Origin of the sequence: Fictibacillus halophilus, from assembly GCF_016401385.1 — a bacterium.
GTDB lineage: Bacteria > Bacillota > Bacilli > Bacillales > Fictibacillaceae > Fictibacillus > Fictibacillus halophilus.
This window is the reverse complement of sequence record NZ_JAEACF010000001.1, coordinates 346028-403330: the sequence shown is the minus strand read 5'-3', so window position 1 is coordinate 403330 and position 57303 is coordinate 346028. Positions and strand designations below refer to the sequence as shown.

The 57303-nt window shown below is 38.0% G+C and carries 64 protein-coding genes (2 of these 64 only partly in view); 16 read left to right on the top strand and 48 right to left on the bottom strand.

Features of this window, described 5'->3' with window-relative positions:
- Positions 1-405 carry the 3' portion of a carbohydrate ABC transporter permease gene (locus tag I5J82_RS02150; RefSeq protein ID WP_066392036.1) on the top strand. The gene continues 480 nt to the left of window position 1, outside the view, so 405 of the gene's 885 nt are visible here — the last part of the coding sequence; its start codon lies beyond the left edge, outside the window; it ends in the stop codon at positions 403-405.
- Between the two features lie 16 nt (positions 406-421).
- Positions 422-1264 (top strand): carbohydrate ABC transporter permease, encoded by an 843-nt coding sequence (locus tag I5J82_RS02145; RefSeq protein WP_198766460.1) that lies wholly within the window; start codon positions 422-424, stop codon positions 1262-1264.
- 57 nt (positions 1265-1321) lie between these two features.
- Here the strand turns inward: I5J82_RS02145 and I5J82_RS02140 are convergent, their stop codons facing one another.
- The 3 genes from I5J82_RS02140 to I5J82_RS02130 all read right to left on the bottom strand — a co-directional run bounded on the left by I5J82_RS02140 (position 1322) and on the right by I5J82_RS02130 (position 4236).
- Positions 1322-1519, bottom strand: a complete 198-nt coding sequence (locus I5J82_RS02140; RefSeq protein WP_197222201.1) for a hypothetical protein — start codon at positions 1517-1519, stop codon at positions 1322-1324.
- A 248-nt stretch (positions 1520-1767) separates the two neighbouring features.
- The gene (locus tag I5J82_RS02135) at positions 1768-2574 is read right to left on the bottom strand and encodes a hypothetical protein (protein ID WP_198766459.1); all 807 of its coding nucleotides are present in this window, start codon (positions 2572-2574) and stop codon (positions 1768-1770) included.
- A gap of 318 nt (positions 2575-2892) precedes the next feature.
- Positions 2893-4236, bottom strand: a complete 1344-nt coding sequence (locus I5J82_RS02130) for a glucoamylase family protein (protein WP_198766458.1) — start codon at positions 4234-4236, stop codon at positions 2893-2895.
- A 262-nt stretch (positions 4237-4498) separates the two neighbouring features.
- Here I5J82_RS02130 and I5J82_RS02125 point away from each other — a divergent pair, with 262 nt between their 5' ends.
- The 5 genes from I5J82_RS02125 to I5J82_RS02105 all read left to right on the top strand — a co-directional run bounded on the left by I5J82_RS02125 (position 4499) and on the right by I5J82_RS02105 (position 8230).
- Positions 4499-5170, top strand: a complete 672-nt coding sequence (locus I5J82_RS02125; RefSeq protein WP_198766457.1) for an alpha/beta hydrolase — start codon at positions 4499-4501, stop codon at positions 5168-5170.
- Positions 5167-5682 carry a DinB family protein gene (locus I5J82_RS02120; protein ID WP_198766456.1) on the top strand — a complete coding sequence of 172 codons (516 nt, stop codon included), beginning with the start codon at positions 5167-5169 and terminating at the stop codon, positions 5680-5682. Before I5J82_RS02125 ends, I5J82_RS02120 begins: the two co-directional genes overlap by 4 nt.
- 118 nt (positions 5683-5800) lie before the next feature.
- Complete coding sequence (locus tag I5J82_RS02115; RefSeq protein WP_198766455.1) at positions 5801-6754, top strand: ABC transporter permease subunit; 954 nt, start codon at positions 5801-5803, stop codon at positions 6752-6754.
- Position 6755: 1 nt separating this feature from the next.
- Complete coding sequence (locus tag I5J82_RS02110) at positions 6756-7784, top strand: ABC transporter permease (protein ID WP_198766454.1); 1029 nt, start codon at positions 6756-6758, stop codon at positions 7782-7784.
- Between the two features lie 116 nt (positions 7785-7900).
- Positions 7901-8230: a hypothetical protein gene (locus I5J82_RS02105; protein WP_198766453.1), complete on the top strand. Its 330-nt coding sequence runs from the start codon at positions 7901-7903 to the stop codon at positions 8228-8230.
- A gap of 44 nt (positions 8231-8274) precedes the next feature.
- Here I5J82_RS02105 and hmpA read toward each other — a convergent pair whose 3' ends face one another.
- The 3 genes from hmpA to I5J82_RS02090 all read right to left on the bottom strand — a co-directional run bounded on the left by hmpA (position 8275) and on the right by I5J82_RS02090 (position 10563).
- Positions 8275-9486, bottom strand: coding sequence for an NO-inducible flavohemoprotein (gene hmpA, locus I5J82_RS02100; protein WP_198766452.1), 1212 nt, complete (start codon positions 9484-9486; stop codon positions 8275-8277).
- Positions 9487-9595: 109 nt separating this feature from the next.
- Positions 9596-9991, bottom strand: coding sequence for a hypothetical protein (locus tag I5J82_RS02095; protein WP_198766451.1), 396 nt, complete (start codon positions 9989-9991; stop codon positions 9596-9598).
- Positions 9992-10116: 125 nt separating this feature from the next.
- Positions 10117-10563, bottom strand: coding sequence for a hypothetical protein (locus I5J82_RS02090; RefSeq protein WP_198766450.1), 447 nt, complete (start codon positions 10561-10563; stop codon positions 10117-10119).
- Positions 10564-10746: 183 nt separating this feature from the next.
- On the opposite strand from I5J82_RS02090, the gene I5J82_RS02085 reads away from it, so the two are divergent.
- Both I5J82_RS02085 and I5J82_RS02080 read left to right on the top strand, forming a co-directional pair.
- A complete protein-coding gene (locus tag I5J82_RS02085) occupies positions 10747-11598 on the top strand; it encodes an alpha/beta fold hydrolase (protein WP_198766449.1) in 852 nt (283 codons plus the stop codon).
- Positions 11598-11972, top strand: a complete 375-nt coding sequence (locus tag I5J82_RS02080; protein ID WP_198766448.1) for a DUF1428 family protein — start codon at positions 11598-11600, stop codon at positions 11970-11972. Before I5J82_RS02085 ends, I5J82_RS02080 begins: the two co-directional genes overlap by 1 nt.
- Before the next feature lie 64 nt (positions 11973-12036).
- On the opposite strand, the gene I5J82_RS02075 is transcribed toward I5J82_RS02080, so the two are convergent.
- The 4 genes from I5J82_RS02075 to I5J82_RS02060 form a co-directional block, all read right to left on the bottom strand.
- Positions 12037-12483, bottom strand: coding sequence for a DUF4385 domain-containing protein (locus I5J82_RS02075; protein ID WP_198766447.1), 447 nt, complete (start codon positions 12481-12483; stop codon positions 12037-12039).
- 266 nt (positions 12484-12749) lie between these two features.
- Positions 12750-15065, bottom strand: coding sequence for an RNA polymerase recycling motor HelD (gene helD, locus I5J82_RS02070; protein ID WP_198766446.1), 2316 nt, complete (start codon positions 15063-15065; stop codon positions 12750-12752).
- Positions 15066-15266: 201 nt separating this feature from the next.
- Complete coding sequence (locus I5J82_RS02065) at positions 15267-15740, bottom strand: DinB family protein (RefSeq protein ID WP_198766445.1); 474 nt, start codon at positions 15738-15740, stop codon at positions 15267-15269.
- Between the two features lie 95 nt (positions 15741-15835).
- Positions 15836-16393, bottom strand: coding sequence for a cysteine hydrolase family protein (locus tag I5J82_RS02060; protein WP_198766444.1), 558 nt, complete (start codon positions 16391-16393; stop codon positions 15836-15838).
- 193 nt (positions 16394-16586) lie between these two features.
- Between I5J82_RS02060 and I5J82_RS02055 the strand changes: the two genes are divergently transcribed.
- Positions 16587-17765, top strand: a complete 1179-nt coding sequence (locus I5J82_RS02055) for a NupC/NupG family nucleoside CNT transporter (protein WP_198766443.1) — start codon at positions 16587-16589, stop codon at positions 17763-17765.
- A gap of 89 nt (positions 17766-17854) precedes the next feature.
- On the opposite strand, the gene I5J82_RS02050 is transcribed toward I5J82_RS02055, so the two are convergent.
- The 6 genes from I5J82_RS02050 to I5J82_RS02025 all read right to left on the bottom strand — a co-directional run bounded on the left by I5J82_RS02050 (position 17855) and on the right by I5J82_RS02025 (position 22616).
- Complete coding sequence (locus tag I5J82_RS02050) at positions 17855-18391, bottom strand: hypothetical protein (protein WP_198766442.1); 537 nt, start codon at positions 18389-18391, stop codon at positions 17855-17857.
- 200 nt (positions 18392-18591) lie between these two features.
- On the bottom strand, positions 18592-19074 hold the full coding sequence (locus I5J82_RS02045) for a methylated-DNA--[protein]-cysteine S-methyltransferase (RefSeq protein WP_198766441.1): 483 nt from the start codon (positions 19072-19074) through the stop codon (positions 18592-18594).
- Positions 19067-19960 (bottom strand): DNA-3-methyladenine glycosylase family protein, encoded by an 894-nt coding sequence (locus I5J82_RS02040; RefSeq protein ID WP_198766440.1) that lies wholly within the window; start codon positions 19958-19960, stop codon positions 19067-19069. The genes I5J82_RS02045 and I5J82_RS02040 overlap by 8 nt, the downstream gene beginning before the upstream one ends.
- Entirely contained in the window at positions 19957-20502 is a 546-nt protein-coding gene (locus I5J82_RS02035; RefSeq protein ID WP_198768879.1) for a bifunctional transcriptional activator/DNA repair enzyme AdaA, read from the bottom strand. Before I5J82_RS02035 ends, I5J82_RS02040 begins: the two co-directional genes overlap by 4 nt.
- Positions 20503-20694: 192 nt before the next feature.
- Positions 20695-21912: an MFS transporter gene (locus I5J82_RS02030; RefSeq protein WP_198766439.1), complete on the bottom strand. Its 1218-nt coding sequence runs from the start codon at positions 21910-21912 to the stop codon at positions 20695-20697.
- A 149-nt stretch (positions 21913-22061) separates the two neighbouring features.
- The gene (locus tag I5J82_RS02025; protein ID WP_198766438.1) at positions 22062-22616 is read right to left on the bottom strand and encodes a hypothetical protein; all 555 of its coding nucleotides are present in this window, start codon (positions 22614-22616) and stop codon (positions 22062-22064) included.
- Between I5J82_RS02025 and I5J82_RS20585 the strand changes: the two genes are divergently transcribed.
- Together I5J82_RS20585 and I5J82_RS02020 are read left to right on the top strand one after the other, a co-directional pair.
- Complete coding sequence (locus I5J82_RS20585; protein WP_332873620.1) at positions 22529-22864, top strand: alpha/beta fold hydrolase; 336 nt, start codon at positions 22529-22531, stop codon at positions 22862-22864. The two genes, I5J82_RS02025 and I5J82_RS20585, sit on opposite strands and share 88 nt — an antisense overlap.
- A 181-nt stretch (positions 22865-23045) precedes the next feature.
- Positions 23046-25142, top strand: coding sequence for a DNA topoisomerase III (locus tag I5J82_RS02020; protein ID WP_198766437.1), 2097 nt, complete (start codon positions 23046-23048; stop codon positions 25140-25142).
- A gap of 99 nt (positions 25143-25241) precedes the next feature.
- Here I5J82_RS02020 and I5J82_RS02015 read toward each other — a convergent pair whose 3' ends face one another.
- The 4 genes from I5J82_RS02015 to I5J82_RS02005 form a co-directional block, all read right to left on the bottom strand.
- Complete coding sequence (locus I5J82_RS02015; RefSeq protein WP_198766436.1) at positions 25242-25415, bottom strand: hypothetical protein; 174 nt, start codon at positions 25413-25415, stop codon at positions 25242-25244.
- Positions 25416-25436: 21 nt separating this feature from the next.
- Complete coding sequence (locus I5J82_RS20245) at positions 25437-26429, bottom strand: hypothetical protein (protein WP_233096381.1); 993 nt, start codon at positions 26427-26429, stop codon at positions 25437-25439.
- Positions 26430-26501: 72 nt separating this feature from the next.
- Positions 26502-27122, bottom strand: coding sequence for a metallophosphoesterase family protein (locus I5J82_RS20240; RefSeq protein ID WP_233096380.1), 621 nt, complete (start codon positions 27120-27122; stop codon positions 26502-26504).
- Between the two features lie 217 nt (positions 27123-27339).
- Positions 27340-29088 (bottom strand): alkaline phosphatase D family protein, encoded by a 1749-nt coding sequence (locus I5J82_RS02005; RefSeq protein WP_198766435.1) that lies wholly within the window; start codon positions 29086-29088, stop codon positions 27340-27342.
- A gap of 292 nt (positions 29089-29380) precedes the next feature.
- Here I5J82_RS02005 and I5J82_RS02000 point away from each other — a divergent pair, with 292 nt between their 5' ends.
- Positions 29381-29536 carry a hypothetical protein gene (locus tag I5J82_RS02000; protein WP_198766434.1) on the top strand — a complete coding sequence of 52 codons (156 nt, stop codon included), beginning with the start codon at positions 29381-29383 and terminating at the stop codon, positions 29534-29536.
- Positions 29537-29587: 51 nt separating this feature from the next.
- Here I5J82_RS02000 and I5J82_RS01995 read toward each other — a convergent pair whose 3' ends face one another.
- The 4 genes from I5J82_RS01995 to I5J82_RS01980 all read right to left on the bottom strand — a co-directional run bounded on the left by I5J82_RS01995 (position 29588) and on the right by I5J82_RS01980 (position 34057).
- Entirely contained in the window at positions 29588-31408 is a 1821-nt protein-coding gene (locus I5J82_RS01995; protein WP_198766433.1) for a PAS domain S-box protein, read from the bottom strand.
- Positions 31409-31515: 107 nt separating this feature from the next.
- The gene (locus I5J82_RS01990) at positions 31516-31788 is read right to left on the bottom strand and encodes a hypothetical protein (RefSeq protein ID WP_198766432.1); all 273 of its coding nucleotides are present in this window, start codon (positions 31786-31788) and stop codon (positions 31516-31518) included.
- A gap of 446 nt (positions 31789-32234) precedes the next feature.
- On the bottom strand, positions 32235-33587 hold the full coding sequence (locus I5J82_RS01985) for a hemolysin family protein (protein ID WP_198768878.1): 1353 nt from the start codon (positions 33585-33587) through the stop codon (positions 32235-32237).
- A 152-nt stretch (positions 33588-33739) separates the two neighbouring features.
- On the bottom strand, positions 33740-34057 hold the full coding sequence (locus I5J82_RS01980) for a hypothetical protein (RefSeq protein WP_198766431.1): 318 nt from the start codon (positions 34055-34057) through the stop codon (positions 33740-33742).
- A gap of 157 nt (positions 34058-34214) precedes the next feature.
- On the opposite strand from I5J82_RS01980, the gene I5J82_RS01975 reads away from it, so the two are divergent.
- Positions 34215-34865, top strand: a complete 651-nt coding sequence (locus I5J82_RS01975; RefSeq protein WP_198766430.1) for a hypothetical protein — start codon at positions 34215-34217, stop codon at positions 34863-34865.
- 36 nt (positions 34866-34901) lie between these two features.
- Here I5J82_RS01975 and I5J82_RS01970 read toward each other — a convergent pair whose 3' ends face one another.
- The 3 genes from I5J82_RS01970 to I5J82_RS01960 form a co-directional block, all read right to left on the bottom strand.
- Positions 34902-36422, bottom strand: coding sequence for an MDR family MFS transporter (locus tag I5J82_RS01970; protein WP_198766429.1), 1521 nt, complete (start codon positions 36420-36422; stop codon positions 34902-34904).
- 231 nt (positions 36423-36653) lie between these two features.
- Positions 36654-38045 carry a hypothetical protein gene (locus I5J82_RS01965; protein ID WP_198766428.1) on the bottom strand — a complete coding sequence of 464 codons (1392 nt, stop codon included), beginning with the start codon at positions 38043-38045 and terminating at the stop codon, positions 36654-36656.
- Between the two features lie 51 nt (positions 38046-38096).
- Complete coding sequence (locus I5J82_RS01960; protein ID WP_198766427.1) at positions 38097-39134, bottom strand: hypothetical protein; 1038 nt, start codon at positions 39132-39134, stop codon at positions 38097-38099.
- 168 nt (positions 39135-39302) lie between these two features.
- On the opposite strand from I5J82_RS01960, the gene I5J82_RS01955 reads away from it, so the two are divergent.
- Together I5J82_RS01955 and I5J82_RS01950 are read left to right on the top strand one after the other, a co-directional pair.
- Positions 39303-39749 carry an OsmC family protein gene (locus I5J82_RS01955; protein WP_198766426.1) on the top strand — a complete coding sequence of 149 codons (447 nt, stop codon included), beginning with the start codon at positions 39303-39305 and terminating at the stop codon, positions 39747-39749.
- Positions 39750-39883: 134 nt separating this feature from the next.
- The gene (locus I5J82_RS01950; protein ID WP_144702269.1) at positions 39884-40111 is read left to right on the top strand and encodes a DUF1797 family protein; all 228 of its coding nucleotides are present in this window, start codon (positions 39884-39886) and stop codon (positions 40109-40111) included.
- 65 nt (positions 40112-40176) lie between these two features.
- On the opposite strand, the gene I5J82_RS01945 is transcribed toward I5J82_RS01950, so the two are convergent.
- The 21 genes from I5J82_RS01945 to I5J82_RS01845 form a co-directional block, all read right to left on the bottom strand.
- A complete protein-coding gene (locus I5J82_RS01945; RefSeq protein ID WP_198766425.1) occupies positions 40177-40563 on the bottom strand; it encodes a gamma-glutamylcyclotransferase family protein in 387 nt (128 codons plus the stop codon).
- A gap of 26 nt (positions 40564-40589) precedes the next feature.
- Positions 40590-40850, bottom strand: a complete 261-nt coding sequence (locus I5J82_RS01940; protein ID WP_144702274.1) for a hypothetical protein — start codon at positions 40848-40850, stop codon at positions 40590-40592.
- Positions 40851-40976: 126 nt separating this feature from the next.
- Positions 40977-41309, bottom strand: a complete 333-nt coding sequence (locus I5J82_RS01935; RefSeq protein WP_144702277.1) for a hypothetical protein — start codon at positions 41307-41309, stop codon at positions 40977-40979.
- A gap of 121 nt (positions 41310-41430) precedes the next feature.
- Positions 41431-42183 carry a gamma-glutamyl-gamma-aminobutyrate hydrolase family protein gene (locus I5J82_RS01930; RefSeq protein WP_144702280.1) on the bottom strand — a complete coding sequence of 251 codons (753 nt, stop codon included), beginning with the start codon at positions 42181-42183 and terminating at the stop codon, positions 41431-41433.
- Between the two features lie 188 nt (positions 42184-42371).
- Complete coding sequence (locus tag I5J82_RS01925) at positions 42372-42557, bottom strand: hypothetical protein (RefSeq protein WP_144702283.1); 186 nt, start codon at positions 42555-42557, stop codon at positions 42372-42374.
- Between the two features lie 370 nt (positions 42558-42927).
- On the bottom strand, positions 42928-44604 hold the full coding sequence (locus I5J82_RS01920) for a M3 family oligoendopeptidase (protein ID WP_198766424.1): 1677 nt from the start codon (positions 44602-44604) through the stop codon (positions 42928-42930).
- Positions 44605-44762: 158 nt separating this feature from the next.
- Positions 44763-45155, bottom strand: coding sequence for a VOC family protein (locus tag I5J82_RS01915; RefSeq protein WP_144702288.1), 393 nt, complete (start codon positions 45153-45155; stop codon positions 44763-44765).
- 12 nt (positions 45156-45167) lie between these two features.
- Positions 45168-45575, bottom strand: coding sequence for a GNAT family N-acetyltransferase (locus I5J82_RS01910; RefSeq protein WP_198766423.1), 408 nt, complete (start codon positions 45573-45575; stop codon positions 45168-45170).
- A 14-nt stretch (positions 45576-45589) separates the two neighbouring features.
- Positions 45590-46342 carry a sugar phosphate isomerase/epimerase family protein gene (locus tag I5J82_RS01905; RefSeq protein WP_198766422.1) on the bottom strand — a complete coding sequence of 251 codons (753 nt, stop codon included), beginning with the start codon at positions 46340-46342 and terminating at the stop codon, positions 45590-45592.
- Positions 46343-46370: 28 nt separating this feature from the next.
- On the bottom strand, positions 46371-46829 hold the full coding sequence (locus I5J82_RS01900; protein WP_198766421.1) for a GNAT family N-acetyltransferase: 459 nt from the start codon (positions 46827-46829) through the stop codon (positions 46371-46373).
- Positions 46830-46843: 14 nt separating this feature from the next.
- Entirely contained in the window at positions 46844-47614 is a 771-nt protein-coding gene (locus I5J82_RS01895; protein WP_198766420.1) for an alpha/beta hydrolase, read from the bottom strand.
- Between the two features lie 14 nt (positions 47615-47628).
- Complete coding sequence (locus I5J82_RS01890; RefSeq protein WP_198766419.1) at positions 47629-48492, bottom strand: MBL fold metallo-hydrolase; 864 nt, start codon at positions 48490-48492, stop codon at positions 47629-47631.
- Between the two features lie 56 nt (positions 48493-48548).
- The gene (locus I5J82_RS01885; protein WP_198766418.1) at positions 48549-49487 is read right to left on the bottom strand and encodes a VanW family protein; all 939 of its coding nucleotides are present in this window, start codon (positions 49485-49487) and stop codon (positions 48549-48551) included.
- Between the two features lie 107 nt (positions 49488-49594).
- Complete coding sequence (locus I5J82_RS01880) at positions 49595-50395, bottom strand: peptidoglycan-binding domain-containing protein (RefSeq protein WP_198766417.1); 801 nt, start codon at positions 50393-50395, stop codon at positions 49595-49597.
- 141 nt (positions 50396-50536) lie between these two features.
- Positions 50537-51508 (bottom strand): ring-cleaving dioxygenase, encoded by a 972-nt coding sequence (locus I5J82_RS01875; protein ID WP_198766416.1) that lies wholly within the window; start codon positions 51506-51508, stop codon positions 50537-50539.
- Between the two features lie 171 nt (positions 51509-51679).
- Positions 51680-52645, bottom strand: a complete 966-nt coding sequence (gene egtD, locus I5J82_RS01870) for an L-histidine N(alpha)-methyltransferase (protein WP_198766415.1) — start codon at positions 52643-52645, stop codon at positions 51680-51682.
- A complete protein-coding gene (gene egtB, locus I5J82_RS01865; protein ID WP_198766414.1) occupies positions 52642-53925 on the bottom strand; it encodes an ergothioneine biosynthesis protein EgtB in 1284 nt (427 codons plus the stop codon). Before egtB ends, egtD begins: the two co-directional genes overlap by 4 nt.
- A gap of 16 nt (positions 53926-53941) precedes the next feature.
- Positions 53942-54568 carry a flavodoxin family protein gene (locus tag I5J82_RS01860; protein ID WP_198768877.1) on the bottom strand — a complete coding sequence of 209 codons (627 nt, stop codon included), beginning with the start codon at positions 54566-54568 and terminating at the stop codon, positions 53942-53944.
- Positions 54569-54988: 420 nt separating this feature from the next.
- Positions 54989-55270 carry a DUF3817 domain-containing protein gene (locus I5J82_RS01855; RefSeq protein ID WP_198766413.1) on the bottom strand — a complete coding sequence of 94 codons (282 nt, stop codon included), beginning with the start codon at positions 55268-55270 and terminating at the stop codon, positions 54989-54991.
- Positions 55271-55477: 207 nt separating this feature from the next.
- Positions 55478-56119, bottom strand: coding sequence for an SCO family protein (locus tag I5J82_RS01850; protein WP_198766412.1), 642 nt, complete (start codon positions 56117-56119; stop codon positions 55478-55480).
- 22 nt (positions 56120-56141) lie between these two features.
- Positions 56142-57303 carry the 3' portion of a PepSY-associated TM helix domain-containing protein gene (locus I5J82_RS01845; RefSeq protein ID WP_198766411.1) on the bottom strand. 212 nt of this gene lie beyond the right edge of the window, so the window shows 1162 of its 1374 coding nt (coding positions 213-1374); its start codon lies beyond the right edge, outside the window; its stop codon occupies positions 56142-56144.

Sequence of the window (57303 nt, the reverse complement as noted above, 5' to 3'; positions counted from 1 at the left end):
TCTTTGATCGCATTAGCCGTTTGGCGCGCGATCGGTGTGAACATGATTATCTTCTTAGCTGCGTTACAAGGTATTCCGAAAACGTATTATGAAGCAGCTCAATTGGACGGTGCGAACAACTGGAAACAGCTTACGAAGATTACGATTCCTCTTCTTCGTTACGCTATTTTCTTCGTATCAATCACGACGATGATCGGATGGATTCAGTTCTTTGAAGAACCATTCGTTATGACGAACGGCGGACCGCTTGATAGCACTACTTCTGTTGCCCTCTTCATCTATCGCAACGGATTCCAGCTCAGCAACTTCGGTTATGCCGCCGCAGGATCTTTTGTCCTGTTTGTAACGATTATCATCATCACGATGATTCAGTTCCGATTGCAAAAGAAAGATACCGACATTTAGGACGTGAGGTGAGAACATGAAATCAAAAGTATCTGATGCGAAAAAAGCATATAGAACACAGCAATGGATTGCAGGAATCGTCTTAACGCTTGGCGGCCTTTTAGTAGCCATCCCATTTATTTGGATGATCCTTTCAGCTTTCAAACCTGAAAGTGAAGTCCTTCAGCTCACACCGACTCTGTGGCCTGAAACCTTTACAACGGAGAACTTCGTCTACCTGTTTGAGAACATGAACTTTGGTGTTTATTTGCGAAATACGATCATCATCGTCCTCTGTTCTTTCGTCGGACTTTTCTTTAATGCGATGGCTGGATACGCGTTTGCGAAGTACAAGTTTAAGGGAAGAGAAAAGCTCTTCTACCTTGTGCTAGCAACAATGATGATCCCAGGACAAGTAACGATGATCCCTGTTTATTTAATCTTAAACCAGATGGGCTTGACGAACACGATGGCTGGTGTCGTTCTGCCAGGATTAGTTGGTGCATTCAGCATCTTCTTGTTCCGCCAGTTCATGTCTACCATTCCGGACGAATTGCTCGAAGCTGCTCGTCTAGATGGGGCAAGTGAGTTCCGTGTATTTATGCAACTCGTTCTACCTATTTCAAAACCAATCATGGCCGTTCAAGGTATCCTAACGTTTATCGCTGGTTGGAACAGCTTCTTATGGCCGTTGATCATCGCAAACGACGAAAGCTTATACACATTGTCTGTTGGATTAAGTCTTCTAAAGGGGCAGTATGGAGGAAACTTCGCGTTGCAGATGGCCGGATCAACGTTCATGGTTGTTCCAATCGTCATCATCTTCATCATCTTCCAAAAGCATATTATAGAAGGCTATACCATCTCCGGTATGAAATAGAAGTTTGGCGTTGAAGAACCCTCGATTCGAATATGTAATCGGGGGTTCTTTTTGTTTTTATTTGTCTACTTTTTGGAGCTTGGTTTTCTTTCTATAATGAAGATGGATGAGGATTGCAAATATGAACCCTGAAGCATAAACAATATCATTTAGGATGCTGTTGAAATGATACATTTTTGAAAAGATAGAGTACAGAAACAGGATTCCAGTTAATATTAAAAAAGCGTTTAATCTTTTCTCCGATGTTTTCTTCATATGTACCTCCACTACCATCATGTAAGAAGATGAACCTTTGTCGAAAAGCCTATAAATTATTTTGAAGACCTATAAATTATTTTGAGGACCTATAAAATGTTTTGAAGACCTATAAATTATTCTGAAGACCTATAAATTATTCTGAAGACCTATAAAATTATTTGAAGGACTATAAATCAAGAACTACGGCTATAAACCAAAATGGATTGCCTACCATACTTCAAAATACCGCTCTTAATTGAGTACTCTTATACCCAACCCTCAAGCTCTGACAATAAAACTCCTTTTTTCTTTACCAAAAAACCTAGATCACGCTCAAAGCCCCTCTCTGTTGTTATCAACAGATCTGAGAAAGAAAACCTATAGATTCTATTGAAATCTCTTTTAAGAGAAAAATAGATGTTCTCTTCTTCTGGACTAAATAACATAGATAGCTGTGTAGGAAAGTCCCCTTCTCTTTGAGCGGTTTGCTTCAGGATGGATAGTCCTTGTTCAACGGAAAAGTCACCTCTTCTGTTTACCAATCCACCATATGCTAGCTGATAACGATCACTTCCTAGTCCTTGCAATGTCATATCTTCCTGTTCCATGGCATCTCGAACTGAAAAATTTGTAAGAACCATAAAGTTATCCTCCAGCTGATCTGTGTCTATATATTTTCTTCCAGGCTCCACAAGGAACGACTTCTTGTTAGGACCAACTATTAAACTTTGAACACTATAATCAGGAACATTCACGATTTCTTTTTCTTGAAGATAGGTAGGCAGCACTGATGTTTTTACTTTTTCAGACAACACTTCATCAAATAACCTCATCATATGTATACTGTTTTTGTTCCTTTTATATTTGCCCTCTTCATTCGGGTTCACCATATGAAGATTCATAAAGATTCCGTTTTTATTAAAGCCAATGGCTGGTAGGAAACGGCCGCCTTCTTTTTGCAAAATAAGGAGCTGATTATCACCTGATAGAGCCATTTTAATCGGCCGCTCAGACAGATCAAAGTTCATTCCAATATACGTTCGATCTTCATGCAAAACAAAACTTGTACACATTGTTTCTTCACTCCACGTTGAAATTTTGCAGCTAAATAAACGGTACGCACAACTGTCTTAGAAAGAAGTTCCACATGTAAATCCTGTACCCTTTTATCGTCGTTTACGGTACGTGTTTTTATTTTTCTTACACGTTCACCGCTAAATGGTATCTTTTCACCTCTAAACATCACGTTTTCACTGATAAACTCACACTCACCACCTACGAATCACTCCTGACCACCGCTAACCTCTACACTTCCACCTGAAAGCAAAAAAAACAAGCTTGATCAAACAAAAAAACACCCTCATCCATTTGGAATCGGGTGCTGCGTACAATTATTGAATAGAGAACTTTTCTTTTCTCAACAGATCCTCTGGCTTTTTACCGATCGGATCTTGATGGAAGTAATCGCGAATCACACCATCTTTTAGATAGTTAGCGATTGAAACCATGATCATTCCTTGGTCAAGCGCTAGATAAGCCTTAGCGATTTCACCTGTTTCTACGTTTACAGAATCATAGAATCCATACTTGCTATACGTATCGAGCTCTTTTAATGCTTTAATGTTTTTTTGAACAGCTTTTGGATCATAATCTAATGCTAAAAATGATGCATGAGCGGTTACCGTCGCACCATCTTTGTATCCAGAAGTTCCTAGTGGTGTAGCTGCGAACTCACTGTAACCATCTGGTGTTGCTGATGGTGAGAAGCCCCATGCTTTATATCCTTTTTCTTCTGCAAAAGCTTGCTGTAATTCGACATGACGCTTGTTGTTTAGCCCTAACGCATTCTTGCCAAGTTCTACCTCATTTAAGACGATTCCAGGCATAAGGCTTTCAAACATGCTTCCGCCCCAGCTTGGAACGAATTTTACACCTTTGTATTCATAATGTCCTTCGAAAACAGAAATACCGTCATATTCGTGAGTTTCACCTTCTGGAATCTGTGCTTGCCAATCCCATTCTTGTGGCATCGTACGGTACATCTTCCACCAGTGCTCGCTCGGCACATCGTCTTTACCGATCGAGATATAACTTGCTACACGTGGTTCTGTGTTAAACAAACCATAATGATGATCTGTTAATTTTCCTTGTGCAACATCATATCCCCCACGGAATTGTCCCACTTCTGAATCATATAGAGTTGTATAATTCATGTTTTCAACGAGCTTACTCGTTTGTGGATTCAGCTCATCATAAGCTTGTCCAACTACAATCAACCCTGCAGACAGCCAGCCGTTATCCACTTGCGAGATGAATTGTCCCCAATCCTTTTTAACGGAACCATCTTTTGTGTTGTACCAGTTATAGTATAAGCCATTCCACTTTTCGAGATCTTCAAGTGTATTTAATGTGACTTGTATACGTTTTACCGCTTCCTTTTTTGAGATGATACCTAATTCTTGAGCGGAGATCGTACTCATCATATACATGCCAATATTTGTTGGAGATGTGTGTGTTGCGTCTTTTTTGCCTTCTGCTGTATATCGAGTCTCATCATAGGTCAAACCTGTCTTTGGATCAGTATGATCTTGATAAAACTTGTATGTCTTTTTAGCGATAGCTTTCAATTCCATTTGAAATGCATTATCTTTTGTTGCGGACGCTGATGATGTTACAAATACATTCGCAAACAAGCTGAACATCAATACAAAGCTTATGATTTTACTTCTTTTCATTGATGTGTTGCTCCTCTCCTTATTTAAAATCAGTAAATCGAAACGTTTCACTAATAGTTTAGCACGTTTGAACGAAATAAATAAGGAGTATAAAGCCTTTTGCGTCAATGGTTGTATACGCTTTCATAATAAACGGTATAAAGGTAGGAGAAAACTGATAATAACAGGAAATCAGTCCACCATATCAGGGAAATAAAGGATAACGACATATAGAGGAGAAGAATACATTACATACTTTTTAATAGAGTTAGGGGTTGCAAAAATGAAGAATAAATCTAAATCTGTTACCTGCTATAAACAGATTAAAATTCCTTACGTGATACAAAGTAAAACAGATCAGCCTAAAGGTTTGGCAATCATGCTTCCTGGTATAGGTTACACCGTTAAATCACCATTGTTTCATTTTTCTTCAGGTGCTTTTTTAAATAAAGAATATGATGTATTGCATGTGAATTACCCTTATTACTCAGCAGATTACGAAGACTTTAGCTTTGAAGAGCTAACCTCAGCACTTATTAAAGATGTTTCCGCTGTTTTACATGAAGTGCTTGATCAGACGAACTACAACTGTTATTACGTGTTAGGAAAATCCTTTGGCACGATGGCGATGCCTACTGTTTTAGAGCTTTTGCCTTTCCTTAACACAAAAGCTATATGGTTAACACCCCGTTTAATAGATGAACCTGTTTTTCAAACTATTAGAACGTGTAAACAACAGGGACTCTGCATAATCGGTGATAAAGATCCCTTTTATGACTTAGAAAAGATGAATCAAATACTACTTAACTCCTCAATAGAGTGTATAATTCCTGTGGGTGCAAACCATGCACTCGAAGTGGACAACGATATCATAAAGTCCATTGATACGGTTAAAAGTGTTATAAAAAGATTGGATAACTTTATCTCCTTGAAGAACGGAGTATTAAGAACATGAACTTTAAACAAAGTGAAGCTCTCGAAATTCTAGAACGTACACCTACCGTTTTAACTCACTTGTTATCAGGGCTCTCTCATGAATGGTTAAGAGGCAATGAGGGCGGTAATTCGTGGAATTCTCTTGAAGTTGTCGCTCACCTGATCGAATGCGAAAAGAATAATTGGATTCCAAGAATCAGCAGCATTCTTTCAAACAATGAGAATGAACCCCTTCCTCTCTTTGATCGATTCTCCCACTTAGGAAAAGAAACAGAAATGGAAGAGCTACTCCGTGAATTTAAGCAGAGTAGACAACAAAGCTTATACCAATTAGGTGCTTTTAAACTTAGTACCTTTGATTTAAATAAAACTGGACTACATCCCGAGTTTGGCTCCGTCACTCTTCAGCAATTACTATCAACGTGGGCCGTTCATGATCTTACCCATATCAATCAGATTACTAGGGTTCTAGCTAAACGTTATAGTTTTGAAGTTGGTCCATGGAAAAGGTTCTTAAGCATACTAAAATAATGTTCCCTAAATGGGAGCTTTTTTTATTTTAAGCAGAGGAAAATAATGGATTATGTCGAATAATTATAGTTAACTTTATTAGATAAAAAGAAATAGAGAGATTTAGGGGGAAAATTTCATGTATTTACTTGTCCTTCGGCGCATTGTTTATTTTCTGATGCCGATCGTAGGTGTTTTTTTCATTGGTGCACTTCCTTACCTTTTCTTCAGCAATGTTCAGGGTATAGAAGCTGTAGCTCGTTTGTTAGAATCTGGGGCACTCACAAATGCACTTTTTTTAAACCAGGATTTAGGATTATTTTTCGAACCTTATCTTGATAAGATATGGGATTTGTTCCTGAACCTTATAACGTTTTCAAACGTGACTTTTTATGAATATCAACAGGAGAAGTTATTATTCCCAACCATTTTAAAACCTTATTTATACTCTATAAAACTAGTATTAGGTGCATTCTTTCTAGCCATAGCTTCATCGATCATACTAGCTTTGATCATCAAGATTTTACCTGACCGCATTCAAAAAGGAATTCGCTTCTTATTCTTTTCACTCGAGTCCTTACCTGATATTTTTATAGTCGTAATCATTCAATATAGTATGATTTTGTATGTTAGAAATACGGGAAACCTTTTATTCCCAATCGTACATAGTGATCAAAATCCTAGCTATTTTCTACCGATCTTTTGTTTGAGCATTCTGCCAACCCTTTTCTTAATTAGAACGTTGCTGTTTTTACTTGATGATGAAGATTCAAAAACGTATGTAGAATTTGCACGCGCAAAAGGAATACGATATGCGCTAGTCCTTTATATTCACATGTTAAGAAATTCACTTTTGAGTCTGTTTTATTATTCAAAGAACGTCTATTGGTTATTAATCTCTACACTCTTTATGGTAGAGACAATTATGGCAATTCCCGGTATCACTGATTTTATGCTCGATAATGGACCTACGACGCCGGATGTCATTACAGTGAGCGTTTTACTCATGTTCGTTCCATTTTATTTATTATTTACACTTTCCTCCTACATTCTGGAGTATAAGCTAGGACGTAATGATGAGGAGGTAGCGTAAGATGTCTGTATGGAGAAGTCCGTTATTTTTAAGTGGTTTTATAATTATTGTATCTTTGTTTCTCGGAAGCATCATCTATTCACATTTTGTACCCAATGAAAAACAGCCAGTGATGCAAATTCGATTTGATGAACAAAAGCAGCCCATTGATTCAGCCCCTCTCGCTCCTTTTAAAGAAATGCCTTTTGGTACAGATCGATTTGGTGTCAGCATATTACACAAGGTGGTCGATGGAGCAAAGTATACATTAGGATTTGCCTTCTTAATCGCGTTCGCTCGTCTTTTCTTCGGAACGCTATTGGGATTAATCTTGAGTCAGCTGCCAAAACCTGTTCTTCGGATTTCAAGCAAACTCTTTGAATCTTTTTATTATGCACCTGCTACCATTGTTGCTTATTTGCTCATATATCCTGTTCTTCAGATTTTCACTTGGTCTGTTCCGAAAGATCAACAAACTATTTTTGCAATGCTGATTCTCATATTAATCGCTGTCCCTACCGTGATGGTAACGGTAGCCAACGAAACATCCAAATTTCTAGAGAATGAATTTATCTCTTCCGTTAAAGTGCTAGGAGGAGGCAGAATTCACAAGCTTCGTAAACACGTATTACCATATTTAAAACCGCGATTAAGCATCCTATACAGCCAGCAGCTAATCGCAACGCTTTTACTTGCAGCCCATCTTGGCATTTTACAAGTTTTTATTGGTGGAACTGACTTTGTTACACTCGATCCGTTAGAAAATAATACCGTGCCAGTTGCTATGATCAACGAATGGTCCAGCATGATCGGTGCCAACTACTATCAAATTCGTGGTGATCGGTGGATCGTATTTGCTCCACTCGCGGGATTCGCCATAACCATTCTCGCGTTGAACTTTATGGTTGAAGCAATGAAACGTCAATACCTTGCAAAAGGTGCTTACACGAAAAGAAGCCGAAAAGTAAGAAAGGTAAAGGCTCCTGTGCAAGTTAAGAAATTGTCTCAAGAACAGTTTGATAGGATTATGAAGACAGGAACTGACAATTAATGAATAAGAATGACTCGATGAGGCAAAGATTGACCTTATCGAGTCTTTTATCATTTGGTATGTATTTCGTTCGTTTTGAATAAAGGAATATTACGACATAAAAAGGAGTGAACCACTTGAGTGAAGCAGACCTTAATGTGATTTTCTATACATTGTTTCTTCTACTCGGATTACCGATCAGCTACAAGTACGCAAAGTTTACGGTATCACATACGGGTATGGTGCTTCCCCACTTCTTTGTCAGTTTGATGCTAAACTTATGTATCGGTACAGTTGGCATTGTGGGGTGGATTTTCTTTTCTGTAAGAATCTCTAGAGCATTCACAATCGGTGGTATCTTTTTAGGGGCCTGGATTATTTCAATAAGTCTAGTTTCCTTGTTGATTCTCCTCCTAGTTAAACGAAAATCAATGATACAAAGCTTCCACCTTCCTTCGTCTAAATAACAAAACACCTTCCTCGTTCATGTTAAGGAAGGTGTTTTGCTTCTTTACGCCTTGATACTTTTCTTCTCCAGATCAGAGGCTGGACCAAAGAACTCAAAATGAATGTTTTCTTTTGGTACATTCAACTCTTGAAGAGCTGTATTTATCACCTGCATAAATGGAATCGGACCACAAAAATAGTATTCTGCATCATCTTTTAAAGGTAAAATTTCCTTCAACCAAGCTTGATCGACGTAACCAGTCTTTGTATAGTCTAGATCATCGTCTAAAGGACTTTCATACACAAAATGTGTAGTGATATGTTCTGAAGCTTGTGCAATTTCTTTAACTTCTATCCTTAAAGCATGTGCTTGGCCGTTGATTGCAGCATGAACAAATGTGATTTTTCGTTCTGGCTGTTCACTTGCTACAGTTTTCAGCATACTCACCATAGGAGTTAAACCTACACCACCACTAATAAGTACTACGTGCTTTTCACTGGTTGTATCTAAATAAAAATCACCTGCTGGAGCGCTCAGATAAAGGATGTCTCCTTCTTTTACATTCTCATGCAAATAAACGGAAACCATTCCGTCTACTGCATTTCTACCGCTTTCTTTTTTTACAGAGATGCGATAGCTGCTTTTCCCTGGAGCATCAGACAAGCTATACTGTCTAATATGTGTGTTTTCCTGACCTGGTATATCCATTTTGACACTCACATATTGGCCGGGCTTAAATTTCGCAAGCGGCTTTTCATCTTGCGGTTTTAAATAGAAGGACGTTATTACAGAGCTTTCTTCTACTTTACGTGCTACTACAAAAGGTCTAAAACCTTCCCAACCCGCATCCTCATACATGTTACGTTCAATACCAATAAAGACATCAGCGATCACCCCATACGCTTCCGCCCAAGCATTGATGATTTCATCAGTGGCAGCATCGCCTAGCACATCTTTAATAGCAAGAAGCAGGTTTTCACCGACCACAGGGTAGTGCTCTGGCTTCACGCCTAGACTACGATGTTTATGGGCGATTCCTTTTACGACCGGAATGATGGTTTCAAGTTTATCAATATTAGCTGCTGCTGCGTATACTGCGTTTGCTAATGCAGCTTGCTGACGTCCTTTTTTCTGGTTTGCATGGTTAAAGATATTCAAAAGCTCTGGATGCTTCTGAAACAGCATTTCATAAAAACGGGAAGTAATCGCTTCTCCGTGTACTTCTAAAACAGATACGGTTGACTTAATAATTTCAATGGTTCTTTGTTGTAACATGTCAATTCCCCCTTATATTCTTCTTACAACTTTATCGTAAAAGAATGGTAAAAGAGAATGTGTGATTTGAATCACTTTTCCTTGGGACGTTTTGTGAACATAAATAGTGCTATTTTCTTAGCCACCCTTCTGCTTTCTGTTTTATTTCCTTCTGAAGACCAGCAGAATTTTTCGTGTCTTCTAATGCTTTGCCTGCGTATTTTCTCGGAAAGATCTTATACAAGGATCGTTTAAAGTCAGCTCCATCGCGTGGTTCCTTATAATGTGAGATTACATACTTGCCGCCTTCACTTTTGAGTTTGATTACGGCAGGAACTGAATGACCGGATTGCCCCTCAGTCTTCGTTTCTTCGTTAAAGCCCAAAAACAAAGAATATAGATAGACTGATGTTTCTCCTCCAGTTTCTTTCGCTCCATAGATCTTGTGAACTTCAAACTGTTTATCCGTTTTTGGATATACTCCATCATAATGTTGAATGATATAATCCGAAATCAACTTATTCATTTCAGAAGTCACTTTCACTTCATTAGAGGAGCGGAATGAAGTACATCCCGCTAATAAGAAAAGCAGACTCCAAGTGATCACCGTTATTCTCTTTAGACACGGTAACATCCAATTCCCCGCTTTCTTTACGTTAGATCTTGCCCCCATAACGATTGTAAAAGAATCATGTATAGTGCAAGCAGCACAGATATAATCATCACGCCAACAGAAATGAATCGATAGTTATCCACTTTAGAGAGCGTGATTCCAAAAACAGTCATCGCTAGAATCGTTGCTGCGTAATACACATAAAACATAGGATAATAATGCAACGGACCTAAAAACAACCCTAAAACTGCGAACTGAACGCAAAACGCTAATATTGAAAGCAAGACCCACTTTTCTTTTTCTTTTGTTTTAATTGCACCGATTAAAGATATGAAACCAGCTCCAAGTACAACCACAATTAATGCCCATTCATATAGAAAGAACAAATTTTCATGATTTACTGCAAAGTAATAACCCACCATCAATACAGGAAATATAGCAAGTAATAAATACGAACTTCTCTTTACATATAGATTGCTATCCATTAACGCTCCCCCTTTACATATTACTTCCTACTACCATATTACCATTTTATGGTTCGTTATCGTTCGGTTCTTTTCAAACTATTCAAACGATTTTATAATAATATGATACTATTGAAAGATACAAAACTTCACTAAGTGAAATGAAACGGAATTTTTATGAATTATTCAGGAGTTGGCAGAGCGATGAGAAGGTCTTTAATCACCTACAAAGAAAAAATAGTACACCTTACAGAATGGGGTGAAGCTCATAATCCTACCATTGTTTGCTTACACGGATTAGGAAGTACGAGCCTTAGCTTTCTAGAAGTAGCTGAGGAGTTACAGAAGGATTTTAAGATCATTGCGTTCGATGCTCCAGGTCACGGGAGAACTGAGCCCTTTGACACTTCTAGAGATTATGAGATGCCTAGACTTGTTGAATGGCTTAATGGTTTGTTAGTGCAATTAAATGTAAGCGATTTCTATTTCTTATCACACTCTTGGGGCAGCTTTCTAGCTCTTCACTATTTGGTTCGTTATCCTGAACACGTTTTGGATACGATTTTAATTGACGGCGGCTATCAAACAAAGCGTATATGGTCTTCCTCTTTAGAAGAAGAAATGAATCATTATGAAAAAGACTTTGATGAGTACGTGTTCGATTCATGGAATGACTTTTTTCGAGCAGAAAAAGAAAACTATTTGATGTGGTCATCGTTAAAAGATGTCGCTGTTAAAGATCTTGGTGTCGAAAGAGAAGGTAAAGTTTGCTGGCATGCTAAAGGTGAAACAGCCCGTTATATCATCCGCGGCATGCATCTGAACGAAACAGAAGATATTTATCACCTTCTGCCGCCAGGTATTACTTTGCTTGTTGCCACCGTTCCTGAGCGGTTGTCCGAAATCAGATTGCAGACCGCTGATACGTTTAAAAAGAACGCACTCGGTGAACTAAAAGTAGTTCCAAACACGACACACTTGTTGCATTGGGACAGACCAAGCGTTGTGATCAATCTAGTTCTATCTAAATGGCTAAATAAATCGGAGGTTAAATGATGGCATACTTACTCGTATATTTTTATAAATTAAAACCTGAAGTGAAAGAGAAATTTCTTGAAATATCCGCGAAATCCAACAAAAAGTTTCAAGAATACGGAGGGGTGACAGAACAGATTTTCAAATTGTCCACTTCACCCAAAAATTATGGGTTTTCTTCTATTTCAGAAAAACTGCAAGTTGAAGAAGGAGAAGAACTTTGGATCGGCCTTCTCCGCTTTCAATCTGAAGAACATGCACGCATGACGATGGAAGAATTCGACCAGGATTTAGAGATGAAGGAACGATTAGACGAATTTATATCCCATGTAGCCCCACTTGAAAAGTTAGTTTTCGGAGAGTTTGTTTCTGAAAACGAGGTAGTCACCATTTAAAAGAACGAACCAGAGTTATACTGGCGTTAATAAAAAAATGCATCTCCTTTTTCAAAGGAGATGCTTAACCAAATTCTTTTTGATGTGCTTTTTTCATTTTCAAATATTCTTCATCCGTTCGAGCCAACTTCCACTTCTCCTCAAAGATTGCCGCTGACTTTGCTTTTACAGGATCAATCTTCCTCTTATTTACCTCACCATCTTCATTGTATTTCCTTCCTCCTTTATAGTTCGTGTACCTTCTTGCGCGTGTATATCCCATCTGAAGAAACTTTCTCGCCATATCTGCTCCAACAAAGTCTTTGTTTTTCTTATATTCTAGAAACTGTTCATAGATTTTCTTAGAAGACTTTTCTGCTTCTTCTGGAGTCTTAAAGCGCCAGTGCGGTAAGATTTCACTCTTATAAGGTTCCACTAATAATACTCCCTGCTCGCCACGTCCTACACGATACTTTTCAGGAAATTTTCGAAAATCGATATTATCAAAATCAAGATCATAATCAAAAGCCATTCCTTTTTCCTCCTTTTTATTAACGTTACCCTAAAAGGAAGAAATCAAAAATAAAGAGTGTTTTGTATTCCTTGTTGCTCTTGAAAGTAGTAGGTTTCCGCTGCAGGTTGCTTGCTTTCCACGGGGCGAACGGTGAGCCTCCTGCCACTTTTAAAAAGCTGTATTGGATTTCTTAATCACTTTCAAAAGTAGTAAATAAAAATTAAATAGAATTTATGAAATGAAAAAATCCGCTGCTTCTTTAAAGAAACAACGGATCAATACGTTTAACGAACAACCTCATACAAACTCTCAGATGCTTCTTCTATAAATGGGCATGGTTTTCCTGAGTAGAAAACGGTTAACTCATGCATCGCACGTGTACATACCGTATAAAACAGTTTACGTTCTCGTTCGAGTTGATAGCCGGAAGCATCAAAAATCGTTACTGCATCAAATTCAATCCCTTTGGCTAAGTAAGATGGGATGACGATGACTCCTTTTTGGAAGGAAGCATCTTCATCAATCATTAGCCTTACATCTAAACTTTTCTTCAACTTGTCATAGACAGTCTTGCTCTCTTTGGCCGAACGGCAGATCACCGCTATTGTTTCATGGCCTTTTCTCAACCAATCTCCTATAAGATTCTTAACCTGATCAAGGTGATCTTCATCCCGTTCAACTGCTGCTATTACAGGTTTCTCGCCTGAACGATTAAACGGAATAATTGTGCTTCCGTCCTTTAAAAGACTTTTCGTAAACTCTACAATTTCTTTTGTAGAGCGATAACTTCTTTGCAAAGTAATCGTTTCAGAATTTTTCTTGTTTAACAAGTTTTTCAGCATCCTGAACGTTTCATCTGACGCATGAGCATATATGGATTGGTTTAAGTCACCTAGTATCGTTAGATTAGCTCTTGGAAAGATTCGCTGAATGAAAGCAAACTGAAATGGCGAGAAATCTTGTGCTTCATCAATAAAAACATGACGAACTGCTGCATTTGACTGAAAACCCACTAATAATTCTTTTACATATAATAGCGGAGTGGCGTCTTCATTCGCTAAGTGGTTTTGTTTCAGATTAAACAACGTTTGATTGCAGATTTCGTTCCAAGCCTTCACGTCCTCGATCAACCGTTTATTTTTCTGAAACAACTTAGCATATAAGCTTTTTATATCTAAAAAAGAAAACTGTTCGATGCTCTCTCTTAGAGATTTAAAAGCAATTCGCGTTACATAAGCAGAAAGCACTTTTTGTTCACTCGAAAGATCATTAAATGAGTCAGCTCCATATTTATTTCGTTCCTCTAACTTCTCATACAACCTTGTGTATACATTTTTATCAAGAAGCTGTATCTCTTTTTCAACCCATGGTTTCTTCCGTTCTCTTCGTTCTATTTTCTTCAGCTCTTCTAAGATCCAAGCCACCGTCTTTTTCATTCGATAGGGAACAGTTTCTTTCTGATCTAAAGAATAGAAGTATTCACTGATCTGTTTAGCACGAATCACGACTCGGTCTCGAAATTTCACATTCAAAAACTGCATGCCGGATGTGCTTAACTTCTCAGCATAGCGATGAATCGCTTCTAAGAATTCAACTGAGGCTTTAAACTGGATTGCTTCTACACGCTTTGAATCTGCTTGTTCAAATAAAAGCTCCTCCATCTGCTCAAAAGGCGTCTCAATAGAATATTCTCCACTTAAGTGATGGTCCACATAAGCTTGAAACGTTGTTTGTTCCATGTTTTCCTCACCAAGTTCAGGTAAAACGTTGGCTACATAACTGTTGAACATGTTGTTTGGTGAAAATAACACAACATGGTGTGACTGAATGGTTTCTCGATCTCGGTACAACAAAAAGGCCACCCGTTGAAGAGCCGCTGACGTCTTTCCACATCCAGCTGCACCTTGAACGACAAGTAAATCACTTGCTGTATTTCGTATGATTGCATTTTGTTCTTTTTGAATCGTCGCCACAATGCTTTTCATTTGTGTGTTCGCTTGGTTGCCTAATACGTGCTGTAACAATTCGTCACCGATCGCTTCTCCCGTATCAAACATTCCAGTAATATGAGCATTCTTAATCATGAATTGTCTTTTTAGCTCTAGTTCTCCTTCAATGCTGCCACTCGGTGCACGAAAATCAGCTTTGCCTAGAGAGTGATCATAGTACAGACTCGAAATCGGCGCACGCCAGTCATGTACGAGAAACGTGCTAGTTGGTTCATCATAATACGAGGCTATTCCAATATATACTTGTTCTGCTTTCTCCTCACCGTCTTCTTTAAAATCAATCCGGCCAAAGTAAGGGGAGCTTTTTAATTTTTCATAGGTTTTAAGTCGAGCTTCTGCAGAAGTATGACTGCGTTCAATCTCAGATAATAGCTCTGATTGCTGTTTGATACTAGCAGCCGTTTCAATTGCGTCGTCGGCATCCTCTAGGTTCACTGTCACATCAGACCAAAAATTCTTTCGGATTTGAACAACATCTGCCTTCTTTCCACCGAGATGATCCAGAAGTTTTTCTGTTGCATCAGAAAGTTTATGAATGACTTGATCTACACGCTTTTGTTCATACTGTTTTTCTTGATCCCATGTTGTCATCCGATTTCCCCCTACAAAAAAATTTATTAGTAAATCGTTGACACACATTCCTGTTTTATCGTATAATAAAATTAGAAACAACTATATTTAAAAATATTGATTTAGTGCGTCTTTTCTATAATAGCACATTTCTATACATAAAGTATATACAAAAACAGTGAAAACCTTTTTAGGGATTCACTGTTTTTTGTATTTAAACAACTATACTTGTTTAGCTGTTTGATTTTCAATAACTCTTTTAATCGCATGCATTTGACCTAAGTGATTTGTTTCATGAAAAACAGTGAAATTCACAAGCTCACCGAAAGTAGTTAAATTGAATACTGGTTTCTCCAACTTTTCATTTAACCTTTCTGCTGGTATCGCCTTTATGCGAACTAACTGTTCTTCTAACTGCTGCTTAAGTTCTTTTAGAGTAGGAACTTCACCTTTCCAATCAGCAGGGCTTGTCCCTCTATTAAATAGCTCAACATATTGCTTTGGCAGGTTTGAAGAATGTTCCGGAAACCCAAACATAAAATATTCTGCAGTCGTGAGGACGTGTCCAATATGCCAGCGGATATTATTATTGAACCCATCTGGTTGAATATCTGCTGCTGAAGTATCTATTCCATCCACTTGCTTCAGGAAGATGCTTCTTGCTAGTTCAAAATTTTGAAATGTTAATTGATTCATAATAAACCTCCTCAGAATTTGCTCTTTTCACCATTCATCATACGTATACACTCACTAGAAGACAAACGTTATGCTATTTCCCTTAATAATTTGTTTTATCGATAGTTATTATGAATGGGATCGAATAGATCTTCCTCTGTTTTACGTACAACTGAAAAATGATCCACATTATAATGACCGTGTAAAATTTTATTATGGTGGCTTACGATTTGTTCCGCTTTTAACACTTCTGTGTCTGAAGTAGAGTGCCCATCTTCTACTAGCGTAACATCGAAGCCAGAGACAGTCGCAAACCGCACAGCTGTATCGATGCAGTGTTCCGTTTTACAACCCATAATAACCAGATGGGCAATTTTTTCTTCTTTTAAATAATTCATTAAGGGTGTGTTGTAAAAAGCATTCGTTGCTTGCTTATCAAAAACTACTGCATCCTCTGGTACATGAATTGCAGAATGAACCTCGAAACCTGCTCCATTTCCCTCAGAAATATCTACATCTCTAACAAAAACAATTGAAGCTATTGCTTGCTTCGCTTTTTCAATAACAACATTAATATTTTGAAGCAATCCTTCACTGTTATAAACGGCTTGTTCTTTTTCGTTTCCATCAATTAGTTCTTGCTGTGCATCAATTACCAATAATGCATGTTTCAAATGACCCGCTCCTTTTTTTCCATCTCACATTACTACTTCTTCCTGAAGCACAAAATACCTTTCAGCTTGAAATATTTATCATCTTTATTGGTTAATACTAACAAAGAAGGAATTTTTTACGGTTGCGAAAAGCAGGGAATTATCTAATAATAGTAAGGTTCAACAACTGAGTTTATTTAGGAGGAAAAGAAAAATGAAGTACATCATCTTTCTGGCTGGAGTGGCAGCGGTTTTCTTGTTAGCCTTTCTTGTCAGCAATGATCGCAAAAAGATTAAATACAAACCTATCCTTGTTATGCTTGGATTACAGCTTATTCTTACATACTTTCTATTAAACACAGGCGTCGGCCTTATTATTATAAAAGGTATCTCTAAACTGTTTGAAAAGTTGTTAAGCTACGCAGCAGCTGGGGTTGAATTCGTATTTGGCGGCCTAGCTAATGAAGCTGCAATGCCTTTTTTCTTAACTGTTTTATTGCCGATCGTTTTCATTTCCGTATTAATTGGGATTGCACAGCACTTTAGAATTCTTCCATTCATCATCAAATGGATTGGTTTTGCGCTAAGTAAGGTGAACGGCTTAGGAAGACTAGAGTCTTACAACGCCGTTGCTTCTGCTGTTTTTGGACAATCAGAAGTATTTATCTCTGTAAAAAAATTATTAGGTCATCTACCAAAGCATCGCTTATATACGCTTTGTACCTCTGCCATGTCAACAGTATCCGCTTCAATACTTGGAGCATACATGGCTATGATTGATCCAAAATACGTTGTAACGGCACTCGTGCTAAACTTATTTGGCGGATTCATCATAGCAAACATCATCAACCCTTATGAAGTTACTGAAGATGATGATATCATCGAGATTGAAGAAGAAAAACAAACGTTTTTCGAGATGCTTGGGGAATACATCATGGATGGCTTTAAGGTTGCTGTAATCGTCGGTGCCATGCTTCTTGGATTTGTAGCTTTAATCGCGTTAATCAACGATGTGTTTGACATGATTTTCGGGATTACGTTCCAAACGATGCTTGGATATGTGTTTGCTCCAGTAGCGTTCTTAGTTGGTATCCCTTGGGCAGAAGCAGTTTCAGCAGGTACGATCATGGCAACTAAACTTGTTTCGAATGAATTCGTAGCTATGATCGACTTAGGAAAATATGCGAAAGACATGTCTGATCGAACAATTGGAATTGTCTCTGTCTTCCTTGTTTCCTTCGCCAACTTCTCTTCTATCGGTATTATAACTGGTGCTGTAAAAGGTTTACACGAAGAACAAGGAAATACGGTTGCTCGCTTTGGGTTGAAGCTTTTATATGGTGCAACATTAGTAAGTATCTTATCTGCAGCAATTGCGGGACTGTTTTTATAAGGAAATTCAAAAAAGAAGCCTCGGCTTCTTTTTTTATGTATCTAAATATAGAAAAAGCTGTCTCTTTAGGGAGACAGCAATATCAACTATTATTGAAGTTCTGATGCAAATTGACCTGGAATCAATTTTAGTTCTTCGTGAACGGAATTTAACTTTTCTTCAAAACCTGTAAATAACTCATCAGCTTCAGTTGCTTTTGCTTCATCTTCTAAGCCAGCTACACGAGCTTCATAAGATTTTTTAAGTTCTTCAAGAGAACCTTTTACAGCTTCTTGGTTTTCTTTTGATAAATCTGATGGTACTTCAATAGATGGAATCTCTGCAACTGCTTTTTCACCGCTAGCTTTAGCATCTGCTTTTAATTTATCAAGTTCTGCTTGTGGAAGCGCCTCTTCGCCTTCTTTTTCAAGACCAGCAGCATATGCGTTGAATGGTGCATGATATCCACGAAGCTGGTTCATTAGCTCACCTTCAAAGTTAAGAAGTGTGATTTTTTCAGCATTTCCATCTTCTTTCTTTTCTGCAGCCGCTGGCTTAGCCTCTTCTTTCGGTTTTTCTTCTTCCTTGCTGCAACCTACGCTAAGCGCAAGAACTGCAGCCGCTGTTACTGCTAAAAACTTTTTCATTGAGAAAGCCCCCTATATATTTCTATTTTTTGGAACTTTCTCATTTTAATACTTTTTCTTACTATTGTAAATCAAAATGTATCCGTTTTCTTATAAAGAGTTAAAAATAATGCTGAAGCCTTAATATGATTGAATAATCTAACTATTCCATTAATTTACTTTCTTTTTCTTTTAATATAAAAGTTATCTTTCTATACTAATCATTTCGTTTCCTTAAACTTTTTCTCATGATTCAATAGCCATTCTTTTCGCCATAAACCACCCGCATATCCTGTTAGTCCGCCGCTTGAACCTATAATTCGATGACATGGCACAACAATACTTAGCTTGTTCTTTCCATTGGCATTTCCTACTGCTCGGACCGCTTTTTCTTTTTGCAGCGTGATGGCAATATCTCTATAAGAGGCGGTTTCTGCATATGGAATACAAACCAGCGAATTCCATACTGATTGCTGAAAAGGCGTGCCACAATATTCAAAATGAAACGTAAAGGTTTGTCGTTTACCTTGGAAGTATTCTAAAAGTTGATTACGACAGTCTAATAGAACAGAAGGGACATCATCTTGATTCTCAAATGCATCCTCTCTATCTACGAACAGAATGGATTGAACAACATCTTCGTTTCCTAAAATCTCGATTACACCAATAGGAGAATCTAGCTCTACTTTATAATACTTACTCATATAATGACCTCCACAAATAAAAAGTGGCATATGCTTCCCATCCACTCCAGTTTTTTGCTAGTATCTTTAATTCTTTTTCCGTTGGCTTTTGCTTCCATTTCAACTGTTTCATTACAGCATTCTGTAGCCCTACGTCAGCAACTGGAAAAGCATCGGTCTTTAGTAGACATTTCATCAACACATAATCTGCTGTCCAAGGTCCAATTCCTCTGATTGAGATAAGTTGTCGAGCAGAATCTTCAGATGATCTCAATATATCTTTTGACAGACGACCTTCAACTATTTCTCTGGCCACACCAATCACATATTCAGCTTTACGCGTTGTAAATTGGAGTTCTCTTAAATCGTCAATCTGAAGATCTGCGATAATTTCAGGAGAGGGATATACCCAGTATTCATTGTCATGAAGCACCAGCTTCTTCCCAAACCTCTCAACCAACCTCTGCTTCAAAGTATAGGCAAATGTCAAATTGATCTGCTGGCCTATGATCGCCCAAGTCAATGCTTCAAAAAGGTCAGGAATACCGATCATTCGCAAACCAAAATATTTTTCTACAAGCGGCTGTAATAAGCGATCTTCTGAAACGGCAGCATAAAATAAGGAAAGATCTTGATTTAGATCAAACCAATTTTCAATAAATTTAACGATTGTTTCCTTATTGGAAGGCTCTCTATCTGGAAATTCAATGACGAGCTTGTGATCTTTGTAACTAATCTTGATCAATATTAATTCAGAATTCACCTCGACTACTTTATAAATGTTTTTCTCATGTATGTGATGAAGAACTTCTAATCGTGATCTCTCAAGAAAAACAAGACATTCGCTATAGGAAAATTCCAGCGGCAACTCTATTCTTAATGTCCCATCAAATTCAGTCCATCTCATGATTCGTTTCCTTTGGCTTCTTTCGACTTTCGATAGTCACTTGGTGAGCAATCTTTGTACGTACGAAACGTTTTATAAAAGTTAGAAGGACTCCGAAATCCTGATTCATAGCATATCTCAAGACTTGTTTTTGAAGTATTTCTTAACAAATAAGCGGCTTTATCGATACGAATATTCTCCACATATTCTCGAGGCGTAACATTCATCTCTTCTTTAAACAATCGTTCAAGATAAAATGGACTGACTCCTGAATGCTCGGCTACATCTTGTAGAAGAATTCTTTTTTGATGGTTGTTCACTAAATAACTTGTTGCTTTTCTTATCAGATTAATTTGTGGACAATGTTCGATCTCCGGCTGACATCTTTTACACGCTCGATAGCCAGCCTTCTCACATTGCGCGATCGAATCATAAAACGCTACGTTTTGCTTTTTTGGTTTTCGCGATCGACAGGATGGACGGCAATAAATCTTTGTTGTTTTTACAGCTGTATAAAATAGGCCATCATACGACCTGTTACACTCCATGATCTTATCCCACATCTCGTCAAACGACATTTGTATCGTACCCACAGACCACACCTCCATCAGTCATCTTTCCATTATTTTAACAACTTCAATCTAACAAATCGTCCTCATTCTTGCTGTTATGGTCTTATCACTTCAACGTTAACATTTCAAAACCAGAGTATTAAAAAAGAGTGACGATTTAGCCACTCTCATTCGTACCTGTGTTTATTTAACCGCTGCCATTCTATCATTCTTATTTGGTCCACTCTTAGTCTTATATTGATAATAGATGACAAATGCAATCAAGAACGATGTAATACCAAACCCTATGACCATCTTATGAAATCCAATCGTATCTAGGAACAATCCTGTAAGAAGCATCAAAACCTGGAAGATAATATTATCAACCATCCCTTTAATTGAGAAAAACCTGCCGTGATAGTCTGACGGGACATCCGTTTGGAAAATGGTAGTTACGACAGGAAACAGCGTTCCGGCAGCAAGACCAAATAATCCGAAAGAAAGAACCGACATGATTGGATGTTCTGCTAAAAACAAAGATGTATGTGCGGCCGCGATAATAAATGTAATGGCAAACATATAAGATAACTTTGGATTATCTCTAAAAAATTTCTTCGATAAGTACGTTCCAATGAATACACAAACACCTTCAGTCGTATAAAGAATACCTTTTATACCCGCATTGTCCTGCAACTCACTAATTTCAATCACCATCAAATTAAATCCAGATAAAAACAGATAAGCCGGAATCAATAAAAAGATACCATACACAACTTTTCGTTCGTTCTTAATGATGGGATACAGTTCTTTAAGCGTTCTAAAGAAGTTGTCCTTTTTGCCTGATGAATCTACTTTCTTTGGCTGTTCCTCCACATCTAAAAAGAAAGTAGAAATTAGAAGGATGACATATGAAATGAGAGTAACCGTGTACAAAGAAAATAGCGACATGCCGACCAGCATCACTCCGCCAAGTGCAGTCCCTACGATTCGAGATGCAGTAAAGATATTCATGTTCACACCATTGGCATCTAAAAGTTCTTCTTTTTTAACGATCAACGGCAGCATCGTTTGCATGGCAGGCTGAGAGAACGTACCAGAAATACCGATAACAAGTGTATAAACCACCATCCACCAAACATTGTTATAAGCAATCGCCAAATACATAAAAAAGATAGCCGCACATCGAGCAAAGCCGGCATAGATTAATATCTTCTTCTTATTGCTGCGATCAATGATTCGCCCAGCCATCGGTGCAAGAAAGATTCCTACTAGAAAGCCCGCCAAAATAATTAGTGCCTGCAAGAAAGATGACTCAACATTCATCTGCAAAAATTCAAGATTCCCAATAATCCCTACCCATAGGCCTGTGCTGGATACAGCAAGCCCAAACATCAAAATCAAAAAATTCCGGTTTCTCCACATGTTCCCTTTCCCCTCTCAGTTATACCGAAATCATCAATAAAACAAGTACGTGACTAACACGTGAACGACTCCACTTGATGCTGTGTACGATCTTTATTCCAATTATTATATATTCGTTTTAAGTATGTATAGATGATTAAGCCTTATTTTTATGATTGAACAAGATTGTTCATTTTCTTTATAGCGAGTGTAACCACTTCAGGCGCATCCGTATGAATAGAGTGACCTGCACCCTTCGCTTCTATGAATTCACTTTGAGTAGAAAGGCTAAGTTGATCTATAATCAGCTCTCGCCAAACAGACTCGAATTTTTCCATCTCCCACAGAGGAATATTCTGGGCTTTAGCTATTTCCATTTGATAAGAAGGATCACGTGCGATTACGATAAGCGGTAGATCGAGAAAACTTCCTAATTTTTTTATACTTTTGGCATCTTCGTCCCAACTCTTTAATTCAGATGCCAACGCTCTATAAAACTCCGGTTTTACACCAAATTCGAGCAGTCTTTGTTGTGCATCGTATGGTAACTTTTTTTGTCTATCCGTTAACTCTGGCGCTAACTCATTCTTAAGTTTTTCAACACTTTGATCTGCTTTTTCTAGCCATTCTTTGATGAATGACTCATTCGTCTGCCCCTCTAAGAAAGACAATTCAAGCTCATCCAGTTTATAAGAATCGACAGAAGATGCATCAACCAAAATCACACCGTATACCTTCTCTGGAAATCTCTTCACAAAATGCTGAACACACAGTAAATAAAGTAATTATGATTCATCGTCCTGGTATCGGTAATAGTGAGATTGGGTCTGAAGAACGACATACATATCAACTTACAAATGAACTAAACGAACTGTTACGCAAACTAAACATTGAGGAAAAAGTTATCTTAGTTGGTCACTCATACGGTGCAAATTTCATGCCAGCTATCAAAAGAAACCCCCATACCAGGTAAGATCACAACGGGTATACCGTTATCACCTTTTTGGAACACTTCCATTTTATGATTATTAACGGTTATTAAATCAAACCACAGCTTCACCTCATTTTCTTAATTATACCATTTTCATTCCAAGCGGTATCTGATTTCCGCCTCTGTTATAATGACAAGAGTAGAAGATTGAAAGGGGTACACTATGAAACAATTAATCCTTGCTGAAAAGCCTAGTGTGGCACGCGATCTTGCCCGTGTTCTTGGCTGCAAGCAACAGAATAAAAGCTATATTGAAGGACCTAAGCACATTGTAACGTGGGCACTTGGACACTTAGTTGAACTAAAAATGCCTGAGGACTATGACAAGCAATACAAACAATGGCGCTTAGAAGATCTCCCTATTATTCCAAAACATATGGGGTTAAAAGTGATTCGCCAAGTCAGTCATCAATTCCGTGCAATTGAACAGCTTGCTAAACGCAAAGATATAAGTGAACTTGTTATTGCCACTGACGCTGGTCGTGAAGGTGAACTCGTTGCGCGCTGGATCATGGAAAAAGTGAGATGGCAAAAGCCTGTAAAGCGTTTATGGATTTCATCTCAAACAGATAAAGCGATTCGTGATGGGTTTAACCAGCTTAAACCCGCTAAACAATATGACAACCTTTATCAATCTGCCGTTTGCCGTTCTGAGGCTGACTGGTTGATCGGACTGAACGTTACAAGAGCGTTAACGACGAAGTACAATGATCCGCTTTCTGCTGGCCGTGTACAGACTCCTACACTTGCTATGATCTTAGAGCGTGAGCAAGAGATCAACTCGTTTCAGCCAAAAGACTTTTGGACGATTGATGCAACGATCGGTATGTTAAAAGCGTCTTGGGAACATAACGGTGAGAAGCGTCTTTTTGATGAGAAAAAAGCGACAGATATCGTAAGTAAAGTAAAGGGACAGCAAGCAACTGTTTCTTCCCTTCAAAAGAAAGAAAAAACAGAGGCGCATCCGATGCCTTACGATCTTACTGAACTTCAGCGTGATGCGAACCGCCGTTTCGGGTTCTCTGCTAAAAAAACATCATCTGTTCTTCAAAAGCTTTATGAGCAATATAAGCTTGTTACGTATCCAAGAACAGATTCCCGCTACTTAACAAAAGATATGGAAAATACGATGTATGACCGCCTTCAAGGAATGTCATCTGGATACCGTGAAGAAGTGCAGCCCTTGTTAAAACAAAAAGGAAATGTGGTCGCAAAGAAAGTATTTAACGATTCAAAAGTAACGGACCACCATGCAATCATTCCGACTGATGAACCGTTGCACTTAGGTGATCTTGATAACGATGAGCGTAAACTTTATGATTTAATCGCACGCCGATTCCTTGCTCTATTTTACCCTGCGTATCGATCGGAAACGTTGACCGCTACATTAAACGTTGCGGGTGAAACATTTATGGCCCGTGAAACGCTAGTGCTTGATCCAGGATTTAAAGTGCTGTCTGGTAAAGAAGAAGAAAGCCCGCGTGCACTAGCTCATTTAAAAGAAGGGCAATCCCTTTCTGTTAAAGAAGTAAATGCGGAGAAAAAGCTCACTGAGCCGCCTTCCCGTTTTACTGAAGCTGACCTTTTATCTCGTATGGAAAAATACAGTCTAGGTACACCTGCAACACGGGCTGATATCATTGAAAGACTTCTAGGATCTGAAGTGCTTGATCGTAAAAACAATAAGCTGCATCCTACTCCAAAAGGAAAACAGTTGATCGATCTTGTGAATGATGAGCTGAAGTCACCTGAACTCACGGCTAAATGGGAGCAAGACCTTGAAGCCATCGCACGTGGAAAAGGAAATCCAAAAGAATTTCTAGAGAACATCCGTAAACAAACAAAACAGCTTGTAATGGAAATCAAGACGAGTTCGCAGGAATATAGAGCACACAATCTAACGGGTTCCAAGTGTCCAGAGTGCGGAAAACTTTTAAAAGAAGTAAAAGGCCGTGACGGCAAAGTGCTTGTCTGCTCGGATCGCGAGTGTTCGTACCGTCGACGTAAAGACCCTAAGCTATCAAACCGACGCTGTCCTCAGTGTCATAAGAAGATGGAGCTTCACAACGGAAAAGCTGGCACTTATTTTCAGTGTAAACCGTGTAATGTAGTGGAAAAAGCAGACGATAAGAAAAAGAAGGTAACAAAGCGAGAAGAACGCCAGCTGCTCAAAAAATACAGCGCAAACAACAAAGAGGACGAAGGCTTTGGAAACAGTTTGGCTGATGCATTAAAAGCAGCGATGAAAGATAAAAAATAGATGAAAAGCTAACTTCCGAGACTTAAAACTAGCATGTCATTGCTGTTTTGACTCATGAAGTTAGCTTTCTTTAGTTAGAGGAAATTGGATTTGTACGCTTTAAACGTTAATCTGTGTGATTGCATAACGAATCTGTCTGATTAGAGTGTTAATCTGTCCGATTGAACGAGTAATCTGTCCAATTCGAGCATTTATCTGTCCAATTGAACGAGTAATCTGTCTAATTCGAGCATTTATCTGTCCGATTGAACGATTAATCTGTCCAATTCCCAAGTACGCTCTTCTTACTCAATCTTACTCTATCCTGAATGTTGCAGAAGCTACTGCATCATAACCGCTTCCATAGAAATAAACCATTTTATATGTGGATCCTTGTTTGTAACGTGCTGCATTTACATTGTTTTTCGGATTGTACGTAAATTTGCATGTTCCTCCACTAACCTCGGTGTACTGCCACCAAATCGATTCCACCTCACCAGGATTTTCGTTTACTTCATACAAACCAACCCAGTCACTCTTAGGAGCTCTAACACCTTCCACAACCACATCTAATGTTTCCTCTATACCGCTCACTTTCTCTTTTGATAATGTGATTCTTATTGGCTCACCTTTCTTTGTTCTGCCTATGGCCTTGATTGAATTCGTACTGATATTTCCATATGCATCGAGTGCAAACACTTCTATATCATACGTTGTAGATGGAGCTAACCCTTCAAGGTTCAGCATAAGAGGATTAGGAACAGGATCTTTATAGAACTCCGAAAAGCCTAAATATTCTTTCGCCACCTCTTTAGTCTCTATATTTGTAACGATAACTTTATAATCATGAACGAGTAGATTGTCTTTTGCTTGTGTAAACATAATTGAAAGACTAGTAGCTGATGTCATGTCGTTCGCAATAGAAAGCATCGCATCGTTTGTAAAAAATGGTGGTTTCTTATCTTTTCTAGCATCCGTATATTTAAAACTATTCTTATTGGCAGGAACACTAATTTCAAACGGTTCACCTGTCCAATCATTATTATGGATATCACGGCGGTTAATTAACACCTTATTCTCATACACTTCGACGATTAAAGCTTGGTTTAGAATATCTGCTACTTCAGGAACTTCTCCTTGTATACGTCCAGCGTCCAGCCATAGATACGCGCCAGTTGAAGTACCGATCGTTGTAAAATCTTTTTGGTGAATAATTCTAGGATCATCTAATGGATAGTGTGTGTGGCCTGAGAATGTAATGACTTGCGGATATTTTTTCAACGTATCGTAGAATAAATCTCTATTCACTGTAAAGCCCCACTCACTTCCGTAAATGGTATCTTTGATCGGCTGGTGATGGAAAACAAAGATGGGTTTCTTCTAATCATCGGTATGTGCTTGCTTTAACTTTTCAGACATCCATTTGATTTGTTTAACAGAGAACGTACCCTCTGTCACCCCATCCTCAGTCCCAAGCACAATAAAATGATACCCTTTGATAATCTTGTGATAGTAGATTGCGGGCATTTTAGTTACTTCTAAAAAGCGCCTTTGAGCATCAGCCTCTGGTAAACCGTTCCAATAATCATGGTTTCCGATTGCGATCAGCGAAACAGCTTTTGATTGTTTATTTGCTTCATAAGCCGTTTTGAACTTCTCATATTCCGGTACTAGACCATTGTCTGTTAAGTCGCCTACAACAGCAAATGCATCTTGCTTAGGAACAAGTTGGTTTAATTGTTTGAGAGTCTCTTTAAGTTTATTGAAGGTTTGATCTGACGTTTCATTCATATGTACATCACTGACAACAGGAAAAACAAGTATTGGCTTCTTACGACTCATTTTTTTACCACGATCAGCTAGCACATCTAGTGAGCTCATTGGATTTATAAAAGTTAACCCTAGGGAAAGTCCCGCTACCTTTGTTGTGCGTTCAATAAATGTTCTACGCGTAATCTTAGATTTTTGGTCTGGGTGCTGTTCATCAAAGGAATTCGTCATTTTATTCTCTCTCCTATCAAGATGTTAATCCTACATGAAAAGTATATTTATAAAATATAAACCCTTGATTACAGATAAGTTAATCATTGTTAAGATCACGCTGTGAATGCAAGCAGGTTAGATAAAAATTCATTCATTTTACATTCAATCATTACACAAATACCAACCAAACAAAAAGAAGGATGGATTATAACTTTCCATCCATCCTCTCCTAATTTTATTGAGTAGCTTCTACACCGAATTTCTTCATCTGCTTCTCATGCGCTTTACCATGAGCACGGTTTCGATCTTCTTCTACTTCGCGAGATACCTTAACTCCTTCTGCAACCTTCGCTGCCCCCACCTGTTGCAGACCATTCTGATCTTTTTGGTAGACAAATGAAGCACGCGTTGAGATAGCAGCACCTGGTGACGTTACAAACGGGACGACTCGATAATCAGCTCGCCACTCTTCAGGAGTAACCGTACATCGAACATAGCCTCGATAATCGTTGAAGAATTTAATATGAGGATTCAATCCTAATATCTTATCTGTATCAGAACGTTTATCGGCACCATTCCCACCGGATGTAATGGATGTTCCAACAAATTCAGCTCCAATTACATTTGATGCTGAATCATCATAATTACTCTTTAAATCACACGCCCAGCTTGCATGAACATCACCAGTCAGTACGATCACATTATTTAAACTTTTTGATTGTATAAAATTTGTGATACGATCGCGGGATGCAGTATATCCGTCCCATGAATCCATGCTCAAGCGAGGCGCGTCAGCCGTTCCATAGTTACGCTGAGCGAAGAATACTTGTTGAGCAAGAACGTTCCAATGGGTTTTTGAGTTTTCTAGATTACGGAGCAGCCATCTTTCCTGCTCTTGCCCTGTCAATGTACGGTTCGGATCTTGAGATTCTGAAGTTGGAGGCTTACTGCCATCTCCGTTTGCTTGATCATCACGATATTGTCGTGTATCCATTACGTTGAACATCGCCAAGTTTCCATAAGTGAAATCTCGATAGAGCAGCATGTCAGCTCCATGTGGTAAGGAAGATCGGCGAAGTGGCATGTGCTCATAATACGCTTGATAACCCGCAGCACGACGTTTGACAAATGCTTCAACAGACTGTCCTTTTTCAGGAATCATGTTTGCATAGTTGTTCTCCACTTCATGATCATCCCACGTTACCACCCAAGGAAATGCTGCATGAGCTGCTTTTAAATTGCCATCAGTACGATACTGAGCATGTCTGTTTCGATAGTCTTCGAGTGTCATAATCTCTGGACCGCTATGCGTTCTAACATTGCCGGATGGTGATACATATTCATTAGGTCCGTATTCATATATGTAGTCGCCAAGATGAACAACAAAATCTAACTCTTCCTCTGACATATGCTGATATGCCGTAAAGAAACCATGTTCATATTGCTGACAAGATGCAAATGCAAAAGTCATACTTTTCACATTCGCACCTTTTCTAGGGAGTGTCTTCGTTCTTCCTACAGGACTGAACTCATATCCGCTTTTAAACCGATAAAAGTATACATGGTTGGGTTTAAGTCCATCTACTTCAACATGAACAGAGTGCGCTAAATTAGGACGTGCTAGTTCTGTTCCCTTCTGAACAACCTTTTTGAATCGTTCATCTTCTGCGATCTCCCATTTTACAGGTACAGCTTGATTTGGCATCCCTCCGCCATTCAATGGATCTGGTGCTAATCTTGTCCATAGAACAACACTGTCTGCTAACGGGTCACCTGATGCTACACCTAACGTAAACGGATAATTTCTAAATGTTGGTGCCGCGTTTACTTCGTAGCTGCCTAGCGACTGAGCAATGGTGAGTCCCAGTGAAATTCCTGCAATTTTTCCGGCACCCGAGAGAAAAGTTCTGCGATTCAGTTTGTTTTTTTTTAAGCTGTCTTCCGTAAGCTTCTTAATCCATTCATCCATCGGTCTTTCATCCATGCTTGATGCAACCCCTTTTAAATGAATTTATTACAACGTTCATTATAGAGAGGAATTGTTAAGAAACTATTTATTTATGTAAACGTATAAATGGGTACATATAGGAACAACTTACTAATCTTAATTAATGAAATGAAAAGACAAACTGTTGCAGTAGTTATTAATCATATTTTGTAAAATACCTTATGCTTCTTATGTCCTGATCTTCTTTATCAAATCTTTACTTCATAAACATAATTTATCGTATAAGTGAAAAGTATTTATCATGATTAAAAGGAATGGGTGATCGCTAATGGCACTTAGGCGCAGAAAGAAAAAGAAGTACAACAATGAAACATACACTTGGCTAGACCTTATTATTGATTTTATATTAGTTATTCCAGAACTTATCATATGGCTGATTCGACTTCTTGGAAGAAGTGTTTTCAGGCTGTTTGACGGGATTTAAAAAGACTGAACTCTGATTTGGAGTTCAGTCTTTTTCATTCACAAAATTAATTTATTCCGTTTTTCGTAATGTAATGGATACGGTTGTGCCTTTACCAGGGTAGCTTTCTACTTTCAAATGTCCTTTGTGCTCTGTAATAATTTTATTGCTAACCGTCAGACCGAGCCCAATTCCCTTTTCTTTATTGGTGAAGAAAGGAACGCCAATGCTCTTTAATCTCTCTTCTTCTATTCCAATTCCATTGTCAACGAAGATAAGTTTTACTTTTTGGTCAGCTGTTTCTTCAATAGCTATCGTAAGGATTCCTCCATCATTCATAGCTTCAATCGCATTTTTTATTACATTAATAAATACTTGTTTAATCTGGTTCTTTTCACAAGAGACAAAAAGGTCTTTCTCTTTAAACAATAGACGAATCTCTACATTATACAAATTAGCTTCAGACGTTAATAACATAACAGTGTCTTGCAAAAGTTGAATAATGTTGACGTTCTTCATATATTGAGTAGCGTCTGGTTTCGCTAATGCCATAAACTCATTCACTATGGATTCAATCCTATGAAGTTCATCACAGATTACGTCATTGTATAAATGAATCTTGTTTTGATCGATTTCACTGTTTTTCATTAAAGAAAATAAACCTTTTATGGAAGTGAGTGGATTTCTAATTTCATGGGCAACACCTGCTGCTAGCTCTCCTAACACTGCAAGTTTTTCACTATTTCGTATATATTCATCTGCTTTTTTCTTTTCTGTGATGTCTCTAGAGATAAATACGATTCCCTCGATGTCCCCTTCATCAGACACCATGGGCATTCCCTTACCTTCTAATAAGACAGAATGACCTGAAGCATGCATCTTTCGATAAATAAGAGGAAGTGGGTTTTCTAGTGATGCAACTAATTTTATATATTTCTCTACGGTATCATGATCTTCCAAATGGACACAGTTCAAAGCGTTAGTACCGATTAGTGAGTTTGGTTCGATTCCTAAAATGTTCTTATAAGAAAGTGAAGCGTATAAATAGTTTCCATCAGGATCAACTGAACAGATTAAATCATTGCTGTGATCAAGAATAATACGATGCTTAAACTCATTCTTTCGTAAAGCAGCTTCTGCTTCTTTTCTTTTAGTAATGTCTCGAGACGCAACTATTGCAGAAAGGTTGTCTTTATGACTGATAGGCGTCCCTTTCGACTCCAACCAAATATAAACGCCATCTTTCTTCAAGTATCTGTATTCAATCGTAAGAGGTACATGTTCTAAAATCATTCGGGAAAATTCTTGTATCACTCTATCTCTATCTTCAGGATGCACAAGGTTAAATGGAGTGGTACCTATAGCTTCACTTTGAGTATAACCAGTTACCCAAAAATAGGATGGTGTTAAATAGGTAAAGATTCCTTCATGACTAACAATCCCTATAATATCTATCATATTTTCAGTTATAAGCTTTAAATGATCAAGAGTCTCTTTCTTTTCAAGGTGCTGCTGAGTTAAATTACGAATAATAATTTGTGTGGCGTGTGTTGAGAACAAAAGAGGGAATCCGATTACTTCTAATTGAATACGATTACCCTTTTGGGTAATCCATGTTTGTTCACTAGGTTTAGGGGCAATACCACTGTCGCATGTTTGAATTCTTTCCTCCACTAAGGAATGCAATTCATTAGGGAGGTTGTTCCATATCGGCTGACCGATTATATCTTCTTCAGCCTCTAAAATCTTTCTCGCTGCAGGGTTTACATAAACCCAGATTCGATCTTTCTGGATAAGAAAAGGTGTTTCAGAATGTTCAAATTGATTGGCATATGTTTTCATTTGATTAATGAAAAGGCTGTCTCCTAATAATTGACCATCTGAAGTTTCCATACCCAACCTCCATTAAAAACGTTAATCAAAACGTTTCGTTCATGATTACCTAAATTATAAACATATGTCCTTTTGCAAATAAAGATATTTTTTCAAAAATATTCATACTATTCATAGATAGATTTTTTAATTGTCTTATTTAAAACCGATAGTTGTTTTTGGTCATAGATGAATTTGGTTTGATAAAAAGCATGAAAAGCATGTTTTAAAGCAGTTTTTCGATCTGGAGCTGTCTGAGAGGACATGATAATATGTTCATGTTTGTAATAAAGCATACTAACCACTACAGTTGTTTTGTCAGTGAAGAGAAAGATATCTACATCTACTATCTCACTACCTGTTATCAAACGAATAAAGCGGTACTGCGGTGTGCTTACCATCTCCCTCAACCTCCTTATATTCTTCCATCCCCTTTACTTTGGTGTTAAAAGTTTAGTTATTTAAATAGTAAATAATCACTATAAATTTGTCAATATATTCTGTCAATTTAAGTCGATTTCCTGGGAAATTAGATGTATAAAAGAAAAAGGCGGGTTATGCCGTCTTAATTTCTGTTTGGTGGTTTTTCATAATAAGGAGAAGTTTGTCCACCTGCTCCTTTAGAGTCTTTACCATTAATCACGTTAGTCGTTTTTTTAAAAATGGGATACGGAAATTAATTTAAAATCTGTTCTAGAAAATTGTTCTTCCAATATTGTATCAAACACGTTTGTATTGTTGTTTCATCATATTCTAATTGAATAGTAATAGATTTCAAATGAATCTCACCCTTTATAAAAAGTAAACAAGAAAAGAGACCATCTTTTTAGGGATGGTCTCTTGAAACTTAAGCTTCTTTTTCAACTAAGTTGTGTTCTAATTCTTGAGAGGAAGAAGTGTTTACTTCATCCTGATTGAGCCTTTTAGTAATTTCGATTTTTTTAACTTGATGACCATCAATTTCGATCACCTTGAAATCATATTCATCATACGATATGACCTGATTTTCTTGTATTTCTGAGTTCTGTGAAAGTACCCAGCCTCCAATAGTATCAAGTTCACTATCATCAATTTCAAGTCCATAAATGTCGTTTACTTCTGCGATCAATACTTTACCGTCAAAGTGCTTAACATTTGGACTTACTGCATGAATCATTGGTGATTCATCTTCATCAAATTCATCACGTATTTCACCAACAAGCTCTTCTAAAATATCTTCAATGGTTACAATACCAGCTGTTCCACCATACTCATCAACTAAAACTGCCATATGAAAGCCTTTTTTCTGAAGCTTTAATAGTGTTTCTTTGATCGGTGTATTTTCAAATACGCTCAATGTTGGTCTAATGTAATGTTCAAGAGGATATTCTTTTCCTTTGATTAAATCAAAAAATACTTCTTTCGCATTCACCATACCGAGAACATTATCTTTATCTTCCCCTACAACAGGGTAACGTGTATATTTTTCTTCTGCAATTATATTAATATTTTCTGCAACAGTATTGTCTTCATAAAGACATACCATTTCAGTACGAGGGACCATGATCTCTTTTGCAGTTCTGTCGTCAAATTCGAATACCTTTTCTACATAACTGAACTCAGATTTGTTGATTTCACCACTTTTATAGCTCTCACTTAGGATCAAGCGAAGTTCTTCTTCAGTATGTGCCATATCATGTTCTGAAGCTGGTTTCAAACCAAACATTCTTACTAATAGCTGCGCACTTCCGTTCAAGAACCAAATGAATGGATACATGACTCTGTAGAATCCAATCAACGCAGGTGATAACAATAAGCTGATTGTTTCAGCCTTTTGAATAGCTACTGTTTTTGGTGCAAGCTCACCAAGAACAACGTGTAAAAAAGTAATGGATGCAAATGCAATTGCAAATGATAATGTATGAACAATCGCCGGGCTTAAATCCATTTTTTCAAATACTGGACCGAGAATTGCTTCTACCGTAGGCTCACCTAACCAACCTAATCCTAAAGCAGTGATAGTAATACCTAACTGACAGGCTGAGAGTGATCCATCAAGGTTAGAAATAACCTTTTGTGCTGCAATCGCTCGTTTGTTACCTTCTTCAGCTAATTGGTCAATTCTTGATTTACGAATCTTAACAATCGCAAATTCTGCTGCTACGAAAAAAGCGGTTAGTAGAATAAGTACGGCTACTGCAAGTAATTTCAATAAGGTCAAACTGTCCAAAAAGACTCCTTATACCCCAAGTTACTGGAATATAAGTTGTCACCTCCTAAGTGTTATAAATTTTTATAATTAAGAAAAAGTATATCATATAATCGAAGAACTTACTTAATAAAACAACTTACTTGTATTTTACATTTAGTTTTCTATTCTGAAATTTCAACAGTATCTAAGTCTTCCTCTTTTTTCAATACAAGTTTGTTCTCTTTTTCATCATAATAATAAATCCTCATTCCATGCTCCGAATCAGTCTCTTCAAAGTCGGAATATAGCCCAAAATACCCGTTACCTAACGGAACTAAATTATTTTCTAAGTTAGTTGTGATAGTAGAATAGTCTTCATTCTCTTCGCTATCTTCGCTCCCACCTTTATTTATTGATCCGATTACAAACAATAACAAAATTCCTAAAACAATTAATGTCCTACGAATGCTGCGCAATTCAGAAGCTGTATCTGAATACATAATATCACTCCGTTTTTCATAATCTCTTCTTGTTAATTATCACATAATACTTAAGAAAAATGATACTAAATATGGGAGACTTACCCATTTTTAAGTGGTATTCTAAATATGGAAAAACACTGGCTTAAAAATGCAACAAAGAAAGGATGAACATCAAATGGATTTTGTACTGAATCATAAATGGGTATTTCTCATACTAGCTGAGACCGTTTTTTGGGTTTCTACCTTATCTTTTTTAGTGGTACGATATTGGTTCAATCTAAAGAAATTAAGCATTGCATTCTTCATCCTTTTTCTCTTAAATGACCTTTGGATTGCTGCGATGGGATATTTTGATTATTTAAGAACAGGAAAATTCTCTGCCTATCAGATTATAATTCTGGTTGTCATTGCTTATGCTTTTTTGTATGGAAAAAGCGATTTTCAGAAGTTGGATCGTTATATTCAGCGAAAGGTTGCAAAATGGCGTGGATTGCCTGAACCTAATCTGCCTAATTCAAAACCACTGTATGGGATGCAACACGCGAAGCAAGAAAGACAAAATCTGTATAAGCACATTTTTTTATTCATCACAGCCCAAGGTGTTTTTTGGCTATTATTTGGCCTTTCAGATGCCGTATCAACTATACAAATTGACTCTCTTTTCAAAGATTGGTATGACACAACAAAAACAGATTTGTTCTACAAAAACGATGTGGCTAATAATGTCACACGTATTTGGGCCCTCATACTTGCCATTGATATAGTCGTATCTTTGTCATATACCGTTGCTCCGAAAAAAGAAAAGAAAGTAACTCGTGCAGCGTAAAAAAGAGTTTGGGATAATCACTTCCCAAACTCTTTTTTATTTTGATTTTATATTTTGTTTTGAGGTCTCTACCCGTTCATTACCCATAAACAATATAACAACAGCTGAAATCGCGATTGGAATCAAAGCATATGTGAAAACGGTCGTAATCGAGGCAGACATAGAGGCTGTTATTCCATCTAAAACTTCAGGAGGTATTTTAGATCGCTCCCCTGCCTGAAATACTTTTTGTGGATCAATATCTTTAAATGCTCCAGCACCTTGACCTGCAAAGCCTTTTAAATTCTCACTTACTTTCTCATAAAAAATTCGATTTTGAAGTGCTCCAAAAATGGTTACACCTAGAGTCATACCTAATGATCGTAAAAAGGCATTCGTAGAGTTGGCTGAACCTCTATAACGAAACTCCATCTTGTTGATAGTCGCTGCAGGTAATAAGGAGAACGAGAAGCCCATACCAAATCCCACAGTCACCATAAAAATTGTAAGCATCATTCTAGAAGTATCTGGTGTCATACCACTTAACATATACATGCCTGTGAAATAAGAAATCACGGATACAATCATGAGATTACGGAAGCTTGTTTTGGTTTGAAAGATACCACCAATCATACTTCCAGCAACAGATCCTAACATCATGGGTGTAAGAATTAATCCTGCACTAGTTGCAGAGCCTCCATAAACCGCTTGAACGAAGATGGGAATAAATACGGCTAAAATAATGAATGTTCCGCCGTAGAGAAAACCTAGAATTTGAGAAGTAGCAAAAAGCCTCTTCTTAAACATCCAAAATGAAATAATCGGTTCAGATGCTTTTTGTTCGACTGCAAAGAACACAATGAAAAAGACGGTGAATATTGTAAACAAAGCTACGATTTGAGTTGAATCCCACGCATATGTCTTTCCACCAAGTTCAAGGGCAAACATCAAACTAACTACGGCGATCACAAGTGTGATGGCACCCCACCAGTCAATCTTTTGTTCACGGTGTTCGAGTGTTTCTTTATAATAACGGAAGATCAAGTAGAAGGAAGCTGCACCAATTGGGACGTTAATATAAAACACCCAATGCCAGCTGATCGCATCTGTAATGAATGCTCCAAGTAAAGGTCCGAGAACACTTGAAGTACCGAATACAGCTCCGAGCAACCCTGTCATCTTCCCTCTCTTTTCTGGAGGGAAAATATCAAAAACAATCGTAAAGGCAATAGGCATCAATGCTCCACCGCCTATACCTTGAAGCGCTCTAAACGCTATCAGCTGTTCCATATTTTGAGCAAGACCGCAAAGAGCAGAGCCGATAAGGAAAACGATAAGGCCAAAAATGAAGAATCGTTTTCTACCATACATGTCAGACAGCTTACCGTAAATAGGCATCCCTGCCATTACTGCGACCATATAAGAACCCGTAACCCAAACGAATTTATCAAAACCACCAAGGTCCGCTACAATTGTCCCCATCGCCGTAGCAACAATGGTATTGTCCATCGCGGCCATTAGAATACCCAGCAATAATCCAGCCACTACTAACTTTAAATTTGTTTCTTTATGCACCATAGCGCCATCTCCTAACCTAACACCCTCATGTATACTTAATAAACTTAAGTATACATGAGGGACTGTCCCCCAACAATTTATTTCCTTCGCTAATTCTCTCCATTTACTTAGGGTGTTTTCTACATATTAACCTATAAAAATAGTTCATTTACATTTTAAAAAAGTTATCCACATTTTTTCATTCAATAGAAAAAGAGACAGCACGTCTGCCATCTCTTTTTATCTTTTCTATTAAAGCTCTATGATAGAATCTTCACTATCTTGTCCTTCATACATTGCACCAAGCATTAAGCCCGTCCAAAGATTTAAATTAAACCCACGATCTTCATCATCGCCTTCAAGATCTAGTTCAAGACCAGTATCTAATGATGAATGTAGTAAAGAGCGATCTTGATTTTCATCAAATGAGCTCATTAGATCAGCCATGATAGAAGTATTTAACTTAAGAGAAGTATTTTCAAGCTCATCTTCAGAATGTAGAGAAAGTGCTGCATCCGTGTTAAGCATTGTGCTTAAAGAAGAACGATCTTCTTCGTCTTCAGACATAACGTTCGCCATCACGTCTGTTCCTAGATTTACATTCGCACTTGATTTCTCGTCTTCTTGAGTTGCTTCTACTCCTGCCCATAGACCTGCATCAGCCATTAAAGAAGAATTATCTTCTTCGTCTTCAGAAGTTACGTTCGCCACTACATCTGTGCCTAGATCTACTTTCGCACTTGACTCTTCGTCTTCTTCAGTTGCTTCTACTCCTGCCCATAGACCAGCATCAGCCATCAAAGAAGAGTTATCTTCTTCATCTTCGGAAGTTACGTTCGCTTTCACATCTGTGCCTAGATCTACTTTCGCACTTGACCTCTCGTCTTCCTCAGTTGCTTCTACTCCTGCCCATAGACCAGCATCAGCCATCAAAGAAGAGTTATCTTCTTCATCTTCAGAAGTTACGTTCGCCTTCACATCTGTGCCTAGATCTACTTTCGCACTTGACTTTTCATCTTCATCAGTAGCTTCTACCCCTGCAGCTAAACCTGCATTCGTAGCAACCTCTGTATTTGATTCTTTTTCATCTTGTGCTTCAACAGCTGCTTGAACATCTGCTCCAGCATTTAGAGAACTAGAATCTTTGTTGTCTTCTTCATTAGAACGAACTTCAGCTCCAACCTTTGTATCTGCGTTTACAGACGCTTTGCCTTCATCATCAGAAGAAGAACTCTTAACTGTAGCATCCGTTCCGACAGCCACATTTGCTTTTGAATCGTCGCTTTGATCTTCAGTTTTCGATTCCGCTTCAACTCCTGCATTTACAGCCGTACCCCCTTGAGATTTTTCATCTTCATCACTGGAAGTTTCTGCATTTACATTTGCACCAACGTTTGTTTTTACGCTATTGTGGTTAGACTCATCATCTGAATTCTCTAGTTCGATACCTGTTACAGTACCTAGATCAAGGTTTAGATTAGACTCTTCATCTTTATCTGAAAGCTGAATATTGCTAATCAATCCTGTTCCAATTTTAAGACTTGATGAACCTTCATCTGCAAATGTTTCACTTCCTCCAAAGAATAAACCTGCCGCAGCAGCACCAGTAATCGCAAATGTTCTAATAAAGTTTGATTTTTTCATTTTATTTTCTCTCCTTCTTCTTCTTAATTTTTTTGTTTTACCAAAAATGAATTAGAAGAAGAAAGATTGAGGTGGTTGCCCAGGTGGAGCATTTAGCCATTGATCATAATAGTGACGAACTCCTCCATCAAGTCGAATTCCTGTTTCAAGCTGAGTATTATTTTGCCCTCCATCTAAAATAGCCAAGAAAGTCATTGTGCTTGAACTTGAAGAGGTCATCGGTCCATTGTTAGCACTTGAAGGAGTTTGTCCACCTTGAGATGATGGTGTTAGCATTTGAGTTACCGGATAATCCGAACTCATTTTTTTCCTGATAGGCTTCTCAGATTCTTTGAGATCTCTTCTCTTTTTAAGTACCTCTCCACTCGTACCCGTACTAACGGGATTCTCTGTTTCTTTTTCAAGAATTTCTTTTTTCATAACAACTTCTGGTTTTTGAATTCTTGCATCCTTTGTTTCATTAATTTTTTCACCAATAACCGGTTTGTTCTCCACAACAGGTTCAGTGACTGGTGTTGAGCTAGGAACTGGTTCTGGTTTTGCTTTGACCACTTCCTCAACTTCCGGCTTAGTAGTAACAATCTCTGAAACGACTGGAAGCTTCACCTCTACTTGAGGTTTTTCCGGTGTAACAGGGACCGTAACGTTCACCTCCTGATCTAACACATCGACTTTTATCGATGGTTTTTCAGAAAGGTTAACATCCACGATAGGTTTAGAACTTTTTAGCTTTTCTGTCGGTACTGTTTCTTTTACCGTATCGACTGTATTCGTTACCATTTTGATCGCTTCATCTACTGGCTTTACGGTCTCCGTAACTTTGTTAACCGTTTGATCCACCCTGTCGACAGCACGAGTTGTGTCTTTAACAATATTTGTAACTGTGTTAAGAGTAGGTCTCACAACCTCATCGGAAACTGAATGATCTTTCGCAGAAATGTTCACTTTGTCTGGAACACTTTCAACAATCTCAGTTGTTTCCTTTGTTAGGTCTGTTACTGGAGAAAGAATCCCTCCGCTATCAGCCGATACGATCGCGGGAATACTCATGCCGGCTGCGAATACAACCAATTGTACAAATCGTTTCACCTGGTTATCACCTCCTTCTGTAAGTGTTTTCAAATAGCTAACGAAAACAAATTTGATTTGGATCACTAAAAAAAACAAAAAAACATTTTGTACACTTTAAACAGGATATGTGACGTAAAGGCTCACTTGCTTTACACTTAAAGGAGTAAGAAGTTGAGGTGATTTAAAATGGCACAACATGTTTTTCATCTAAATGCCCATTGGCCAGGTGGAAGAAATGCTACTGGAACGATAGAAACACAGAATTTAAAAACACAGGTATCCATTCCCCCTGAGATGGATGGACCTGGAATTGGTACGAATCCCGATGAGATGTTGTTAGGAGCAGCAGCAACTTGTTATATCATCACACTCGCTGCCATGATGGAACGAAGTAAGATAGAGAAGATAGATTTAACGATGGAATCTGAAGGATATGTTGATGTTACAAATGGAGTGATTACATATCAGAAAATCATTCATCGACCGGTCGTCACGATCAAACATGACCCGTCAAAAGATATTTCGACACTGCTTCAAAAACTCGCCATTAAAGCTGAGCATTCGTGTATGATTTCACGAGCATTGAAAGGTAATGTCGAAATAGATGCGATTTTGACGATAAAAAAAGGATAAAATTATACGAACAGGTCTTTCGTTATCTGTACTTAAAAAATTACTTATGTTAGCATAAATGTTAAGGAAGGAAAATAATTTTATTATTTGGGTTCCTAACAAGTTCCCCCATAATAGAAAGGGGACGATGTATCATGAACCAACAAGAAGTGAAAAACATACTCTTGAATTTGCAGAACAAACAGTATATCGAATCAGATATTACACACACCTTTAGTGAGAACAACTCGGCTGTTTTTTCTGTTAAGTATTTAAAGAACGATCAATCGTTCGAAGTGATCCAGATTGAAACAAACTCCCTTCAACGGTTTGATAACGTCGACTCAGCTGTTCATTGTATTAACAACTTAATCGCTAAATAGAGAAGATATTTCCTTACTATAATGAAAGAGGTCTACCAGTTGATGGTGACCTCTTTTTTGTTTAATTATTTATTGAGATATTTCAGCCAATCATTCTCAACGATCGATACGTAGTGACTTTTTTTGATTCTCATCACATACACGAAAGCTTCTTCTATAACATTTGTAGTGTTAACCTTAATACGGACACGATCATATAAATTATCTGCTCTGTTTTCCACAAAATCTTCAAGTTCGTCTAATTGTTCAAGTTCGCATGTTGATACTTCATATAACTCACCTGTTACCCATTTATCTTTCTCTGGAACTAATGCTGGGTAACCTAAACCTGTATCATACAGCTGTCCCTCTGTGTAACATCCATGTTCTATGCATTTTGCATTCTGCAAAAAATGAGCATTACTTCCACCTTTTCGAAGCGTGCCATAAACAAACACAAGATGTTTTTTCATAAACTCACCTTCTTCGACATACAGTGTTATCCTTTTGAGAAAAAGACAGCCCATACTAATAAACTTAAAAATAGAATTCCCGCTATAAAAGAAAGAATCATTGCTATTAATATCGTCCAACCTAATGCTTTTCGTTTTGTTGAAATAAGAAAAATACTTAACGTGAAGAGACCAAAAACAAAGCCTAGTATGGACCAGAGCCACCGATCTTTATTATATAGCGGAGCTTGAACATACAAATAATAAGCGATAGCAATCTGTGTTATCGGAAAGAGTATAATTTCCAATCTTTCATCCCCTCATAATATTGTCTAAAAATTACATTCTTCCATCAAACGTAACCCGTTTTCTCTTACAAAAAGCTTTCAACCACTGTTTTGGCTGAAAGCTTTTCAGTACGACATTAAAGCTTATTAATAACCTTTTCTTACATCGATAACATGCTCGTTCTTCCTTTTTTTGCTCCCTCTTGCAGCATCAAAGAATAATACTAGTGCTGTCACGATATGCATGATCATTCCAATAACAGGCAAATAGCCGACTATAGAAGTAATCAGACCTAATACACTTCCTGTAAATCTTTCTTTTTGAACGATACAAATAATGAGTGTGATTAAATGAAAAACAAACATGAATTGAAGTGGTCCCCAAGCTGAAGCAAGAATGATGGCTCCTCCTAAAAAAGGAATGCCAAGGAAAGCCTCAATACCGCCTGTTATTATTTTTAAAAGTCTCGATAAATTCATGAGACAGCCTCCTCAATAATTTCTATTATATACTACGGGGTTACCTTAAAAAAAGTTTCCTTTTCTAAACATTCCCTCTCCAAACAAACAAAGAAACCTCCTGTTGTGGAGGTTTCAATCTCTATTCCTTATTTTTCTTCGCTTCTTTAATAAATGTTGTAATAATCGCCATCATATTCTCATTTTCATGTCTCAATTCTTCTGGATGCCACTGTGTTCCAAGCAAGAATGTTTTATTCTGATCTTCTAATTCTAATGCCTCGATTACACCGTCAGATGCTCGTGCTGCTACTCGGAGTCCTTTACCTACTTTTCCTATTGCTTGGTGATGAAAGCTGTTTACGGCAACTTCCTTTTCCCCAACAATCTTATAAAGTTTACTATCTTCTTCAATGCGAACGGTGTGAGAAGGTTCTGTTCGTGTTGCAGAAGATTGGAAGTGATTAATACTATCTGAAAACTCACTCTCCACATCCTGTATGATTGTACCTCCATAACTAACATTTAATAAATGATAGCCTCGACACATAGCTAGAATGGCTTTTTCGTTCTCACGTGCTTTTTTCACTAATTCAATCTCAAAGTCATCACGGTGTTTGTTCACCTTTTTCACCTTTGGGTGAGGTTCTTCATTATAAGTGATGGAGCTAATGTCTTCTCCACCTGTAAAGATTAATCCATCACACAATTCTGCATAATATTCAGCTTCTTCAGGCTTACCCATTGGAATGACAATAGGTATTCCTCCTGCATCTCTAACGGTTTCTGCAAATTTATTATAAACAACGATCGTATCAACGTTTTCATTATGAGTTTCAATCGTATTGATTGACATGATCGTACTTGTTAATCCAATTAATGGCTTTTGAGTCATATATAACTTCCTCTCCAATATGCTGTTCACTCATCTTTTACCTTAATAACCTATTCATAAACACCCATAATTTATCATTCCTATTACTATTAACCATTTATTCATACCTATTACATTTTTCATTCAAAAATAGAAACGAAAAACAGCTCACTAAACATGTGAGCTGTTCCTACTATTTATATCGCATGCTATTGTATCGGTGGTCTCGGCTTTCTTACAGAATAAACAAGTTCAATATCACCATTCTCTTTTACACGTTTCACAGTGTAAGTTTTCTCAACACCTTGCTCGGTATTGTGAAAGGTGATTCTATCTCCTTCTTCGAAATCTGATGTGCCTGTGTCCCATAATTTCTCGTCATCGGGTTTTCTCATACCTCTCACCCCTCGTATTCCGATTAATTGCCATTAACAATATGCCATTTAACTTTATTTTCCCCTACTTAGGAAAATGAATCCTAAATCGTATGTTAAAACATGCATATTTTACTCTCGTTATTGAGAATCCAGCATACAATCTCCTTTGTTCACTGGGAATAGAGTCCGGCTCAATATCGGAATTGGTATGTCAGCAGTTCAATTAGCTACTCTCTCACCAACCGGTTATGACAAGAATTTATGGACACCTCTTTATTGGTTAATTTTATAATCCACAATATTTATATAAAGTGCGCCTTATCCTAATATTTCTACTAATAGAGCTTAATCCCTTTAAATTATTTAAATTCTTTAATTATTTGTTTTATTATTTACTGACGGATAGTAGATCTAATTCTTTTGCAACAAACTCCATAAGTTCAGCAATTTTATTAGATGAAAAATCCAATTCGATACCTGCTGTTTTATAAACTTCTGGAAGTGACTTAGAGCTTCCAAGTTTCAGTGCTTCTTTATATTTGTTGATTGTTCCCTCTGGATCTTCTTTATAATTTTTGTACAATTGAATAGCACCAAGTTGCGAAATCGCATACTCAACAAAATAAAAAGGAACTTCATATATATGAAGGGTATAGAACCACCCTTTTACTTTCCATTCTTCATACCCTTTCCAATCTACGATTGAAGCATCATAGCGATCTTTCAATTCTCCAAACTTCTTCGTCCGTTCTTCCCACGTATGATTAGGATGTTGGTACAACCAGTGCTGAAATTGATCAATGACCATAATATATGGAAGACTCATCAAAGCCCCTTTTAGCTGATCTTTCTTCGCTCGATTTAGTTCTTCTTCTGTCTTGTAGAACTCATTCCAACGGTCCATCGTGAAAAGCTCCATACTCATACTAGCTAGCTCGGCGGACTCCATTGGAATTTGTTTATAAGCATATAATTCTTGATCACTCTTCAATAAATCGTGAATCGCATGCCCCATCTCATGCATAAAAACAACTAGGTCACTATCCGTGTTAGACATATTCATAAAGATAAACGGAAGCCCAGTTTCAGGTAGTGATTCACAGAATCCCCCCTGTGCTTTTCCTTTTCTGCTCGTTAAATCAAAAAGTTTCTTCTCATTCATTTCATGGACAAGTGAACCAAATGTAACATCCAGTTCGCTTAAAACTTTCGCTGATTTATTGATCAGCTCCACATCAGAACTTACCGGTCGTAAAGGTTTTCGACCGATTGCTTCCGCTTGAACATCCCATGGCTTATAAACATCAACTCCGATTTCAGCTTTATGCTCTTTTTGAAGTTGTATGGTGATCGGAAGAACATGTTCTCTTATGGATTCAGCGAGTTCCTTACAATCCTCTGGCGTATAGTCAAATCTATAATATTTTTTGAACATATAATCGTTAAAACCATCTAAACCCGCGTTCGCTGCTTTTTTCACTCGTAATTGAATCAACTCGTCAAGAATACTTTGTAGTTTCTCTTCTTCTTTCAAGATGGGCTCGTACAATGCTTTCATCGCTTTTTCTCTTATGTCACGCTTAGAATCTCTGATATGAACAAAAAGTTCACTAATCGTTACTTCTTTTCCCTCCCAATTTGAAGAGAGACTGCCAGTGACCTCAAAGTATTGATTCGTGAGAGCATCTTCTTGTTTTTCTATTTCTAAGTTGGCTTCTTGAAAAAGAGCAAATTGCGTTCTCAGCTTCTTTTTATATTCTCCAAAAACATCGTCTTGCAGTTCTGCCATATAAGGTGATTCTAGTACTTTCTCATCCAGTATCGATTGGTACTTTTTCAACATCGGCTTTATGTGCTGCTGATTAAATTCAAACTGTTGCTTAATTTCGTCGTTATTACTTTGGCATTGGAATGCAATATAATGTCTAAGCATCTCTTCTTCTACTTTTTCGTAAACACTTTTTTGCTGATTTAAAAAATTCATGAGATCATCTATGGAAGTTATGGTTACGCTTACAAGATTCTCAAACTCTTCTTTTAGTTCATTTATTTTCTGCTCGCTCATTTCGATTCCTCCCGAAAACGTTCTATTATCCACTTTACCACAAATAGGAAAATACTTGATAGATAGAATATTCTGCTATTCGTTTTTGCACAAAAAAACTGACCCATACTCGTACATATGAAGTACGAGTATGGGTCAGCTTGTTTTAAATCTCGTTGCTAGCAATTACAAATCATTATCACGTTTCCATCTGGATCTTCCACGTTAAACCAAGCTACTTCACCGTGCCACTCAATCTCTCGAATGACTTTCATGTTTTTTCCTTGTAGCTCTTTGTAAGCTGCATCAATATCTGGTGCAAATAGATTAAACATAGGACCAGAACCAGGTGATCGGTGGAAAGAAGGGTCAAACGTATGATCATCTAGTGATAATCCTGTTTGTCCTGTTACTGGAATGTTATGTACAGGTGATTGCACTTCACTTAAATCTATCGTTATCCCCAATAGATCACCATACCATTCTACAGATTTTTTTAGATCAGTTACATGCACGAATACATTGTTGATGTGGCTTTGAACAGCAGAGATACTCGTTACTTTCTCACTCATTTAAGACGCCTCCTAAGATTTACATTCTTCATACGTTCTTCGATATCCGTAAAAAGGTCTAAAATTTTGCCCTTCATAAAAAGTGTGCGATATACGTGATGCAACCATCTCCATACGTGCTGTTGGATACTTCGCTTGAATGATGTTCAACAGCTTTCCACCTAATCCTAGTCCTCGATAAGGCTTTGAGATCAGCATCTCGCATATATAGAGCGTTACGTGTTCATCTGTTAGCCCTCGTACATAACCTATTACCTCTTCGTTCTTTAACATGACATAGGCTATAGTAGATCTACTCCATGCTTGTTTTGTTTCTTTGTACCTTTCAACTAATTGTGTCCAACCTTCTTGTTTGTTTAGTTCTTGAATCGGCTCAAAATGCTTCTTTTCTATATAAGAAGCAAATGCTACATCCTCCACAGCTGTTTTCTCCTCTATAAAAGTGCTTTAACGTTCTGCACACCTTTTTCTACTTCTGCAAGAAGATCTCCTTCAAAATGTTCTTGCTCGACCACGCAATAATCTACTTTCTGTTCATCTGCTAATTTTAAGAAACTACCGATATCAAGAATTCCCGTTCCAGCGATCGTACTCTGTTTTTGACCATTTTTCTCTACCATATCTTTGAGGTGAAGGGATACACAACGGAAGCGATACTTATTAAGAAGCTCTTCAGGCTCAAACCCAGCATATTTTGCCCAATACGTATCGAGTTCCATCTTCACTAGATCAGCGTCTGTTTCTTGAAAGAGCAAATCGAACGGCATCTTACCATCAAGCTCGTAAAATTCGAAATCATGATTATGATAAGCAACGCGGATTCCATACTCTTTGCTTCTTAATCCGGCTTCGTTCAACACGTCTGCTACACGCTTGTAATCGTCGATCGATCTTCTTTCATGTTCCGTTAAGTATGGCATGATCATTAAATCATTCTCTAAGATAAGTTGATCTTCCATTTGCTTTTTAAATGCATCTCCAGAAAATTGCTGAAGTGGAATATGAGCTCCAGCAACCGTTAAAGCATTTTCATTCAATACCTTTTTTACTTCTTTAGCAGATATTCCAAACAATCCAGCAAATTGTACACTGTCATATCCAATGCTTTTTACTTTTTCCAATGTACCTAGTAAATTCTTTTCAGCCTCTTTTTGTATGGAGTATAGTTGCAATCCAATTTTTCTCATGTTTATCTCTCTCCCTTGTTTTAAACGTTTACAAAACTTTGTTCATCGATATGGATGCTTGTTTATAGCCTAGCTTTGTATATAGAGCAATTGCGTTTTCGTTCGAACCAAATACATGAAGACCAACATAGTCAGCTCCTTCATCTTTTGATTCATTCTCAAAAAAGCGAAGAGCGGCTTGAGCAATCCCTCGCTTACGGAATGCATCCAGCACGTAAATATGATAAAGAAAAGCTTTCTTCTCTTCTTTTGAAACATGAAACCAAAGGTAACCTGCTAGTTCATTTTCGCTTTTAATTTGAAACAAATGCTGTCCTTCTGTTTTTTCCTCATCTGGGAGCAGTTGTTCCATTTGTTTCTCTGCTTTTTCAGTAGCAAGCTCAGTATCTAGGTTATAATGTTCAGCTGTATCACAAATATAATCAGGCAACATAAACTTTAAATAATCTTTATACTGCTTGTTGTCCATTCTTTCAAATGTAATCAATCTTTATCTCCCCTTTACTTCATCAGATAATCAATGATTTCAGGCATCCTTTCACGCCAAGCTGTCTCATGATGTTTTCCGCCTTTGATTATTTCAAATTTAACGTCGAGGCTCTTACTCTTAAAGACTTCATAAACCTCTTCAGAGGAACGGATGTAATGAGCAGCATCCACTTTTGATGTGTCCTCATCAGTACCGATATCCATATAAAATCTTTTAAGTCCGCTCAGATCACTTTCTTTAATCAAACTCTCAATCTCTGTTTGATTGAACCAAAAAGCTGAAGATAGACTTGCTACTCTGCTGAATATATGAGGGTAGCGACAAGCTGCATACGTGGAGATCAGACCACCCATCGAGCTGCCTGCCATTAAAGTTTCATCAGGCTTCGTTCTGTATGTTTCATCAATCAACGGCTTTAACGTGTGTAGAATGAACTCAATGTATGCTGCTCCTTTTCCTCCATAAACCCCTTCAAATTTCAGAAGGTCAGGTCCCACTGTCGGATTTTCCCAAGGTGCGTATTCATTAAAACGCTCGAAGCCTTCATGATTACAGTCAATACCTACAATAATAAGAGGCGTTTTACTCGTCTTTAGATAATCACCTAATCCCCATGAAACACCGTAGCTAGCGTCTTCATCATTAAACAGATTTTGACCATCATGCATATACAGTACAGGGTAATGCTCATGGCTGTCCTTATAATCAAAAGGCAAACACACTCGAATCTGCCTTTCTATTCCCCCCAATTGTTTAATAGCTACTTTAAATTCTTGTAACATCATATTCTCCCATTCTATTTATGTATGTTGAGGCTGAAACCGTTAACAAAAAACTGTAAGGTCTCACGTTCATCCTCAGTTAGCTCCCGTTTGACTTGGACTTTATATTCTTCTTCAATAGCTTGTTGATTACCTTCAAATTCTTTTGTAAGGTTCGCGAATCTTCTTAACATGGATGTTTCAGTTTGAAACTCTTGTTTTGTCGCAGCCTTCCAATGAGAAAAAATATAAAAATCTGCGTCAAAGGATTGAAGTTGATCTAACAGATTCAGGGATCGATCCACCGTATAGTTATTTTTAGGTGCGTACATATTTGCGTAGAGACAATCCGATAAAAATAAAACCTTTTCTTCCTTTATGTAAACAATGATCGAATCTGTTGTATGGTCTCCTCCAACATGTTCAAGAATACACGTTACTCCACCTAGATCGATCTCCAACTTTTCATGAAACGTAATCGTTGGTAGCTTTATGTTAATGTTGCGGTGATCTGGAAATTCTTTTTTTATCGCTTCTGCACAAAATTCGATTTCAATACCTTGTTTGACTCTCTCATCTAGAGCTTCATCACTCCAAGAGAAAGGAAGGAGTTCCTGCATTTTTATTTTTGTTTCTGCTGAAGAAATTGAAGGAATGTTTAATGCTGGCAATCCAAAAATATGATCCCAATGCCAGTGTGTGATAACCACTAGATCTGGTTCTCGAATACCCTTTTTACTTAACTCATCTAAAAAATACGCTGCGTGATTCTCTGAGTTGCCTCCATCAATCATCAAAGTCATTTCGTTTCCTACAACAGCTCCTAAAATAGGACGATCTGTCTCTGAAACAGGTGTTTGATACCAAAAACGCTCTGTTAGTTTTTCTAATGTCTGCAAACAATCCAAGCCCCCATTCAAAAACATAGATTACAACATTATTGTACTTTAAATAATTAGTTAGGGTTAGAAAGATGCACATTCTGTTCCGTTTGTATTTCTTCAGGTATATGAGTTGGTGCGTTCGGTACTTTTCGAGTTCTTTGATCAAGTATTTCAGAGGAATAAAGTTTGATGACTAAACTCCCTCCATAACGTTTTGCACGAATTAGTATAGGCTGATTGTATTTGTTTTGAAATTGAAAATCTGGTCCATACCAACTGACGGTAGCATCTCTGCCTGATGGTACGTAAGGTACACGTTTGCTGTGCGAATAGCGTTGAACGATTTTTAGTCCTGCCCGATCTACAGCATTAAACAACGTTGAGGATACTTGGCATATTCCTCCACCAATTCCTTCAGACAATTCACCTCTCACGATGATCGGTGCACGCATGTAACCTTTTGCGGTCGTTCTTCTGCCTACGACTTGGTTGAATGAAAATGTCTCATTAGGAAAAACAACATGACTATCAAGAGCTTTTGCGGCAAGTTCAATATTTGTTGTTCGACTCTTATTATTTGAATTAAAGTATGTAACATATTGCCCAATTTGCTGGTTCTTAATATGAGCTAATACTTCTGTATCTACTTTTGGGTAGATATTCATTTCAGGCACATCTATTTTTTGAGATCCATTTTCAAAAAAATACGTGTAAAACTTTTCTTTAAATATTTTTCGATTTAATTTATAACCAACTTGTCCGGGTATAATACCTCCATAATCATTTAATTTAGCGTTAACAGGTGCTTTATATGATCTTTTTTCGAGCAAATCAACGAACTGATTATATTTTGTGTCATCGATCATTGGAAATCCAGGAATTGAACCTTCGAACTGTTTCCGGCTTACTTCTGCAAGCTTTTGCCCTTCCTGATTCACGATTAACTTTTCAGCGTTTTGTTCAACAGTTGTTGATAATAGAAGAAGTCCAGCTAACCATACTTGCAACATCGATCGATCACTCCGATTAATTATTTCTCTTATTCATAAAAACAAAGAGATCACGAATATGACCTCTTTGTTATTTTCATTTAAAATCTTTTTTTCATACTTGTTTTTCAGTCTTTTCCATTATCTTTCATTCCTGGTGATGGACCGCTTTTCCCAGGTTGAACACTTGGACTTGGTTTTGAATCTTTTTGTTGCATATCTTGTTTAGGTGCTTCAGGTGCTTGAGGAGTCTCACCTTTTTCTTCCATCTGCTTTGGAACTTGCTGCTCTTGGCCCTTTTCTTGCTCACCTTGTTGCTGTTCCTGTTGCTGACCTTCACCTTGTTCAATTTGGCCTGCTCCGCCACCTTGGCCTGCTCCGCCGCCTTGACCTGCTCCGCCGCCTTGGCCTGCTCCGCCGCCTTGACCTGCTCCGCCGCCTTGACCTGCTCCGCCGCCTTGACCTGCTCCGCCGCCTTGACCTGCTCCGCCGCCTTGGCCTGCTCCGCCACCTTGACCTGCTCCGCCGCCTTGACCTGCTCCGCCGCCTTGACCTGCTCCGCCGCCTTGGCCTGCTCCGCCACCTTGACCTGCTCCGCCGCCTTGACGAACTTTAGGTAATTTTAAAGAAGAGTAAGCGTAAAGAATTGATTGATACGTACGAGCGTCAACTGATCCTGTCACAGGTAGTCCATGACTCTTTTGAAAATACTTTACACCCTTCACTGTAGATGCGTTATAGTAACCATTTATTTTTCCAGAATAACTGCCTAAGGACTTAAGCATGGATTGAATCGCGTATACATCTGGACCTTTTGCATTCTTCCCAACTGCAGAAGCTGCGTTTGAAGTACCTAATAGTAGAGCTAATGCCAGAACAAAGGCACTCACATATTTTGAAATATTCTTTGCATTTTTTTGCCAATACATCTTGTGACATCTCCTTATATCTTAATTGTTGTAACGCTTTTTAATTTTTCCCAAAATACTTTTTTTATGATGCGTTCTCGCCCAAAAAATTTCTATAACAAAAATAAACCTGAATCCGTTAAGATTCAGGCCATGGAAGGTCTATTGTTTTGTGTTAAGTGGTTTTAATTTTCCCTCAATTTCTTCACGATGTGGTTCTAAAAAAGGAGGTAGTGCAAGTGATTCTCCTAGATGTTCTAACTCTTCATCTGTATCAAATCCGGGACCATCTGTTGCAAGTTCAAAAAGGATGCGATTTGGTTCACGGAAATATAGAGATTTAAAATAGAAACGATCTACAAATCCAGAATTCGGAAACCGAGATGTTTTTACTTTTTCAATCCATTCATGAAGCTCTTCTTCATTATCTACTCGAAAGGCTACATGGTGCACTCCACCTCGACCAAGTCGTTCTTGAGGGAGGTCATTTCGTTCTTCTACGTGAATTTCAGCACCGCTACCCCCTTCACCTGTTTCTAAAACAATGATTTCAGGTTGACCTTCCACTTCAGGTTCGTAGCTTACAGTTTGTTTAAAACCTAATAGTTCTGTTAGCACTCCAACAGTTGGTTCAGCTGCAGGAACAGTTAACCTTACAGGACCTAGCCCAACTACTGCATATTCTTCTGGTGTTGTACTTTTACTCCACGGCTGTCCTCCTGCAACACCCCTGTTGTTTTCATCAGAAACTAAGATCATCCTCTGACCTTCAGGATCTCTAAATGCCAAAGTGTTACGACCTGCGCGCACCTTAATATGTTCTGATTCAATTCCATGTTCTTTTAAACGCTCTTTCCAAAAGTGTAGAGCATCATCATTTTTTACACGAAGTGAAATAGCAGAGATGCTGTTGTTCCCATCATGGTTTCTTCCAGCCATCGGAATTTCAAAAAACGTAAGCTCTGTTCCTGGATTTCCTTTCTCATCGCCATAAAACAAATGATAGACGCTTGTGTCATCCTGATTTACAGTTTTCTTGATCAGTCTTAATCCCATTACCTCTGTATAGAATTTAAAGTTCTCAGGTGCTTTTGCAGTTAGCGCGGAAACATGGTGAATTCCTTTTAGTTTCATGATCCAACCCTCTTCCATAACATTTTTTTCTTATTATCTCCCTTTGGTAAAAAAATGCCCAATAAAAAGCTTCGAACTAAACACGAATGCACGCTAACTAACTGAGTATTTAAATCTATACTTTGTGGACGAAAAAGAACTCCTCAATAAAGGAGTCCTGCAGTTTTTAGTCTATTCTACAACCAAGTAATGCATACTGAACCAGTTCTTATCATCACACCATACTTTTTTGGGTGTGAACCCACAATCCCTTGCCATATTTTGAAACTCATCAATTGTGAACTTATAAGAATTCTCAGTGTGAATAGTCTCTCCCTCGGTGAATAAGACGTTCTCATTACCTATGGTTATCGTCTGATCTACCATGCTAACTAGGTGCATTTCAATTCTGCCCTTTTCAGCATGATAAAAAGCATGATGTTGAAATTTTTCAAGGTCAAAGTTTGCCAAGAGTTCTCTGTTTAATCGGTTTAATAAGTTTTTATTGAATTGACTTGTGATCCCTTTACTATCGTTATAAGCTGCATTCAATACAGCATGATCTTTTTTCATATCTACTCCAATCAACAAACCGCCATCAGGTTTAAGAAAATCCGCTGTCATCTTTAAAAAATTCATTCTTTCTTTGGGCTCAAAGTTCCCAATAGTAGATCCCGGAAAAAATACAGCTTTGCGTTTAGATGTGAGCTCTGGCACCTCAAACTTATCCGTGTAATCCGCAGAAACTGCATGAACATCCAGATGAGGATATTCTATAGACAGCGCTCGTGCTGATTGATAAAGAAAATCTTTTGAGATATCAATCGGCACATATTCTTTGAGCTTAGGCATCGCCTCTAAAAGTGTCCTCACTTTTTCACTGCTGCCACTTCCAAACTCTACGAGTGCCGTATCCCTTCCGATTGCGTCAGCCATTTCCCCTTTATATTTGTTTAGGATAAAGAGTTCTGTTCGGGTCGGATAGTATTCTGTAAGCATCGTAATGGCTTCAAACAGCTCAGAACCTTTTTTATCATAAAAATACTTTGGAGAAATGAACTTCTTCTCTTGTTGCAATCCTAGGAGTACCTCACTATACATATCTGTTTCAGGTTCGTTTCCGATGTGATAATGAACGTTCGATCTAACTGTTTTCATGTGAGGTCCCCCGCTAAGCGAATGCCGCTGAACTGCCATCTTTTATCAGCTTGAAAAAAGTTGCGATAAGTAGGTCGAATATGCAATTTTGAGGTTACACATGATCCTCCACGTAAAACCATTTGATTGCACATGAACTTCGCATTATATTCTCCGAGCGCACCTTCGAGCGGTTTACTCTCTGGATACGAAGTGTAGGGGCTACTGGTCCATTCCCATACATCTCCAAAGGCTTTCTTTATCGGTGATTTTGTATAAGACTCACCCGCAATCGGATGATATGATTCTTCTTCAACAAAATTTCCTTCTATTGGGATGGAACTCATCGCATGTTCCCACTCTGCTTCTGTTGGCAGCCTTTTTCCGCTCCACCTAGCATAAGCATCCGCCTCATAAAAACTTACATGACAGACAGGTTCATCAAGATTTAATTTCTTTTCACCTGTTAACGTGAACGTGTACCATCCATCCTCAGCCTTACGCCAATAAAGGGGATGTTTCCAATTTTCTTTTTTGACTGTTGCCCAGCCATCCGACAACCAATGCTCAGGCTGCTCATATCCTCCCGCTTCAATAAAAGAAAGATATTCTCCGTTCGTAACGGGATGGGAAGATATCTGATAAGCATTCAACCAAACCTTATGACGAGGCCGTTCATTATCAAATGAGAACCCTGCTCCTTCAAAACCAATTTCAACGAGTCCTCCTTCAAACTTAATTTCATTGACTTGCGATTGATGATCAGTTGTTGTGTGATTACTTGTTGTAGAAGGTTCTGTGTACGAAGGCAGCATAGGGTTGCAGCTGAAGTTATATTTTACATCCGTTAAAAGAAGTTCTTGGTGTTGCTGTTCGTGTTGAAGACCGATCTCAATTAAATCTTCAACCCCTTCTGGAAGCTGATCTCCATAGTCTTTAAGCAGACTCACTATCCCTTCGTTTACATAGTTTCGATACGCATACACTTCTTCCATAGACGGCCTTGAAAGTACGCCTCTAGAATGTCTGGGATGATAAGAACCAATGGTTTCATAGTAGGAATTAAAAAGATAATCAAAATTTGGATTAAACGGAACGTATGAAGGATTCTTTTCTTTTAGGATAAATCGTTCAAAAAACCATGTCGTGTGTGCCAGATGCCACTTTGGCGGACTTACATCTGGCATAGCCTGAATAATCGTATCTTCATGTTGAAGCTTTGATGCTAGTTTTTCAGATAATGATCTGATTGCACTAAACTGCTCACTTAACCGTGCTACCGCTAACTGATCGATTGCCATAAGTATCCTCCCTTTATTAGCTATTGCTTTCTACCACATTGCCTTCTGTTGGAATAGGATGTTCTTTTAAAAGCTTTGCAAAGTGAATCAGATTGTACGTCATTATTTTATTGTGCTGCATCGTGAAATCATTTTTGTTTCCTTCCGCTTCAATATAGGAAGGTCCTGGACCTGCTTCACCAACCCAATATGTATCCACATTCGGTGGTAGTGTAAATCCAATGTGAGACAAGCCGTACAGAATGGAAGCACTCGCGTGTTTCGCTCCATCTTCATTACCTGTCACAACTACCCCTGCCACCTTGTTATAAAATATATATTGGCCTTTTTCGTTCGTCATACCACTCGCGCCATATAGCCTCTCGATCGCTTGTGTAGCAAGGCTGCTCTTTTCACCTAGCCAGAGCGGTGTTCCGATGATGAGGATATCAGCCGCTTTTACTTTTTCAAAAATCTGTGGCCACTCGTCACCCTCCCCTTCATCTTCCGAAACACCGTATGCGATTCTGTAATCAGCAAGCCTTACCATCTCAGTATCTATGTTGTTCTTATTGAAAATATGCACCGCTTCGTTCATCAAACTTTCTGTATTGGAGACTTCTTCACCACTTTTAAGTGACGCATTAAGCAGAAGTGCTTTAATCAAAAGCTTGTCCCTCCTTGTTTAAAACCATATTAAAGTATAAATAGCCGAAAATTAGAAAATTAAAACAACTTAAACAAATTCTTAACATGAAGGGAGATGTATTTTGAGAATTGTAGGGATTTCGTTTTAGTGACGTTTGGGTTGCGTCTGAGGAGGACAATTTCATTTGATTTGTTCATGCGGCAAGCAAACTCCCGATTGTGATTTGACTAGGGGGTGTAATTAAGTCGAGATCGAGAGTGATTAAGTCTAATTTGCTAGTAATTAAGTCTAAAATAAATTAATTAAGTCTAAATCGATAGCAATTAAGTTTAAATTGAAAAATAAAGGCTTTTCGACAAATCATGATACACCCTCTCTACCTTTTAAGTAACAAAAAAAGAGAGCCTACGAAAAGCAGTCTCTCTTTTAGCAGTATTAATCTTTTAAAAACTTGCGGTCGAAAATGAACGGTCCGAATGGCAAGACAGAGGATAACAGCGCCAAGAATGCGCGCATGATCGGCCACTTCTTCACGTTGTACACATACAGAATGACTAAAATGTAAAGAACGAACAACAGACCATGAAGAGCACCAACGATTGATACGGCCATCGGCTGATCTAAGAAATACTTCAGTGGCATGGCGATGAAAAGAAGGATTAGGAACGAAGCACCTTCAAGATATCCCACTGTTTTTAACGTTTTTATCGGATTCATAAATGAATTTACCTCCATTATCACATAATGACGATTCTATCTATAGTTTTATCATAAGTATGTAGAAGTTAGACTTCCAAACCATAACTATTGTGTGAACAAATGCAAAAAATAGTTGGGGTCAGACCCCCAACTATTTCTCTTTGAATTCCCTTTCATTTTTCCACTCGGGTGTTTGCTCTATTTTCACTATAAAATAATGCTTCTTTACTTTTTTAGTCTATTTTTCATATCTGCAATGATTTCTTCGTACGGCGTATTCTCTACTCCATCATATCTAGAGACTACTTTTCCTTCTTTATTAACTAAAAAAAATGCAGTCGCATGGATGAATTGATCTGAGTTAGGATCAGCCACTACAGGTGTTTTGAATGAATCTTTTGCTAATTGTTCAATTTGTTTTTGTTCATAACCACCCAGGAAGTGCCAGTTGGAGAAGTCCGCGTCATAGTTTTCACCAAACTTCTTCAATGCCTCAGCATTATCTCTTTTTGGATCGATAGAGAAAGAAACAAATTCCACATCTACACTCTCTTCTTTTGCCATATCTTGAAGTTTAGCCATATGAGCAGTCATCGGCGGACAAACTGTCGTACAGTTCGTGAAGATAAAATTCGCCATCCACACTTTACCCTTTAAGTCTTCCAACCCAAATTCAGCTTCGTTTTGGTCTTTGAAAGAAAACGACTGAACGTCCCAGTCTAATGACTGAGACGTCTCCTTGCTTTCGGTATTATGTTGTTCGTGGTTCTTATGATTCTCGTGTTCGTCCTTGGATCCACCTGAACCGCATGCTGATAAGATTGCTATCGTCAGCACAAGTCCGAAAATTAACATCATTCTTTTCATGATAAGTTCACCTCTAATAATATTATGACAGCCATGCCTGAAGCGGTTTTACTCGTGGTATAACAAAACGATCTAGTAAGAATACGAAGACAAAAGATATACCTGCAAGAGGCATAACAATACCTGTAATGATCATGAGGACGATAATCCACGGCTTTAGCTTCTTGTCCGATTTCTTTGGCACTCCTAATTTTCCAGAAGGTTTACGCTTTTTCCACATGATGAGTGAGAAGATGACGATCGCCACTAAACCAAGAGCAGCTATCGCTCCTAAAATCTGGTTAGCAAGACCAAAATAATGACCTTCATGCAGTGCGATTCCAATCGATATGGCCTTAGCCATCCATCCATAGTCACTAAACCTTATATCCTCTACGATTTCTCCGTTATACTGGTTAAAATAAACCGTCGCTTCATTTTCCGGTTTATCTCGTGAAGAAGCAATCGTAAATACGCCATCTTCTCCTCTGGGCAATGAAATCGTGTAAGGCTTTTGAATCTTGTTCTCTTGAGCTAAGTACATCACTTGATCAACAGAGAGGGATCCATCATCTTTTTTTGATGCTGGTGCAGGGTTGTTCTCAGTTGCCCACGGAATGTCTTCTGCGATCTCACCTGTTGTCTTCTCTGCTGTTGGCGCCATGAATGCATAAGTTGGATAGCCTGCATTTGCATTCGTCGCGAGCTTATTTATCTGTTCTCCCATCACACCTGACCATGGCAGCCCTGTCACGATTAGGATCAAAATCATCAGCGATAGCCAGAATGCTGTTACTGCGTGAAGGTCTCTCCAGAACATGCGGCCTCTCTTTTTTAAACGAGGAAAGATCGTTCCCATGAAAGTCTTCTTGTTTCTTGGCCACCATATGTATAAGCCTGTAATCAATATGATGATCGTCCAACATGCAGCCAGTTCAACGAACCTATTGATGAACGTTCCTCCAACAATCCATTCACTGTGTAGCTTAGCGACAACATTTTTGAAATGATCTTCGTCAAGCATCGTTCCTGTTATAGACGCTGTGTATGGGTTTACATAAACCTGTGTAACCACATCATTTTCTATAACTTTTACTAAAGTAGCTCGAGTATCTTCTTTCGGCAATCTGATTGAACCAATCTCTGCTCCAGGGTACTCCGCTAGAACTGTGTCAATCTGCTGTGAGAGCGGAAGTGATTGATCG

What these genes read in the sequence shown, in the direction of transcription:
- I5J82_RS02145 (WP_198766460.1), top strand. Translation starts at nt 422, where the DNA reads ATGAAATCAAAAGTATCTGATGCGAAAAAAGCATATAGAACACAGCAA.
- I5J82_RS02140 (WP_197222201.1), bottom strand. Translation starts at nt 1,519, where the DNA reads ATGAAGAAAACATCGGAGAAAAGATTAAACGCTTTTTTAATATTAACT.
- I5J82_RS02135 (WP_198766459.1), bottom strand. Translation starts at nt 2,574, where the DNA reads ATGTGTACAAGTTTTGTTTTGCATGAAGATCGAACGTATATTGGAATG.
- I5J82_RS02130 (WP_198766458.1), bottom strand. Translation starts at nt 4,236, where the DNA reads ATGAAAAGAAGTAAAATCATAAGCTTTGTATTGATGTTCAGCTTGTTT.
- I5J82_RS02125 (WP_198766457.1), top strand. Translation starts at nt 4,499, where the DNA reads ATGAAGAATAAATCTAAATCTGTTACCTGCTATAAACAGATTAAAATT.
- I5J82_RS02120 (WP_198766456.1), top strand. Translation starts at nt 5,167, where the DNA reads ATGAACTTTAAACAAAGTGAAGCTCTCGAAATTCTAGAACGTACACCT.
- I5J82_RS02115 (WP_198766455.1), top strand. Translation starts at nt 5,801, where the DNA reads ATGTATTTACTTGTCCTTCGGCGCATTGTTTATTTTCTGATGCCGATC.
- I5J82_RS02110 (WP_198766454.1), top strand. Translation starts at nt 6,756, where the DNA reads ATGTCTGTATGGAGAAGTCCGTTATTTTTAAGTGGTTTTATAATTATT.
- hmpA (WP_198766452.1), bottom strand. Translation starts at nt 9,486, where the DNA reads ATGTTACAACAAAGAACCATTGAAATTATTAAGTCAACCGTATCTGTT.
- I5J82_RS02095 (WP_198766451.1), bottom strand. Translation starts at nt 9,991, where the DNA reads ATGAATAAGTTGATTTCGGATTATATCATTCAACATTATGATGGAGTA.
- I5J82_RS02090 (WP_198766450.1), bottom strand. Translation starts at nt 10,563, where the DNA reads ATGGATAGCAATCTATATGTAAAGAGAAGTTCGTATTTATTACTTGCT.
- I5J82_RS02085 (WP_198766449.1), top strand. Translation starts at nt 10,747, where the DNA reads ATGAGAAGGTCTTTAATCACCTACAAAGAAAAAATAGTACACCTTACA.
- I5J82_RS02080 (WP_198766448.1), top strand. Translation starts at nt 11,598, where the DNA reads ATGGCATACTTACTCGTATATTTTTATAAATTAAAACCTGAAGTGAAA.
- I5J82_RS02075 (WP_198766447.1), bottom strand. Translation starts at nt 12,483, where the DNA reads ATGGCTTTTGATTATGATCTTGATTTTGATAATATCGATTTTCGAAAA.
- helD (WP_198766446.1), bottom strand. Translation starts at nt 15,065, where the DNA reads ATGACAACATGGGATCAAGAAAAACAGTATGAACAAAAGCGTGTAGAT.
- I5J82_RS02065 (WP_198766445.1), bottom strand. Translation starts at nt 15,740, where the DNA reads ATGAATCAATTAACATTTCAAAATTTTGAACTAGCAAGAAGCATCTTC.
- I5J82_RS02055 (WP_198766443.1), top strand. Translation starts at nt 16,587, where the DNA reads ATGAAGTACATCATCTTTCTGGCTGGAGTGGCAGCGGTTTTCTTGTTA.
- I5J82_RS02050 (WP_198766442.1), bottom strand. Translation starts at nt 18,391, where the DNA reads ATGAAAAAGTTTTTAGCAGTAACAGCGGCTGCAGTTCTTGCGCTTAGC.
- I5J82_RS02045 (WP_198766441.1), bottom strand. Translation starts at nt 19,074, where the DNA reads ATGAGTAAGTATTATAAAGTAGAGCTAGATTCTCCTATTGGTGTAATC.
- I5J82_RS02040 (WP_198766440.1), bottom strand. Translation starts at nt 19,960, where the DNA reads ATGAGATGGACTGAATTTGATGGGACATTAAGAATAGAGTTGCCGCTG.
- I5J82_RS02035 (WP_198768879.1), bottom strand. Translation starts at nt 20,502, where the DNA reads ATGTGGGATAAGATCATGGAGTGTAACAGGTCGTATGATGGCCTATTT.
- I5J82_RS02030 (WP_198766439.1), bottom strand. Translation starts at nt 21,912, where the DNA reads ATGTGGAGAAACCGGAATTTTTTGATTTTGATGTTTGGGCTTGCTGTA.
- I5J82_RS20585 (WP_332873620.1), top strand. Translation starts at nt 22,529, where the DNA reads ATGACTCATTCGTCTGCCCCTCTAAGAAAGACAATTCAAGCTCATCCA.
- I5J82_RS02020 (WP_198766437.1), top strand. Translation starts at nt 23,046, where the DNA reads ATGAAACAATTAATCCTTGCTGAAAAGCCTAGTGTGGCACGCGATCTT.
- I5J82_RS20240 (WP_233096380.1), bottom strand. Translation starts at nt 27,122, where the DNA reads ATGACGAATTCCTTTGATGAACAGCACCCAGACCAAAAATCTAAGATT.
- I5J82_RS02005 (WP_198766435.1), bottom strand. Translation starts at nt 29,088, where the DNA reads ATGGATGAAAGACCGATGGATGAATGGATTAAGAAGCTTACGGAAGAC.
- I5J82_RS02000 (WP_198766434.1), top strand. Translation starts at nt 29,381, where the DNA reads ATGGCACTTAGGCGCAGAAAGAAAAAGAAGTACAACAATGAAACATAC.
- I5J82_RS01995 (WP_198766433.1), bottom strand. Translation starts at nt 31,408, where the DNA reads ATGGAAACTTCAGATGGTCAATTATTAGGAGACAGCCTTTTCATTAAT.
- I5J82_RS01990 (WP_198766432.1), bottom strand. Translation starts at nt 31,788, where the DNA reads ATGGTAAGCACACCGCAGTACCGCTTTATTCGTTTGATAACAGGTAGT.
- I5J82_RS01980 (WP_198766431.1), bottom strand. Translation starts at nt 34,057, where the DNA reads ATGTATTCAGATACAGCTTCTGAATTGCGCAGCATTCGTAGGACATTA.
- I5J82_RS01975 (WP_198766430.1), top strand. Translation starts at nt 34,215, where the DNA reads ATGGATTTTGTACTGAATCATAAATGGGTATTTCTCATACTAGCTGAG.
- I5J82_RS01970 (WP_198766429.1), bottom strand. Translation starts at nt 36,422, where the DNA reads ATGGTGCATAAAGAAACAAATTTAAAGTTAGTAGTGGCTGGATTATTG.
- I5J82_RS01965 (WP_198766428.1), bottom strand. Translation starts at nt 38,045, where the DNA reads ATGAAAAAATCAAACTTTATTAGAACATTTGCGATTACTGGTGCTGCT.
- I5J82_RS01955 (WP_198766426.1), top strand. Translation starts at nt 39,303, where the DNA reads ATGGCACAACATGTTTTTCATCTAAATGCCCATTGGCCAGGTGGAAGA.
- I5J82_RS01950 (WP_144702269.1), top strand. Translation starts at nt 39,884, where the DNA reads ATGAACCAACAAGAAGTGAAAAACATACTCTTGAATTTGCAGAACAAA.
- I5J82_RS01945 (WP_198766425.1), bottom strand. Translation starts at nt 40,563, where the DNA reads ATGAAAAAACATCTTGTGTTTGTTTATGGCACGCTTCGAAAAGGTGGA.
- I5J82_RS01935 (WP_144702277.1), bottom strand. Translation starts at nt 41,309, where the DNA reads ATGAATTTATCGAGACTTTTAAAAATAATAACAGGCGGTATTGAGGCT.
- I5J82_RS01930 (WP_144702280.1), bottom strand. Translation starts at nt 42,183, where the DNA reads ATGACTCAAAAGCCATTAATTGGATTAACAAGTACGATCATGTCAATC.
- I5J82_RS01925 (WP_144702283.1), bottom strand. Translation starts at nt 42,557, where the DNA reads ATGAGAAAACCCGATGACGAGAAATTATGGGACACAGGCACATCAGAT.
- I5J82_RS01920 (WP_198766424.1), bottom strand. Translation starts at nt 44,604, where the DNA reads ATGAGCGAGCAGAAAATAAATGAACTAAAAGAAGAGTTTGAGAATCTT.
- I5J82_RS01915 (WP_144702288.1), bottom strand. Translation starts at nt 45,155, where the DNA reads ATGAGTGAGAAAGTAACGAGTATCTCTGCTGTTCAAAGCCACATCAAC.
- I5J82_RS01905 (WP_198766422.1), bottom strand. Translation starts at nt 46,342, where the DNA reads ATGAGAAAAATTGGATTGCAACTATACTCCATACAAAAAGAGGCTGAA.
- I5J82_RS01895 (WP_198766420.1), bottom strand. Translation starts at nt 47,614, where the DNA reads ATGTTACAAGAATTTAAAGTAGCTATTAAACAATTGGGGGGAATAGAA.
- I5J82_RS01885 (WP_198766418.1), bottom strand. Translation starts at nt 49,487, where the DNA reads ATGTTGCAAGTATGGTTAGCTGGACTTCTTCTATTATCAACAACTGTT.
- I5J82_RS01880 (WP_198766417.1), bottom strand. Translation starts at nt 50,395, where the DNA reads ATGTATTGGCAAAAAAATGCAAAGAATATTTCAAAATATGTGAGTGCC.
- I5J82_RS01875 (WP_198766416.1), bottom strand. Translation starts at nt 51,508, where the DNA reads ATGAAACTAAAAGGAATTCACCATGTTTCCGCGCTAACTGCAAAAGCA.
- egtD (WP_198766415.1), bottom strand. Translation starts at nt 52,645, where the DNA reads ATGAAAACAGTTAGATCGAACGTTCATTATCACATCGGAAACGAACCT.
- egtB (WP_198766414.1), bottom strand. Translation starts at nt 53,925, where the DNA reads ATGGCAATCGATCAGTTAGCGGTAGCACGGTTAAGTGAGCAGTTTAGT.
- I5J82_RS01855 (WP_198766413.1), bottom strand. Translation starts at nt 55,270, where the DNA reads ATGAATCCGATAAAAACGTTAAAAACAGTGGGATATCTTGAAGGTGCT.
- I5J82_RS01850 (WP_198766412.1), bottom strand. Translation starts at nt 56,119, where the DNA reads ATGAAAAGAATGATGTTAATTTTCGGACTTGTGCTGACGATAGCAATC.